At 61.8% G+C, this 57,671-nt stretch carries 40 protein-coding genes and 4 pseudogenes; 11 read left to right on the top strand and 33 right to left on the bottom strand.

Annotation, left to right across the window (positions count from 1 at the left end):
- Positions 1–83 precede the first annotated feature (83 nt).
- The 18 genes and pseudogenes from RH90_RS18640 to RH90_RS18555 all read right to left on the bottom strand — a co-directional run bounded on the left by RH90_RS18640 (position 84) and on the right by RH90_RS18555 (position 23,924).
- Positions 84–1,358, bottom strand: a complete 1,275-nt coding sequence (locus tag RH90_RS18640) for an IS701 family transposase (RefSeq protein WP_010187967.1) — start codon at positions 1,356–1,358, stop codon at positions 84–86.
- A 487-nt stretch (positions 1,359–1,845) separates the two neighbouring features.
- On the bottom strand, positions 1,846–2,637 hold the full coding sequence (locus tag RH90_RS18635; protein WP_010187966.1) for an SDR family NAD(P)-dependent oxidoreductase: 792 nt from the start codon (positions 2,635–2,637) through the stop codon (positions 1,846–1,848).
- A 55-nt stretch (positions 2,638–2,692) separates the two neighbouring features.
- A complete protein-coding gene (locus RH90_RS18630; protein ID WP_010187965.1) occupies positions 2,693–3,970 on the bottom strand; it encodes an MFS transporter in 1,278 nt (425 codons plus the stop codon).
- A gap of 61 nt (positions 3,971–4,031) precedes the next feature.
- Positions 4,032–4,994 carry an alpha/beta fold hydrolase gene (locus RH90_RS18625; RefSeq protein ID WP_198283467.1) on the bottom strand — a complete coding sequence of 321 codons (963 nt, stop codon included), beginning with the start codon at positions 4,992–4,994 and terminating at the stop codon, positions 4,032–4,034.
- A complete protein-coding gene (locus tag RH90_RS18620; protein WP_157134724.1) occupies positions 4,991–6,493 on the bottom strand; it encodes a glycosyltransferase in 1,503 nt (500 codons plus the stop codon). Before RH90_RS18620 ends, RH90_RS18625 begins: the two co-directional genes overlap by 4 nt.
- A 309-nt stretch (positions 6,494–6,802) precedes the next feature.
- Positions 6,803–7,986 (bottom strand): annotated as a pseudogene (locus RH90_RS18615) (IS701 family transposase).
- A gap of 884 nt (positions 7,987–8,870) precedes the next feature.
- Positions 8,871–9,146, bottom strand: coding sequence for a hypothetical protein (locus tag RH90_RS22200; protein ID WP_010187959.1), 276 nt, complete (start codon positions 9,144–9,146; stop codon positions 8,871–8,873).
- A 65-nt stretch (positions 9,147–9,211) separates the two neighbouring features.
- Positions 9,212–11,506, bottom strand: a complete 2,295-nt coding sequence (locus RH90_RS22195; protein ID WP_010187958.1) for a serine/threonine-protein kinase — start codon at positions 11,504–11,506, stop codon at positions 9,212–9,214.
- Complete coding sequence (gene tssH / locus RH90_RS18600) at positions 11,503–14,157, bottom strand: type VI secretion system ATPase TssH (RefSeq protein WP_051124864.1); 2,655 nt, start codon at positions 14,155–14,157, stop codon at positions 11,503–11,505. Before tssH ends, RH90_RS22195 begins: the two co-directional genes overlap by 4 nt.
- Positions 14,154–15,164, bottom strand: coding sequence for a type VI secretion system baseplate subunit TssG (gene tssG, locus RH90_RS18595; RefSeq protein WP_010187948.1), 1,011 nt, complete (start codon positions 15,162–15,164; stop codon positions 14,154–14,156). Before tssG ends, tssH begins: the two co-directional genes overlap by 4 nt.
- Positions 15,161–17,035: a type VI secretion system baseplate subunit TssF gene (gene tssF, locus RH90_RS18590; protein ID WP_010187935.1), complete on the bottom strand. Its 1,875-nt coding sequence runs from the start codon at positions 17,033–17,035 to the stop codon at positions 15,161–15,163. The genes tssG and tssF overlap by 4 nt, the downstream gene beginning before the upstream one ends.
- Positions 17,035–17,568: a type VI secretion system baseplate subunit TssE gene (gene tssE / locus RH90_RS18585; RefSeq protein WP_010187932.1), complete on the bottom strand. Its 534-nt coding sequence runs from the start codon at positions 17,566–17,568 to the stop codon at positions 17,035–17,037. The genes tssF and tssE overlap by 1 nt, the downstream gene beginning before the upstream one ends.
- Positions 17,565–18,377, bottom strand: coding sequence for a type VI secretion system accessory protein TagJ (locus tag RH90_RS18580; RefSeq protein ID WP_232280419.1), 813 nt, complete (start codon positions 18,375–18,377; stop codon positions 17,565–17,567). The genes tssE and RH90_RS18580 overlap by 4 nt, the downstream gene beginning before the upstream one ends.
- Positions 18,378–18,417: 40 nt before the next feature.
- Entirely contained in the window at positions 18,418–19,953 is a 1,536-nt protein-coding gene (locus tag RH90_RS18575) for a hypothetical protein (protein ID WP_010187928.1), read from the bottom strand.
- A 60-nt stretch (positions 19,954–20,013) separates the two neighbouring features.
- Positions 20,014–20,499: an Hcp family type VI secretion system effector gene (locus RH90_RS18570; RefSeq protein ID WP_010187926.1), complete on the bottom strand. Its 486-nt coding sequence runs from the start codon at positions 20,497–20,499 to the stop codon at positions 20,014–20,016.
- Between the two features lie 37 nt (positions 20,500–20,536).
- Positions 20,537–22,030 (bottom strand): type VI secretion system contractile sheath large subunit, encoded by a 1,494-nt coding sequence (gene tssC, locus RH90_RS18565; RefSeq protein ID WP_010187923.1) that lies wholly within the window; start codon positions 22,028–22,030, stop codon positions 20,537–20,539.
- Between the two features lie 43 nt (positions 22,031–22,073).
- Entirely contained in the window at positions 22,074–22,595 is a 522-nt protein-coding gene (tssB, locus tag RH90_RS18560; RefSeq protein WP_010187919.1) for a type VI secretion system contractile sheath small subunit, read from the bottom strand.
- Positions 22,596–22,916: 321 nt separating this feature from the next.
- Positions 22,917–23,924 carry an ImpA family type VI secretion system protein gene (locus tag RH90_RS18555; protein ID WP_010187917.1) on the bottom strand — a complete coding sequence of 336 codons (1,008 nt, stop codon included), beginning with the start codon at positions 23,922–23,924 and terminating at the stop codon, positions 22,917–22,919.
- A gap of 125 nt (positions 23,925–24,049) precedes the next feature.
- Here RH90_RS18555 and RH90_RS18550 point away from each other — a divergent pair, with 125 nt between their 5' ends.
- From RH90_RS18550 to tagH, 3 genes are read left to right on the top strand one after another with little or no spacing between them, the layout of a single operon-like run.
- Positions 24,050–25,987, top strand: coding sequence for a type VI secretion system Vgr family protein (locus tag RH90_RS18550; RefSeq protein ID WP_010187916.1), 1,938 nt, complete (start codon positions 24,050–24,052; stop codon positions 25,985–25,987).
- A complete protein-coding gene (locus RH90_RS22190) occupies positions 25,984–26,568 on the top strand; it encodes a DUF6931 family protein (protein WP_157134723.1) in 585 nt (194 codons plus the stop codon). The genes RH90_RS18550 and RH90_RS22190 overlap by 4 nt, the downstream gene beginning before the upstream one ends.
- Positions 26,565–27,908, top strand: a complete 1,344-nt coding sequence (gene tagH / locus RH90_RS18540) for a type VI secretion system-associated FHA domain protein TagH (protein ID WP_010187912.1) — start codon at positions 26,565–26,567, stop codon at positions 27,906–27,908. The genes RH90_RS22190 and tagH overlap by 4 nt, the downstream gene beginning before the upstream one ends.
- A gap of 3 nt (positions 27,909–27,911) precedes the next feature.
- Here the strand turns inward: tagH and RH90_RS18535 are convergent, their stop codons facing one another.
- From RH90_RS18535 to RH90_RS18515, 5 genes and pseudogenes are all read right to left on the bottom strand, one after another.
- Positions 27,912–28,691, bottom strand: coding sequence for a PP2C family protein-serine/threonine phosphatase (locus RH90_RS18535; RefSeq protein WP_232280418.1), 780 nt, complete (start codon positions 28,689–28,691; stop codon positions 27,912–27,914).
- 21 nt (positions 28,692–28,712) lie between these two features.
- The gene (gene tssM, locus RH90_RS18530; RefSeq protein ID WP_010187908.1) at positions 28,713–32,093 is read right to left on the bottom strand and encodes a type VI secretion system membrane subunit TssM; all 3,381 of its coding nucleotides are present in this window, start codon (positions 32,091–32,093) and stop codon (positions 28,713–28,715) included.
- 1 nt (position 32,094) lies between these two features.
- On the bottom strand, positions 32,095–33,438 hold the full coding sequence (gene icmH / locus RH90_RS18525) for a type IVB secretion system protein IcmH/DotU (protein ID WP_029625464.1): 1,344 nt from the start codon (positions 33,436–33,438) through the stop codon (positions 32,095–32,097).
- The gene (gene tssK, locus RH90_RS18520) at positions 33,435–34,778 is read right to left on the bottom strand and encodes a type VI secretion system baseplate subunit TssK (protein WP_010187904.1); all 1,344 of its coding nucleotides are present in this window, start codon (positions 34,776–34,778) and stop codon (positions 33,435–33,437) included. Before tssK ends, icmH begins: the two co-directional genes overlap by 4 nt.
- A gap of 793 nt (positions 34,779–35,571) precedes the next feature.
- Positions 35,572–36,582, bottom strand: a pseudogene (locus tag RH90_RS18515) (IS110 family transposase).
- A 266-nt stretch (positions 36,583–36,848) separates the two neighbouring features.
- Between RH90_RS18515 and RH90_RS23190 the strand changes: the two are divergent.
- The gene (locus RH90_RS23190) at positions 36,849–37,463 is read left to right on the top strand and encodes a transposase (RefSeq protein WP_010187902.1); all 615 of its coding nucleotides are present in this window, start codon (positions 36,849–36,851) and stop codon (positions 37,461–37,463) included.
- A gap of 430 nt (positions 37,464–37,893) precedes the next feature.
- Positions 37,894–38,271 carry an EF-hand domain-containing protein gene (locus RH90_RS18505; protein WP_010187900.1) on the top strand — a complete coding sequence of 126 codons (378 nt, stop codon included), beginning with the start codon at positions 37,894–37,896 and terminating at the stop codon, positions 38,269–38,271.
- 108 nt (positions 38,272–38,379) lie between these two features.
- Here the strand turns inward: RH90_RS18505 and RH90_RS18500 are convergent, their stop codons facing one another.
- The 7 genes from RH90_RS18500 to RH90_RS18470 form a co-directional block, all read right to left on the bottom strand.
- Positions 38,380–39,012 carry a LysE family translocator gene (locus tag RH90_RS18500; protein ID WP_037493735.1) on the bottom strand — a complete coding sequence of 211 codons (633 nt, stop codon included), beginning with the start codon at positions 39,010–39,012 and terminating at the stop codon, positions 38,380–38,382.
- Positions 39,013–39,334: 322 nt separating this feature from the next.
- Entirely contained in the window at positions 39,335–40,300 is a 966-nt protein-coding gene (locus RH90_RS18495; RefSeq protein ID WP_010187896.1) for a quinone oxidoreductase family protein, read from the bottom strand.
- A 48-nt stretch (positions 40,301–40,348) separates the two neighbouring features.
- Positions 40,349–40,924 carry a TetR/AcrR family transcriptional regulator gene (locus tag RH90_RS18490; protein WP_010187894.1) on the bottom strand — a complete coding sequence of 192 codons (576 nt, stop codon included), beginning with the start codon at positions 40,922–40,924 and terminating at the stop codon, positions 40,349–40,351.
- A 101-nt stretch (positions 40,925–41,025) separates the two neighbouring features.
- Positions 41,026–41,433: a DoxX family protein gene (locus RH90_RS18485; RefSeq protein WP_010187893.1), complete on the bottom strand. Its 408-nt coding sequence runs from the start codon at positions 41,431–41,433 to the stop codon at positions 41,026–41,028.
- Positions 41,433–42,968: a GMC family oxidoreductase gene (locus RH90_RS18480; RefSeq protein ID WP_010187891.1), complete on the bottom strand. Its 1,536-nt coding sequence runs from the start codon at positions 42,966–42,968 to the stop codon at positions 41,433–41,435. The genes RH90_RS18485 and RH90_RS18480 overlap by 1 nt, the downstream gene beginning before the upstream one ends.
- Before the next feature lie 120 nt (positions 42,969–43,088).
- Positions 43,089–44,597 carry a class I adenylate-forming enzyme family protein gene (locus tag RH90_RS18475; protein WP_010187887.1) on the bottom strand — a complete coding sequence of 503 codons (1,509 nt, stop codon included), beginning with the start codon at positions 44,595–44,597 and terminating at the stop codon, positions 43,089–43,091.
- Positions 44,598–44,658: 61 nt separating this feature from the next.
- Entirely contained in the window at positions 44,659–46,107 is a 1,449-nt protein-coding gene (locus RH90_RS18470) for an amidohydrolase family protein (protein WP_010187885.1), read from the bottom strand.
- Positions 46,108–46,479: 372 nt separating this feature from the next.
- Here RH90_RS18470 and RH90_RS18465 point away from each other — a divergent pair, with 372 nt between their 5' ends.
- The gene (locus RH90_RS18465) at positions 46,480–46,665 is read left to right on the top strand and encodes a hypothetical protein (protein WP_010187884.1); all 186 of its coding nucleotides are present in this window, start codon (positions 46,480–46,482) and stop codon (positions 46,663–46,665) included.
- A 420-nt stretch (positions 46,666–47,085) separates the two neighbouring features.
- Here the strand turns inward: RH90_RS18465 and RH90_RS18460 are convergent.
- A pseudogene (locus RH90_RS18460) lies at positions 47,086–48,194 on the bottom strand (N-acetyltransferase).
- Positions 48,195–48,688: 494 nt separating this feature from the next.
- Here RH90_RS18460 and RH90_RS18455 point away from each other — a divergent pair.
- From RH90_RS18455 to RH90_RS18440, 3 genes and pseudogenes are all read left to right on the top strand, one after another.
- Positions 48,689–49,441 carry a response regulator gene (locus RH90_RS18455; protein ID WP_010187882.1) on the top strand — a complete coding sequence of 251 codons (753 nt, stop codon included), beginning with the start codon at positions 48,689–48,691 and terminating at the stop codon, positions 49,439–49,441.
- A 272-nt stretch (positions 49,442–49,713) separates the two neighbouring features.
- Positions 49,714–50,411 (top strand): annotated as a pseudogene (locus RH90_RS22745) (IS5 family transposase).
- Between the two features lie 153 nt (positions 50,412–50,564).
- Positions 50,565–51,695: an FAD-dependent oxidoreductase gene (locus RH90_RS18440; RefSeq protein ID WP_010187878.1), complete on the top strand. Its 1,131-nt coding sequence runs from the start codon at positions 50,565–50,567 to the stop codon at positions 51,693–51,695.
- 227 nt (positions 51,696–51,922) lie between these two features.
- Here RH90_RS18440 and RH90_RS18435 read toward each other — a convergent pair whose 3' ends face one another.
- Positions 51,923–52,384, bottom strand: a complete 462-nt coding sequence (locus tag RH90_RS18435; RefSeq protein ID WP_010187876.1) for a DUF1348 family protein — start codon at positions 52,382–52,384, stop codon at positions 51,923–51,925.
- 765 nt (positions 52,385–53,149) lie between these two features.
- On the opposite strand from RH90_RS18435, the gene RH90_RS24010 reads away from it, so the two are divergent.
- On the top strand, positions 53,150–53,566 hold the full coding sequence (locus RH90_RS24010; protein WP_198283466.1) for a hypothetical protein: 417 nt from the start codon (positions 53,150–53,152) through the stop codon (positions 53,564–53,566).
- A gap of 144 nt (positions 53,567–53,710) precedes the next feature.
- Positions 53,711–56,599 carry an ATP-binding protein gene (locus RH90_RS18425; protein WP_037493730.1) on the top strand — a complete coding sequence of 963 codons (2,889 nt, stop codon included), beginning with the start codon at positions 53,711–53,713 and terminating at the stop codon, positions 56,597–56,599.
- 94 nt (positions 56,600–56,693) lie between these two features.
- On the opposite strand, the gene RH90_RS18420 is transcribed toward RH90_RS18425, so the two are convergent.
- Positions 56,694–57,434 (bottom strand): alpha/beta fold hydrolase, encoded by a 741-nt coding sequence (locus tag RH90_RS18420; protein WP_010187871.1) that lies wholly within the window; start codon positions 57,432–57,434, stop codon positions 56,694–56,696.
- Positions 57,435–57,671 lie beyond the last annotated feature (237 nt).

Genomic DNA, 57,671 nt, shown 5'->3' with positions numbered 1-57,671 from the left:
CGGCCTAGCACTACTTTGGCAGATTGTGTGTCGAGGGTGGATCCAATGGCGCTTCGCAATGCGGGCAGCGCCTCGGCGGGGGCCTAGCGAAGACGTTGAGGATCGCCTGCCGGACGGCCGGCATGGTTGGTTGTGGCGGCGGTCCCCCGACTCTTTTTTTTCCGTCCCGCGGCGGTGAGGCGGCGGGACTGAAGGAAGGCATAGGCGATCATCGTCATCAGTGCGTGTCGGTGCAGCCCTGTCCATGATCGACCCTCAAAGTGGTCGAGGCCGAGTTCTTCCTTGAGCTGCTGGTGCGCCTGCTCGCAGATCCACCGCGCCTTGATGGCGCCGGCAAGCGTCTTGATCGGCGTGTCGGCTGGCAGGTTCGAGAGATAGTATTTCCGCTCGCCGGTCGAGCGGTGCTCCCCGACCAGCCATACTTCCTCGCCGGGCAGATGTTGGTTGCCCATGTCGCGGATGCGCTGGGTCGGACCATCGGCAACGCGAACGCGCACCGCCGCAAAGCGAGCGGTCAGCCGTCCCTTCGTACCGCGTCGCCAACTGACCGATCTCCATGGCTGATCGGCCAGCAGCTTCTCGGCGGCCACGGACTTGCTGTCAGGGATGTGGTGTTGCCGCGGGCGACCGTGGCCAGAGACAGGAAAGATCATGGCGACATCGGCAGCATATACCTTCTGGCGATAAGGGATGCCGACCGCCCAGGAGAGACCTCGCTCACTCAGCGCCTGGCGGAATGGAGCGCTCATCCCGTATCCCGCATCTGCCAGAACGCAGCCGAAGCGCACGCCTGCCATCCTGACCCTGTCGATCTCCTCGATGGCGATCTCCGGCTTGGTCAGGGCGATTTGTCGGTCGGCGGGCACCTTCGCCTTTGCCATGCGCTCCGGATCGGAAGTCCAGTTTTCTGGCAGGAACAAGCGAAGGCCGACCATCACCGGCACCTCACGCGACGCTAGCGTCACGGAAGCCAGCGTCTGACAGTTCGCGTTCTTGCCCAGCGACGAGGCATATTGCGGCGCTACGCCGACCGAGTGACGGCCCTTCTTCGGCATCGCCGTGTCATCGATGACGAGGAAGGCGCCGGTGCCCCCTACCAGCCGGTCGGCCGCATTCAGCAGTGCAGCTTCGAGCGGAGCGCTGTCCCATATTCCCGCTGCGACGAAATGGTGAAGCTGATCGTAGCCGGCCTCCCCACCCCGCGCAGCCATCGGCTGCACGCTCTTGCGATCTCCGGGACCTATCAAACCGGCGATATACTGCGGGCACATCTTGCGCCGTGCCGGATGCGACAGCCCTGCCAGAAACGGCGCCAGCCATTGCTCCAGATCGGTCCGCCAGCTCTCGTCCACCGCCATCGTCGTAAGTCCGCCAGCCTACACTGACAAATGGGAATCAACGACGATTCAAGCTGGTTCCTTCAACCTGCCAAAGTAGTGCTAGGCTGCAAGAACTACGAGTGCATCCGCGATGCCGTGACCGATCTTCTCCTGCGGTGTCGTAATCATGCGGATGTAGGCGTTGCCGCAGATACTGAACCGCCGACGCCGCTTAAAGTCCCGCCTTACATCATCTAACAAGCCGGCCGGCGCGGGCGGCTGCGAGGCTCTGGCTTCCGACAACGCCGCGCCCCGCCGGTTAAAATTCCGGTGGGTGTATCGATCTTTTCCCGACTAGCTCTGGGGGGCGCCGCGGCAATGGTCGAGTGTGCCCGCAAAAACGTCGCTTATTATAATGACACTGAGGCAAGCCGCCATTTCGCAGCGTGGGAGCAACCCACACTCTTCGCAGTCGAACTGCGCGCGGCCTATCGTGCGTTCCGTGGGTTAACCTGGCTGGGGCGGGTCATACTGACACGCCGCCGTCGACGCGCAGATTTGCGCCTGTGATATAAGCCGCAGCGTCGGAACAAAGATAAGCGACCAAAGCGGCAACTTCGTCGGCAGCCCCGAAGCGCTTGAGGGGGGCCGAGCGCCTGACCTGTTCGTATCTCGCGCCGAGCATCTGACGCAATAGGTCTGTATCAACCCGGCCGGGCTGCACCGTGTTAATCGTGATGCCCCGCTCTGCAAGCTCGCGGGTCAGGCCGCGGGTCATTCCCTGCAACGCCGCTTTGGTCATCACATACGCTGCATAGCCAGCATATGGCATATAGTCGCTGCTAACGCTGCCGACATTCACGATGCGACCGCCGTCGGGCATGTGGGGCAACACACTTTGGATAGCTAAGAAGGGGGCCTTCAGGTTGACGGCAAGCGCTTGATCGAGATCCTCGGAACTGAAGGTCTCGATACGCCCGGCCGCGCTAACCGCTGCGTTGTTGACGAGGACGTCCAGTCGACCGAACTTGTCTATCGCCTTGACGACGCCCATTCCACCGGCGCCATGTGTCGCGGAATCCGCTTCGATTGCAATGATGGTGCGCCCAGTCGGGTGCAGCGCATCAACAAGCTGCTTCGCGGTTTCGGATGAGGTCTTGTACGTGAAGGCCACATCAGCACCATTTGCTGCTAGCGCGCGAACGATCGCCGCGCCGATCCCCCGTGCGCCGCCCGTTACAAGCGCGACCTTGCCGAGCAGGGGGAGCGGTGCACGAGGTTCAACGCTTTCAAACTCGAACAGACTGTTCGATGTCATCTTAATCTCTCCAGCATTAGAATGTTGGGTCGGGCCGCTCAGGATCGTGAGGGCCTTATTCACTAACGGCAGCTTTCCTGCGGATGCTCAGAAGTGCGAACAGGCTCAAGGCTGCCCCGCAACTCGCATACAACCCGACCGGACCAAGACCGCCCCGCGCCGACAGGGCGGTGGCCACGATCGGCGTTAACCCCCCGCCCAACGTTCCTGCCAAATTGAAGGACAAGGAAACGCCGGTGTATCGAACGCGGGCCGGAAACAAAGTCGGTAGCCACCCGCTGAGCGGCCCGTAAGCAAAACCCATGGTAAGCAGGGCCAACGCTATATAGGCGAAAAGAAGCACTGGTGATCCGCTTTCGATCATTGGGCTAATCAAGCACCCTGCCAGGATCGCGCCTGCGCAGCCGCCGGCAAGAACCCGCCATTCGCCGAAGCGGGTGTCTGCCAGCCACGCGGCGAGGAAAATGCCCAGGACCAGAAACGGAATGGCCGCAAGTTGGGCCGCGAGTGCGAGCTGCATCGAGTAGCCTAAGGCCTTCACGGCGTAGCTCAGCGTGAACGCCGTCGCGACATAGTAAAGAACGAAGCAACCGATTGCCCCGATTGTACCGGCGATGATTGCCTTTGCGTGGACCGAGACCAATTCCGCGATGGGTACACGTGGGGGGGCGGCCTGATTTCGCGCGGCAGTGAAGGCGGGAGTTTCAGCAACTGTGAGGCGGATATACAACCCGAAGGCCACTAGTAGCGCGCTCAGCGCAAAGGGGATGCGCCAGCCCCAAACGTAAAATTGCATGGGAGTCACCCATTCCCCTATTGCCAGAAAGACGCCGTTGGCGACGAACAATCCGGCTGGCGCGCCGAGCTGAGGGAACATGCCATATCTGGCGCGCCAGCCGCGCGGGGCGTTTTCAATTGCGAGCAGGGCCGCCCCGCCCCACTCTCCTCCCAAGCCTACACCTTGGCCGAAGCGCAGCGTGCACAGCGCTAGAGGAGCCCAGAGCCCAGCCTGTTCATAGGTTGGCAGGATCGCGATCAGAGTCGTCGAAAGTCCCATCGTCAACAAAGACGCTACAAGGGTAGATTTTCGTCCGACACGATCCCCGAAATGACCGAACAGCGCCGCGCCTACCGGACGCGCGACGAACGCAACGGCCATCGTCGCGAACGCGGCGATCTGTTGTCCGGTCGCCGAGGATGCGGGGAAAAACAGTTGCCCGAGCACAAGACTTGCTGCGGTCGCATAGATGTAGAAGTCGTAGAACTCAATGCTCGTACCAACAAAGCTTGCGAGCAAAACGTGTCCATGACCGGAATGTAAACTCCGCTTCATCTCTGAATGACTCCGCATCTCGCGGATCGGGGACAGGCCCGCGCCTCGCGCTCAACTATAATCATAACGTTTCCAAGACTGCGGGCGAACCCGATTTCCTGGTGCTGAACCGCACTACTGCCTCGGCGAAGTCGCCGGCCTGTTCGATGTGGATGAAATGGCCACTCTTGCCAAAACTTAGAAGCAAGCTGCGGGAAATGGCATCGTTCAAGATAGCGGCCCAGTGCAAGCCACAGATGAAGTCGTGCGCGCCGGCAAGGATGAGGGTCGGGACGGTGAGCAGCGGCAACTCCGCTCGGACATCAAAGGGCGCGTTGTCGCCTTGCACGAACGAAAAGCGTAAAGCCTCGCGCAACGCCTCCATCACCTTCACGTCACGACCGGGATCCGCAAAATAGACCGGCAACAAACCGCGCATCGTTTCGGTATAGCGAAGGTCGTCGCATATCGCCGGGACGGTCTGCCAGGCGCGCAAAACCGCTGCGGAGTGCTCAGGTTCCGAGTAGCCAGCGACGGTCTGACGAAGCGCCAGGTCTGCCGCCTCTATAAAGGCGGGACCCGTTACAGCGGAGGTCGCGTACAGGATCAAGCCGGCGATCCGATCGGGATGGTCGAGGGCATAGCGTTGGGCCACGAAACCGCCATGCGAATGGCCAAGCAAAAAAATGTCCGTCAGATCCAGCGCCGAGAGAAAACCGTGAAGCTGGCGGCTGTAGCGGTCGATGCTGTAGCCTGCTGGATGCTCCGGCAGCCGGCCCGATCCACCTGTTCCAATCGGCTCGAGATAGACCATCGTTAGCCGGTCCTCAAGGAGTGGCATGCGCATATAGCGCCAGTCGCCACCGGGCCCGCCCGGATGGACGACGCATACGGGACCAAAGCCGGCAACGTGATAGGCTTGAGCAACGCCATCGACCGAGATCGTGTGGGCCCCTTGAGCTAATGCGGATGAATAGCGCATAGAATTCTCCAAAATTTGCAAGCTCGCCAGGCCGTGTTCTGGCGTTGGTTTGTGCTGAATCATGCAGCGCGCGACATACCAAGCCGGTGCTCTTCCAGGCTCTCTAGAATGATTGCGTCGCCGTGACAGCGGGCAAAACCGTTTGCAATCGCGTGCGCCGCGCGCCGGTGCGGCGAGTTGGCCTCCAGCAGCGCCTCCACGCCAGCGCTGATATCCGCCTGGTTCGGCCGCGCCGTCCGGAGATCAAGGCCCGCTCCGGACGAGGCGATGCGTGCCGCGATCTCCCGCTTGTCCTCGCTCTCGCCTGCAATCACCATAGGCACGCCGCATGCCAGCGCCAGCAGGACGGTACCGAATCCGCCATTGCTTACTAGCGCATGCACGTGTGGCAGCACCCAATCGAGCGGCAGATTGGCGGCGAGACGCGCATTGTCGGGAACGATGATTCCCGTCGGATCGCGACCGCCGGTGGCGCCGATAACGATAAGATCGTTGCGGTGCGCCAGCGCCCGCAGTGTCGGCAGCAGGAGCTGTTCGAGGTCGCCATTCGCAACGGTGCCCTGCGTCACCAGGATTAGGCGCCGCCCATCCGCCAGCCGCTCCGCCCAGTCGGGAAGTTCGACGCGTTGCGGCACTGCCGGCCATAGTCCGATATGGCGGATATGAGTGGGCAAATTTGCGCGCGGATAATCGAGCTCAGGCAACCCGCCCTGCCAAAAGATGTCCGCGTGCTGCGCGGCGACATCGAGAAAAGAACCCCGGGGCTTCACGCCTATCGCTTGCAAGGTGCTCACGAACCGCGCTTGGACCGAACCGAACGCAGCTTCCGTTTGCGGCGTCACCAGCGCTTGTTCGGCCGCGCGTGCTGCGGGATCTTGGGCGGAACTTAGCCCGAAGCCGTGCGGCAGACCGTCCTCACGCGGCAAGCCCAGGAATGTGACCCCGCACGACGCGACGAACGGGCGGGTCGCGGGCGGGGAGAGCATAAGCGGCACCGCGCCGAGGAACAAGTGGTCAGCGATCACCCCGTCCGGGCGGTAGCTGTCGATGAGCGATGCCAAGGCGCGAAACTGCCCGACCATCGGCTTTACGAAAGCGCGGTCGAGTTCGGCTGCGAGCGCAGCGCCCCTGCCCAGCCTTGTATGATCTGCAAGCCCTGTCCCAATGTCGCAAAGACAATCGCCGTCAGGCGGTAATGCCGCGAAACCTGCACCCGTCGCTTGAACCCGCTCTCGAAACGCCGACCCCGTCAAGACCAGAGTTTCGTGCCCGTGCCGACGCAACAGATGTGCGATGCCGAGCACGGGATCGAGATGGCCGGTTGCGGGCGTTGCCGCGAGGATAATACGCATCGCATGCTCTCTTGTTTTCTGCGACGCGAACGACCCTGCGCAGGAGCTGCGGGATTTGCCTTCGCGCCGTTTCGGGAAGATTGCGATCTGGCCCCCGGCAGTTTCACCTGAAACATTGCGCCGCCGTTGCAATTGAACGAATTGAGCAGCGCGGGAAGCGCCGCTGAAACCCCGTAAGCCCAGGTCCTGGGACGATTCGATGACGGTCATCTCTGTCTCATCTAAAGTCGCGAGTGACCTAATGCCCGTCGATGTCTTTGTTCCGTTTCTGGTCACCGCGACTGTGTTGACGATGGGGCCGGGTTGGAAACCGCGATGGTTTTGCCCGCTGCCGCGATACAGGGTGCGTGTTACGGGGGCACCAGAGCGTTGTGAACTGCCTCCTGCTGAGTGGTCCATGGACTATAAACGTCTGGAGCGAGGAAGCGACGACCAGTGCCTGCCAAAAAGCACAAGCCTGAGGAGATTGTCGGGAACCCGTGTGAAGTTGAAATTGTGCTAGCACTACTTTGGCAGATTCTATTTCAGGGGCAGATCGAGCGGCGCGTCACAATGCGGGCAGCGCGTCGGCGGCGGCCTGGCGCATATGTTGAGGATGGCCTGCCGGACGGCCGGCATGGTCGGTTGTGGCGGCGGTCCCCCGACTCTTTTTTTCCGTCCCGCGGCGGTGAGGCGGCGGGACTGGAGGAAGGCGTAGGCGATCATTGTCATGAGCGCGTGTCGATGCAGGCCGGTCCATGATCGGCCTTCGAAGTGATCGAGGCCAAGTTCTTCCTTGAGTTGCTGGTGCGCCTGCTCGCAGATCCACCGCGCCCTGATGGCACCGGCGAGCGTCTTTATCGAGGCGTCGGCAGGTAGGTTCGAGAGGTAGTATTTGCGCTCGCCGGTCGAACGATGCTCGCCGACCAGCCGGACGTCCTCGCCGGGCAGATGCTGACCACCCATGTCGCGGAGGCGCTGGGTCGGACCATCGGCGACGCGAACGCGCACCGCCGCGAAGCGTGCGGTCAGCCGTCCCTTCGTACCCCATCGCCAGCTGACCGATCGCCATGGCTGCTCGGCCAGCAGCTTCTCGGCGGCCACGGACTTGCTGTCGGGGATGTGGTGTTGCCGCGGGCGACCGTGGCCCGAGACCGGGAAGATCATGGCGACGCTCAGCGCCTGGCGGAACGGCGCGCTCATGCCGTATCCCGCATCTGCCAGAACGCAGCCGAACCGCACGCCGGCAGCCATCACCCTGTCGATCTCTTCGATCGCGATCTCCGGCTTGGTCATGGCGACCTGTCGATCAGCAGGCACCTTCGCCTTTGCCATGCGCTCCCGATCGGAGGTCCAGCTTTCCGGCAGGAACACGCGAAGACCGACCATCACCGGCACCTCGCGCGATGCCAGTGTGACCGAGACAGCGTCTGGCAGTTGGCGTTCTTGCCCAGCGACGAGGCATATTGCGGTGCGACGCCGACCGAGTGACGACCCTTCTTCGGCATCGCCGTGTCGTCAATCACGAGGAAGGCGTCGGTCCCGCCAACCAGCCGGTCGGCCTCCTTCAGCAGCGCAGCTTCGAGCGGCGCGCTGTCCCAGATCCCTGCTGCGACGAAATGATGAAGCTGATCGTAGCCAGCTTCGCCGCCTCGCGCAGCCATCGGCTGCACGCTCTTGCGGTCGCCAGGCCCGGTCAAACCGGCGATGTACTGCGGGCACATCCTGCGCCGCGCCGGATGCGACAACCCTGCCAGAAACGGCGCCAGCCATCGCTCCAGATCGGTCCGGCCAGCTTTCGTCCACCGCCATCGTCGTAAGTCCGTCAGCCTATACTGACAAACGGGAATCAACGACGATTCAAGCTGGTTCCATTAACCTGCCAAAGTAATGCTAGGTTTGGCGATGAAGGAGGTATCGTCGCCATTATCGTACGCGATTTCGCCATCGAGCCAGCCATTGGCGCGCAGGATCGGCCCAACCGGTTGCGGTCACCTGATCGCTTCCATCGGCAGTATTCCAGTCGCAGTCGACACCGCTCGAAATGAACCTGCCGCCGACCAAGGCGCTGAGCGCTCCGACCGCCATCTCACCGGTGCCGTCGGCATCTTTGCGCAGATAAGGCGGGCCGCACAGATCAAGATGGTCGCGCGGCCAAGTTCCGCCCGCCACGATCCGCCACGTGGCGACGAGGCCGGCGCGCGCGGCGCATCACCCGGTCTCCAGCAGCCTAGGAAGGCGAAGCGTATCCGGGCAAGCCCCTGCAACCGGGTCTTGCGGTGTTCGGCTGCGGACTTCACCCAACGGAACACCTCTTCGATCCGTTTTCGGACGCGGATACTCGAGCGATACCCTGGATGGCGTGTCGTGCGACCGTTAATCGCGGGGCGCCAGCCGTTCATATTCCCGGCGACGCGCTGAGTGACGCAGCGTTTCCGCAACTCGGCGACGAAGTCGCATGTGTCGTCTGCCCGGTCCGCCGCCAGCGTGATCCGTCACGCCTCCGGGCGCTTGAAATCGTCAAGCTTCGCCACCGCGGTCAGCCGTTCGGCAAAGCCTGCCACGCGCGTGTTCTCGGCATCGACCGCCAGCCCGTTGCGGCTCTCCATCAGAACGTGCCCCCATGTAGGCCCGCCCCGGGGCTCTTGCGATACAGCTGCGCGTCCGGATCGGTGGTCGAGGCATGGGTTTCATTGCTGTGCCTGGGGTCGCGGAAGGCGATCTCGCCGTTTCGCCCACCCGGGCCGTCGGCGGGCGGGTCGTCCGCTCCGATCTCATCCTTGGGACGAAAACTCTTAATGTAGCACCATGCCTCGTTCACCAGCCCACGGATCGCCCGAAGCGGGTAGCGCGCCGGTACCCGCTGCTCCAGATCGAGTCGCACGGCTTACGACTGGCTGGCGCTGGGCATGCTTTCGGACGAAGGGCGGGCCCATCCTATTGTTCCATCTAATCGTGATGGCGACCGAACAATCCCAGCAATCCGCCCGATTTACGGTGGCAAGCAGGCGCATGTTGCAAAGGCAGCCAACGCCTGGAGACTTCGCCCTCAATCTGACCTCGATAGCGCCGCATGGGAAGCGTGCCGTGATAGCTATAAGTGACGTTGCAATCATCTGCATAGATTTTTGCGACACAGGCACCGAGCGACAATTGCCCGACGTCATTCCACCGATCATCAGCGAAGCGGCGGCACAGAGACAACGAGGTCGTGACCAGCTTCTTTGCCTCTTCTCGGCGCGACCCCACCGTTATCTTCTCCCTGGCCGGGGTAGCACGCACGGTCGGCCGCTCGGTCGGCGACGGTTGTACATCGCGTTTCGCTACCTCCGGATCAACACGGACCCAAGCTGCCTGCGTCAGCCAGCCATGCCGCGTCGCCTGCCAGCGGAACGCCTTGTAGAAATAGCCGGCCGGCTCGATCGGCCGCCCCGAAGACATGCCAAGATCGAGCGGCGTGTCCGACTGGACTAGGAGGAAACCCACCGGCCCGGATTGCGACAGGCAAAGCCCCAGCCGATAGCTGCCATCGCCGTGGTTCTGGAAGAAGTCGGGATGGAGTTGCGCCTGCCGCTCAAATTCGCCACGGCTGCCAGCGATCTGCACGATCATACCTGACGGCAGCAGGCCCAGAAGCGCGAACTCTCGTCGGCTGCCGCGCGACCAGCTGATTTCAGGCCGCGCGCGCGGATCGGCCGGGCAGCCGGGCGTTTTTACCGTGAGTGCGAGCACCGGACTCGCCGCCTGCAATGTCGCCGGAATGTTTTGCAGCCCGACGTCGAGCGGGCGCGCGACCGCGGCAATGTCGCACCAAGCCGTCGGCATCGGCAACACAGCTGCGGTATCTGTCCGTCCCGGGTTGAGCCCCTTCGCAACTAGCGCCGCCTGCGCCTGTCCGCCGAGCGCTGCCGGATCGCCCGACGCGCCGCTCAGCACCGCCGCCGCCCCCGGCTGGAAGCTTGTCGCAGAAACCCAGCTGCACGGCAGCGTGGCAAGCGCGGCTTGCATCGGCGATCCCGAAACGGACTTTGCCAAGGCGGGATGGGTGACGATCCGCTTCGGCGCGACGGGCGGCGGCAGCGATGGTCGAAGCAAAGCGATGCCCCCCGCAAGCGCCGCCGCGGCCCCCAGCACTCCGGCGACTAGCGTCCGCGTCGGGCGGCGACGACGCGCGGGCGTGGTCGTCGGCAGCTTAAAGGTCTCCAACTTGCTTTCCACTGACACCGGCGGCGCGGCGATGAAGGTCGTGTGGGCCGCGCCGAAGGACGCATCAGAGGTCGTTGCCAATGGTGCGTCGACGGCATCGATACCGTTGAGCGCCTCCAGCACCGCCGACATCGAACGCAACCGCGCGGCCGGGTCCGGGACCAGCATCCGCGCAAGCACCGTTGCGAGTTCGGGCGGCACTCCGTCAAGCGATGGTACGACGCGGCGGCGTTCGACCGCGTCCGAGAGCGTCGTTCCCATGTCGGACGGGCGGCCGCTGGCGAACGCGCGGAGCACGAGGGCGGTACTGTAAACGTCCGTCCACGGTCCGATCGCACGGTCATGCTCGCCGAACTGCTCAGGCGCGACGTAGCCGAGCTTCCCCGCAAAGCCTGTGCCAATCACGGTTTCGACCCCGATCTCGAGGCTCTTGGCTATGCCAAAGTCGATGATCCGCGCCTTGGCGAGCGAGCCGCCCGGCAGAAGGATATTGTCGGGCGACACGTCGCGATGCACCACGCCGAGCTGATGCGCCGCATCCAGCCCGCCAGCTAGCCGACGGGCGAGCCGCAGCACGCGCGCCAGGCTCGGCCGGGTGCCGTCAAGATGCTCGGAAAGCGCCTCGCCGTCGACGAAGTCGGTGACGATGTACAACAGATCAAGCAGTGGCTCGCGTGCCAGCACACGATAATGGACGATCGCGGGGTGCGACAATTGGGTCAGCACCCGCGCCTCCTTCCGGAACAGAGCGGCAATTTTTGGATCGCTGGCGAGGTGTCTGCGGATCGCCTTGATCGCGACGCGGTCGTCGGTCTCGACGTTCACGCCGTCATACACGTCGCCCATACCGCCACGCGCGAGGAAGCGGTCGACGCGGTAGATCCCGTTGAGCAGGTCTCCGGGTTCAATCCCGCCATCCGACCGGCGCACGCTCGTTGCACCCGTCGGCACCGATCCGCCGTCGGCAGCGATGATCGTCAACGGGTCCGGCGCGCGGTCCACAGGATCGGACGACGAAGTATCGTTCGTGTCGCTCATTCCGTTGCCTCGGTGAAATCGACATCCGTTAGCGCTGCGGCGTCGCAGCGGTAGGCGAAGCGCGCATCCTCGACGCCGACGACAATCGTCGCGGTCGTCTCGCCGCCTAATTGCCGCTCGAGCAACGCGGTCGACAGCTCGGGCAGCAGCGTATTTGTGAGGATCGCGTCGACCATCCGGCCGCCCGAGGAAACTTCGAGGCACCGCACCGCGATCAGCTCCACTGCATCGGCATCGTAGATCAGGCGAATCGCGTGATTTTCCGCCACACGCGCCACCACGCGGTCGAGCTGCAGGCCGATAATGCTGCGCAGCATCGCCGCCGACAACGGCAGATAAGGCAACGCGATGAGCCGGCCGAGCAATGCCGGGGGAAACGTCTTGAGCAGCTCGCTCTGAAGTACACCCGCCAATGCCTCGGGCTCAGGCGCGAGATCGGCATCCTCGCACAGCGAAGCAATCAGCTCGGTGCCGACATTGGAGGTCAGCAGGATCATCGTGTTGCGGAAGTCGATGAACCGCCCCTCGGCATCCTCCATATATCCCTTGTCGAACACCTGATAGAACATCTCGTGGACGTCTGGATGCGCCTTCTCGATCTCGTCGAGCAGCACGACCGAATACGGCCGACGCCGGACCGCCTCGGTCAGCACGCCGCCGCGCCCATAACCGACATAGCCCGCCGGTGCGCCTTTGAGCGTCGAGACCGAGTGCGCCTCCTGGAACTCGCTCATGTTGATGGTGATCAGACTGTCGCTGCCCGAATAGAGCAGGTCGGCTAGGACGTGCGCTGTCTCGGTCTTGCCGACGCCAGAGGGCCCGGCGAGCAGGAACACGCCAACCGGCTTGCTGGGATTATCGAGCTTGGCACGGCTTGTGCGGATGCGTCGTGCGATCGCATCCATTGCATGGTCCTGCCCAATTACTCGCGCCTTCAGCCGCGTTTCTATCGCCAGAGTTCCAGCGAGTTCGTCGCGAACCATGCGGCCGACAGGAATGCCTGTCCAATCGCCGACGACGGCGGCCACGATATCGGCATCGACCTCGCCGAAGATCATCGGATCGTCACCCTGTAGGGTCCGTAGCTCGCCGATCGCGGCGTCGAGCGCAGCCGCCGATTTCGCGCCTTCCTCCGCGATCAACGCTGCGCGCGCGATGCCTACCGCCGCAACCGCCAAGCGCTCGGCAGCCCAGCGCTCCTCGAGTTTGATCAGATCATCGCGCGCGGCAACCAGAGTCGCATCAACCCACGAGACACGATCAGAACGGTCATAGCGGCCGTGCGACTCGCGCTCGGCAATCGCGCGCTCGGTCTCGAGCAGTTCTACGCGCCGGCGTGCGTCCTCGACCGCCGCCGGCGCGGCATGACGTGACACCGCGACGCGCGCGGCGGCGGTGTCGAGCAGACTTACGGCTTTGTCGGGCAATTGCCTCGCCGGTACGTATCGCTGCGAAAGCCGGACCGCCGCCTCGATGGCTTCGTCGAGCACGACGACCTGGTGATGCGCCTCCATCACGCCTGTCAGCGAACGCAACATTGCGATCGCGCGATTGGTGTCGGGCTCCCCGATCGCGACTGGCTGGAACCTGCGTGTTAAAGCGGGGTCATTCTCGAAATATTGCCGGTATTCGGCCCAGGTCGTCGCGGCGATCGTCCGCAAGCGCCCGCGTGCCAGTGCCGGCTTCAACAGGTTGGCGGCATCGCCCGTCCCCGGCGCGCCTCCGGCGCCGATCAGCGTATGTGCCTCGTCGATAAATAGCACAATCGGGCGTGTCGACCGCTCTACCTCATCGATGATCTGGCGCAGACGCTCCTCGAACTCGCCCTTCACCCCCGCGCCGGCCTGCAGCAGCCCGAGATCGAGTGCGTGGATTGACACGTCTGCAAGCGGCGGCGGCACATCGCCGTCCGCGATGCGACGCGCCAACCCTTCCACCACCGCTGTCTTGCCGACCCCGGCCTCACCGGTCAGAATCGGGTTATTCTGGCGTCGCCGCATCAGGATATCGACCATCTGGCGGATTTCGGCATCACGGCCGACGATACGGTCGATCGCGCCGCTGCGCGCGCGCGCGGTCAGATCGATAGCATAGAGCGCCAACGCGTTGTCGCCGCGTGAATCGACTGCGGCGACAGGATCATCACCGCCATCGGCGTCGATCGAGATGGTGGTTTCGGATGAACCGGCAGTAATGGCGCTGAAATCTGCAACGAGTCGGTCCGCGTCAATCTTGCGCCATTCGCCCGACACCCCGTGCGCCAACCGGCGCAAACCATTGGTCTTTAGCATCGCTACAATGAGATGCCCCGTTCGGATCTGCCGATCACTGAACATAAGCGAGGCATATAGCCACCCGCGCTCGATCAGTTCCTCGATCTGCGGGGCGAAATCGGAGACCGCCGTCGCCCCGCGGGGCAACTGGTCGAGCGCGGTGAGAAGATCGGCCGACAGCCGCGCATCGTCCAGTGCGAAAGCAACGCGGACCGCCGCCAGATCGTTCTGCCCATCGCGCACCATAACGTGCAACCAGTGTGCCAATTCCACATACGGATTGCCGCGCTGGCGGCACAGCCCCGTCGCGGTCTCGATCGCCTTGCGGGCGGCAGGATGAAGGCGCCCAAATAGGGCTGACCGGCTGATCTCCGTCAAGATATTTGCTCCTTAATATGATGGCTGGCCATTCGACGCGCGCTCGGCCCCAAGCGCGCGTCGGCGCGCGCGTCGGCGCCGCGTGGTTTGCCTGTCCAGGCGGACCAGCCGATCCGCATGCCGCCGCCAAGACGGATCGGCGCGACCGCACGCGCCGGGAGTTCCAGTTCCACCTCCCATTCGAGATGCGGCGGCGCGAAGGAATCGAGCGCGTCCGTCACCAGCGCGAAGCGCTGGCCGCCGGGAAGAAACGCGGCATAGGTGCGTGCGTCTGGCATGGTCAGCACTACGCGGAAGGCGTCCTGCGCGGTCTGGACCCGCCGTCCGGTGAGGATATCCTGCCCCAGCGCCGCGAAGCGCTGTCCAAGACCTGTGCGATCCTCGGGTTCAACATCGCGCCAGCGCGCGACGTTCTCGACGACCCGCACTGAGACACGCAGCAGGTCGCTCAGCGCGTCGGCGATGGCAGCGGCGCTGCGCGGAGAGACGTACAACGCCGCATAGCGCAAACGCGCGCGCGCCGGGAAGGCGGAATCGGTAGTGGCCCCCTCCTCCGCCCCTGTAAGTGCGGCGAGCCGATCGCCGAAATGGTCGTCACTGGGACGGTCGATACTTGCGGCCGGACTTGCGGCGCTCCAGGCGCGGTAGAAGAATTGCAGCATTCGCCCAGCTGCGAGATCAATGAAATCGCCGAACGGCTGCTCCTTCGCGTAACGACGTTCGTAGGAGGCAAACTCGGTCAGGTGAAGCGGCAGTGGGCCCATCGGCCCAGTCAGGCCAAGCCAATATCCTTCGATGCGCGGTCGCGCGCCATCGAGGGTGATTGCGCTCAACGAAGCGGCGGGGAATGCCATCATCGGCGTCTGGGCAAGCGTTGCGACGTCGTCGGACGGTAGCTTGGACTGACCGATACGCGGCAGCCCTGACGCACGAGCTTCCGCCGCGCGCAGCAGGGCGAGCGGCGTGAGCCGAGCTACCTGTGACGCGCCGCGCGCGAGCAGGCTCAAATGGTCGGACGATGGCCGAGATGTGCTGGCCATTGCGCAAATCCTCTCCGCTGAAAGCTGTCAAAGGTCGTCTCGATAAAGCTGTTGACGGCAGCAAACTCGGAAAGAAACCGGTCGAGCACCGCACTGAACAGAAAGGCTCGGCCATTCTCGAAACCGCCCTCGTCGAGGGTGATGTGCAGCCGCTGTCCGCGCAGCATTGCGCCCGAACCCTGTCCGGGCGCGCGGCGCGAAATCGGACTGGCGCGAATTGTGCGGACCGCTTCGACCTGACGGCGCAGGCCGGGGTCGTCGACCTGACCATATAGCGCCAGATGTCGGCGTAGTAGCGCAGCATCCTCTTCCCGCGCGCTTGCAAATGCGGTGAAATTGGGAGTCAGATGGCCGATCACCTGCCACGCTGCATCCCCCAGTGCGAGCGGCGGACGCGGACGAGTCGGCGCGCGCAGTATCGTCGTCGCGCGGACCGGAAACCCCTCTTCGAGGCGCAGCGCGTTCTCGCCGGTGCGCATCCGCATCGGCAGTTCGCGGTTCGTCACCAATGCGCGAACCGACAGTTCCCGGATTTCCTCGAGACGAGCGGGGCGGCCGGGGGCACTAATGCTGACCCAGTTCTCGACGCCGATATAGTCGCCGCGCGCTCGCGAGCGCTGTTCGCGCGTCGACAGGCGGCGTGGCCGCAGCCTGCTGACATAGAAGAGGGCATCGTCCCAATCATGCAGCAGGCCAGCAAAGTCGTAGAGCGGCACAACCGGATGAATCTGTGTCGCCTCATGCCCGTGCGCACGCATGTCAAGGATGCGGTACACCTCGTAGTCGATTGGGCGGGTCCGGTCCGGGATGATCTGGCGTTCGTGTGTAAACGGGTCCATCGCCACCCGGTCGAGCTGCTTTTCAAACAGATTGACCGCGGGCGTAGCGAACAACCGGAAGTTGCTGGACGAAACCGCCCGGGCGAGGACCTCGGACACCTGGCCGAAGAGTATGACGACGTCGCAGGCAGCGTGCCCCGAACATGCTGCGAACGCATCGTCGAGCCCTTCCAGCCCGACGAAGAGGAAGCGCTCCGGGCAGGCGAAATATTCGCCAAGCAAACGGTAGCCGCGGTGCGATCGCTTGTCGCCAGGCAACAGGCCCTGGTCTTCGTCAAAGCCCTGCGGCACCGGCACCGGTAGGCGCAGGGCTGCGCTGACCGCATCGGCAGAGCCCGTAGGACGCGCGACCACGGCAACGGCCTCGCCGATCAGCTGCCGGTACAATTCGCCGGGAGTCGTGCCGGCACCATCAAGATAGAGCGGCAGGCGACCCGGGCGGAGCACGCTCAGATCCGCGCCGCCTGTCGCGACGAAGCGGAGCCGCAACCCGGCCTCGACTGGCGCACCGTGATGGCCGGCTATGAAGGGGGCAACTTCGGAACGGCCAGCCAGATATTCGGCCTCGACCAGCTGCAGCGGCCACAATGTGACCGCGTGTCCGCTTCGGAAGTTGACGGGCGTCTGATCGCGATCGCTCGCGGTGCCGCGCATCGTCGTGTGGCGCGGCACGGCGATGCCCTCGACCAGCGCCGCGTCGCCCTCGCGCGGTTCGAACGCCACCACGCACATCGACGGGGTGGGAGCGAGATAGTGCGGCTGGATCGCGTTCAGTAGATGCTGGGTGAAGTCACCGAACTGGTCCTGAAGCTTGAGTTGAACCCTCGCCCCAAGAAACGCGACCCCTTCTAGCAGGCGCTCGACATAGGGATCGACATCGCCGACCGCGCCAAGGCCGAGTCGACCTGCCACCGAGGGATGTTCCGCGGCAAACTCCTGCGAGGTCTGCCGAAGGTAGATCAACTCATCATTGTAAGCCTGGAGCAGCCGAGGATCCATCATTCGCCCCAAAGCTCGACGACACCGGTGTCGATCTCGACATCGCTGCGAAACACTACCGGCAACGCCTGGGCGGCCGCTGTGAGATCTCCCCGGATCACGAAACCGATCCGGTGCGCGCGTTCGCGGTCGGTGTCGGGCTGCACATCGAGCGTGCTGCGGGCTACGCGCGTCTCGAAGACCGCGATCGATTGCCGCATCTCCCTCGCGCGCGCCTGCACACCGGCGCGCGTCAACAGCCGGCCAGTAAGATCGGCGAGTCCGTAATTGAGCGTCGAGGCCGCTACTTCGGGAACCGCCGAAAGATCCTGGATCGCGGCGAGATTGGTTGTGTTCAGCAGCCAATTCAGTTCGCGCAGAACGGTGGCGCGCAGCGCCGCTTCGTTGAAGCGCTCAATACGCGGCACGGTATAATAGCGAAGCGATGCGCGGTCGATCGCGCCAACCTCCTCCGTGTCCGAACGGAGCCCGTCGAGCTCGAGATCAGCGACGAGCTTGTCAAACAAAGTCGGGTTGGCGCGTGTCGGCGTCATGGCCGGTCAAACTTAATGCGGCGGAACGACAGGATGCCGACATCTTCGCCTGCGTCGGTGGTCCACACGCGTTGCCCAGCGCCGTGTACCGCATAAGGCAATTCCCGCCACTCGGTCCGCCGCGCTAGCCGCAAGTCCGCGTCAGCTTCATGCTCGACGCCGGGGTAGCGAACCGGCAGCATAGCGGCGAGCGCCGGACCGTCGCGGAAACGTATTTCCGCTGGCAACCACACCAGATCGCGCAGATCGACCGGACCGGCGGTGACGATCTCCTCGATCGTCGAGAACGGGATCAGGCCCCAGCGCCCGGCAACGATGGCTTCCACCGTTGGGCCGAACCGCATATCGCCGTCGAACAACGTCCGAAACGGGCGGCCATCTACTTCACCACTGAACAGCGGGCAGCGATCGAACGCATCGGACCGCAACTGCACGCTGCGGGCGATATAACCCGCTGCCTCGGCCTCGATCGCGGCAACGAGATCGGCAGCCCACCCGTCGGGGTCAACCAACAGCGTGGCCTCCCCCTTCCCGGCAAAGCACGCCGCGCGGGTCACTTCCCCGGCGATCGCCTGTCCGTAGCCTGCCGCCAGCATCTGCGCCTCGGGAGACAATTGCGCCAGTGTCCGCAATTGCGCACCCGCTTTGTCCCACATACCTTCGACACATAAGAGCTGGAAAAGATACATTCGAGACCGCTGGTCGGCAGGTCGCTTCCGAATGTCATCGATCAGATTGACGATTATCGCATCAACATCGGCACCGCTTTGAATCGCAGCCGGGGCTATGTTCTTATGACACTGGTTCACTTTGGTCTCGCCCTACTCGCAAAAATCTATCGAAACTGTGCTATTGCGAACTCTTCATATCTTGTATCTTATCGTAAAGTTCTTGAATAGATTTGTATGATTCCTTCACAGCACCGGCGGCGTCCGGTTTGTAATCTTCCTTTATGGAAAGTATTATTTCGGATTTTTCTAGGTCAGATGCATCGCCGGAGAACGCCTTTTTTATCTCAAGACTTTCCACTATCCAGCTCATGAGCGTTGTCGATGCGTCACGGACACCTTGGAACTGCAGATCCTCCTGCTTATCCAAGATTTTCATTTCCTGCCCAAACTTGACCAGAGATCCGCCCCAAATGGCTGCCTGGTTATCGCCAACCCATTTTGCGAGTGTGAGCGCAAACGAGATTACGGCTTCCGTACCTCGCAAGGTCTTCAGCCCGCTATCCATCAGACGGGTCGCCATGTCTGACCGGAGCGCCTTGGAAAACTCGATGCCTCGTTCGGCGTACGCGACGAGCCACAAAATCGAGACCTTGTTGCGATAACCGGATCGGACACGGTGTATCCCGCCGCCTCTCTCGCTACCGATGATTTGCGCAACGAGTGCTTCATTGGCCTTGAGCTTTTCGACGTCGGCTACAGCCGTACTGTGGGCCAGTTGGTCATTCTGGATCAGGATCTCCATCAGCAGCCCGGTAAGATTATTGGCCGTGTGGACGAGATGCGTCAGCTTCATCTCGTAATTTTTCAAAGCGCTTTCGAAGCCCTGCACGGAGGGGCCTCCGGTGACGCCGACCGCATTCATTATCGGCCCCGCGCCCAACGATTTTGCCACAGTGCCAACGGCGTTTTTGCCGAACGCCGCCATCTTGTGAAAACCTGTCGCACCGGCAGCCGCAGGACCGCCCGCCTGCGACGGAAAATTGGCTTCGGTGATCGCGATGGAGCGCTTGAGCCCGATCGTCGGCGGAAGTCCCTTAAGCGCGGAGTTTGAAGATGTGTAATACTGATCGATCGCTCTGGCCTGAGCGATAACGGCCTTCTCGGCCTCCGTGACGCTCTGCCAGGATTGTTGCATCAGTCCGGCGAGATCCGAGACGGCCGACCACAAGGCAAAGACCGCCGGTATAGAGGTCGCCCCGAACGTCGGCGCAGCGGTCACCACGCCTACAGTCGCGGTGGCGATGGACAGCATGCTTTTCAATGCAGCGACGCTTTGATCGCAACGGTTCTTACGCCAGGACTGGATGATCGGCGCTTGTGTATTGTACGCGTCATTGACCCATCGCGGCGCGGCGGCAATTGCCTCCTGCAGAGGTTGCGCGATCTGCGAGACCCTTCCGTTGGCGCGATAGTATTTCGCGAGCTGTGGCGCGACTTCGGTCACCATCTTTTTCGCGACGGCTTCGATGATAGCGGTTTCGAGCAATGGATTCTTCAGGATCGTCTTATACTTTTCCCCGTCCAGCCGGACCGCGAGCCTGAACTCGCCGGGCGCCGAAACCTGCTCCCCGCCACTCCTTAGGATCGAAGCCAACGTTCCGTGGAAGACGGTTAGCGTTTGTGGCTGTGATGAAGAGAACGACAGAAAAGGCATTTGCACCTCGCAACCTGACAGGGCGCTACGCCGACAGCCGCCGACGTAGCGAGAGTCGGCTTAAGCCGCCTCGTTCTTGCGGATGTCCCAGTTGAAAGGCGTGTCGCCCCCCCCGCTGCCAGTTGCCTGCTGTGGCTTGTACTCGACCTTGACCTTCTCGAAGTTAAGCGTGACATTCTCAGAAGTGCGCTCATCGCCAAGGCTACCACCGTGCTGGACACCACTGATAAAAACTTCGGTCATGGTGATCGTCAGATATTCTAGCGGCTTATCCCCGCCAACCTTGCGGGCTGTCAGGACTGCAGTGCTGAAGTGCTTGCCCTTGGAGCAGTTCGACAGGATCGTCGTGCTGGCAAGGTCGATATATTTGGTAACGGTAAGATCATGGAAATTGGCCTTGCCCGTGCCCGCACCGCCGCCTAAGTGCGCCGATCCCTGATTGGTGACGCCCCAATTCCAGCCGATGATGTCGATCTCGTTCTCATGCCCGCTAGCGATCGCCTCGCCAAGGCAGCCATCGAGTTTCAAGAAGATTTCTACAGCCATGATTTAACTCCACTATACAAACGAATATTGGACACGCTTAGTTGTTACCCTTGGGCAGTCGCGAAACCATGCTAAGGCTAACATCCATGCCTTCAAGCTGGTAGTGGGGAACCATCCGGAACAGACCCCGATAGTAACCGGGGTTTTCCGGATCGGGGATAACCTCGACCGATGCCTGCTTCAGCGGCTTTCTTGCCTTGGTCTTCTCGTCCGAATGTTCGGGCTGGAGGTCGACATACTGCATAATCCAGCTCTGCAGATCGCGGCTGAGCTCGGGCGCCTCGCGGGTGCCGCCGATCCAGTCCCGCACCATGCATTTTAGGTAGTGCGCGAACCGGCAGCTCGCGAATAGGTAGGGCAAGCGCGCCGAAAGGTTTGCGTTCGCCGTCGCGTCCGCATCCTCATACGCCTTGGGCGCATGCAGCGTCTGCGCACCGATGAAAGTGGCATGATCGGTGTTCTTGCGATGCACCAGGGCCATCAGACCGGCTTTGGAGAGCTCGGCCTCGCGCCGGTCCGAAATGGCGATCTCCGTCGGGCACTTGGCATCGAGCCCGCCCTCGTCGGTCGGAAACAGCGCAGTCGGCAGATCCTCGACCGTACCGCCCGATTCCACCCCACGAATTCGCGTGCACCAACCATAAGTCTTGAACGCCTCAGTGATCCGCACGGCAAGCGCGTAGGAGGAATTGACCCACAGGTATTTGTTGTGCTCGCCGTTGACCTCCTCCTCGAACGCGAAGTCTGGAACGGGATCGGTCTCGGCGCCGTAGAGCGGTCGACCGAGGAATCGCGGCAGGGTCAGCGCCATGTAGCGGCTGTCGTTCGAGGCGCGGAATGTACGCCATGCCATGTAATCGGTTGCATCGAACTGCTTCGCGATATCGCGCGGGTTCGAGAGCTGGGACCAGCTCTCCATCCCGATCAGGTGCGGATCCGCGGCAGCAATAAACGGCGCGTGCGCGGCCGCGCCGATCTTGGCTAAGCCCTTCATCACTTCAAGGTCGGGGCCGCTATGGTCGAAATGATAGTCGCAGACGATTGCGCCGTAGGGCTGCCCACCGAGCTGACCAAATTCGGCTTCGTACAGCTTTTTAAATAGGGGACTCTGGTCCCACCCGGCGTCGCGATGCTGCCGCAACTGACGCCGCGTCTCTTCCTTCGAGATGTTAAGCACACGGATCTTGAGATCCTTGCCCGTCGAAGTGTTGTTGACCAGATATGCGACGCCGCGCCACGCCGATTCAAGCTGCTGGAACTCGGGATGGTGGATGATCGCATTCACCTGCTCCGTGAGCTTACGGTCGATGGCCGCCTTGAGCGCGTCGACGGTGAGATAGACATCCTCGCCAATCACGCTGGCATCGTCGATCGCCTGCTGCGCGAGCGTCTTGACTGCTTCCTCGATGCGGGCTTGCTTGGCGTCTGTGTTGGGCTTGAACTCCTTATTGAGGAGCATCGCGAAATCGCTGGTCTCAACGGCCGTGGTCGGTCCCGCCGTGGCGTCCTGCTGGAGAGCTTCCTGGGCCATCATTCTGTCCTTCTGGAAATTTCGAGTACGGCGCAGTGCCGGTTCATTCTGCTTCGTCGGCACTTTCCGGCGCAGGCGAGGCGGCGGCGAGCGAGCGCATTAGCTCGGGATTGCGTAGCACGCTGTCGAGCAGGTCTTGCGCGCCAGCCTTGCCGTCCATGTAAAGCATGAGGTCGTTAAGCTGTTCGCGGGCCTCGAGCAGCTTGGCCAAGGCCGGCACGTTGCGCGCGATCTGGCCGGGGTTGAAATCTTCCATCGAAGAGAAGGTCAGATCGATGCCAAGCCGTCCCTCTTTGGTGAGCGTGTTCTCGACAGCGAACGCCACGCGCGGAGCGATGCGTTCCATCCGCTCTTCGAAATTGTCCATGTCAAATTCGACGAAGTCGCGATCAACATGCGGCTTTTTTTCGACCAACGACTTGCCTGATAGATCCGACATCACCCCCATCACGAACGGTATCTCAATCTTCTGGCGAGAGCCGTAGGTCTCGACCTCATATTCAATATGGACACGCGGCGCCCGGTTTTCCTTAATGAAGCGCTGTCCGCCTTTTGCCGATACCATTGCGACCTCGTCCCACATAAAGCGCCGCGACGAACAGAAGCGCCGTCCAGCCGATAACGAGGTGAATCAGCTTTAGGGGCTTCAGCAGGGTTACATCGCCATGCGAACAGGTTACCACTGCAACATGCATTAAGTCTGACCGGCCAATGTCGGGATATTGAGGGCCGTAGCTTTTCGGCTTCATCTGAAACGCTAATAAGTTGGGCAACTCTCAATGCCTGACGTATCCTTTCGACCGTTATGCTCGACAGGAGAACAGGAATGCCCGGCCGCAGCACTAAGGTGCCCAGCGCCGTCCGATCGATGCGCCGACGCTCCGGATCAAGACTTGTCGCGCAGTTCGAGCAGCATGCGCACATCCGGGACAGCGCCCGGCGCAATATCACCGAGCACATCGAGGAAGCTGTATTCTACCCACGCCTGCGCGCGCGTCAGCAGAAGTGGAACCGGGCTGCACGGCTCGTGAACGCGGTAATATTCGACGATGAGCGCCAGCGCGCGGCGGACCTCGTCACGATTTCGGACGCCCGAAATAGCCGTGGTGGTAGTGCGATCAGCAATGGCGCTTGGCGCGCCGTCGCTCACGAAATCGCTGTCGTTGGACATGGCGGGCGCTTCCGGAGCGAAAGCGGCGATCGCGGCGCGGACCGCGCCAATCGCGTCATAGAGTCCGGCAAAATTGGTACCGCTTTCGCTGCCGCCCTCGGCGACAAGTATCGCATCGGTGCGGCGAACCAAGCTATCGATGCCACGGAGGCGCGGGCCGATCGCGCGCAATTCGGCCTCGCCACCTTCGGCAAGAGCGGCGCGGAACGCGCCATAGCCGTCTTCCGCATCGCCGGCGCGGTGGAACCGCTGGAGATCGCTGCCGCTGAAGCTACCGTACCGCGGGTGGCTGAACAGTGGAGCAGTCTGCAGCGGTCCGACGAATTCGCGGTAGTTGACCAGCGTGTCGCAAGCACCCTTGCGCCCCTGAAAGCCATATTCTCCGAGCTGCGGATGAACGCTTGGCCAGTAGCGTTCGACCAACCCGGCGAGATAATCGAGGCCCGCCTCGATCCAGTCAAAGCGGCCAGCGCGCGCGCCGGCACGGGCGAGATAGACGGCAAGCCAAACGTCTTTGGTGCGCTTGGCCTGTTCCTCGATCGCGGTCACGACGGAACGCCAATCGGTGACAGGAACGTCCTCGATCACGCCCGACGCGTCTATCGAAACCGGCGCGTCGAACGCCGTCTCGATCGCGTGGCGTTTCGGATCATACGCAAGATCCGGACCGGTTCCAGCTTCATCCCCAAACGGGGCGAGCAGCGCCTCGATGTCAATCGTCATGCTAAACCGTCCTTGCCTGACCCAGGCCCGACGGCGGACCCGGCGTTCGCGCTCCGCCTATGCGGAGGGCGAATGTGTGACAATCGACATAATGGTCACATTCGTAACTTCGATGGGGTGACAGTATGAAGCGTCAGGCGGAGATCACCGTCGAGCTAGGCGCGCCATCAAAGCTCATTCGCTTCACGTCGAGCGAACGAATGGGCGAACTGTTCTCGATCGAGGCGGAGATAATCACCGAGGGGCGGGTCGACATGCTCCTGAGCCTAGGCAAGCCGGCCAAAATCGAAGTGTTCGAGCTGGAGGAATCCGTCCGCTTCTTTCACGGCATGCTGGTCGAGGCGCATTACCTTGGCGGGGAAGACCAGGGTTTTCACTACCGTCTAGTGATCCGCCCGTGGCTGTATCTACTCGGGCAAAACCGCGCCTACCGCATCTTTGAGGACCGCACAGCCGTCGACATCGTGCGTGAGGTTCTCGAAGATTACAGCCGACAGGTCGATTACAGCAGGCTAAGCGGTCGCCATCTGTCGATTCCCTATTGCACACAGTATCGCGAAAGCGACCTCAATTTCGTGCTGCGGCTGCTTCAGCGCGACGGAATTTACTTTTTCTTCCGTCATGAAGCCGGCGCGCACGTATTGGTGCTTTGCGACAGTCCGACATCGCATCGCCCATCGCCGGGTCGCGATATCGTCAGGCTGCGGCCGGACCACTCCGGGCGGGGTGGGCTCGCTGAGGCGCTGTGGATTTGGCGCGAGCACGCTGCGACCAGCGGACAAGCTAAGGTGGTGCTGCAAAGTTTCGATTACGAGAGCAGCCGCACCCGCACGGGTCGCGTCGCCGGGAACACGCAATCGGCCGCCGATCGGCAAGAGATCCACGAATTTACCGGTGATTTCATCGATGAGGCGCTAGGCCTTCACTGGGCGCAAGTAAAACTGGAGGCAGCGCACGCGCGGCAGCGTTACTACACAGGCGAGGGTGACGCGATTGGGCTAGCATGCGGTGGTCGTTTCACACTCGACGCAGACGATGCTTTCGGCCGCGGCGACACGTTTGTCATCAGCGCGCTTGACTATGACATGTGGGCCGAGCCGTATCGCACCGGGAATGACGGGGAACCGCGCCGTGTCGCGATCGAAGCGATTACCGCCGACACGACTTTCCGCGCGCCGATTATAGCACCACTGCCCGTCGCCGGTCCGGAGACTGCGATCGTAATGATCGGGGGAGCCGACGATAGCCACGCCGATCCGATGGGGCGGGTGCGGGTGCGCTTTCTGTGGGGTGACGGCGGACCGCCGGATAAAGCGCGATCCTGCTGGTTGCGCGTATCGCACCCCTCCGCTGGCGCCGGCTTCGGCCATGTAACTTTGCCGCGCAATGGACAAGAGGTGATCGTCGATTTCCTCGGTGGCAATCCCGACCGTCCAATCGTCACGGGTCGTGTGTATAATTCGGACCATCGACACGCCTATTCGCTCCCGCAAAACCGGACCCGGTCCTTGTATCGCTCGCATACCATCGGCGAGATCGGCAGCTATTCTGGAGCCGAGGAAACCCCGACGGGGCCCGGCTTCAACGAAATGCGTTTTGAAGACAAAGGCGGCGCCGAGGAAATCTACGTCCGTGCGCAACGCAACCGGCTGGCCGAAGTGCTGCTTGACGACGAGGCGCGTATCCGCCGAGATCGCAAGACCCGCGTGGGTCGCGATCGTAACACCGCGGTCCACGGGAACGAGGCTACCACCGTTGAGACCGGAAACTACCGGCTTAAGGTCGAGATGGGTCAGGCCGTGATCGAAGCGAAGCAAAGCATCACGCTTCAGGTCGGGATGAACAAGCTGGTGATCGATACCGATGGCATCCGGCTGACGTCTGGGAAGAGCTCAGTCAACCTGACGCCCGTCAACATCTCAGCCGATTCTATGACGGTTCAAACTAAAGGAGAGATCATGGCAATGATTTCCGGTGAAATGGTCATCATCAACGCACAGTCGAGTGTCACAGTCGGCAAAAACGGCGAATTCTTCGGCAGTCTTATAGGTCCCCCGTTTTGAACGACACACTCGCGACGACACCATCTGTGCTTGCCAATTGGCCAAAGACGATATGGTCGGAAGCATGGCAAATCACGAAGTTGCTCGATCGACCTCGGATAGCCGGTGACGATGTTTCGCCAGCGCGCTTCTTCGCTGCTCTGCGCGTCGCGGGACACGATCTTGAAGCGGCGCAGTTCTTAGGCGTGGCGCTGCCGCGCTACGAGGCCGTTGCGTGGGCCATGCGCGTCGTGACCGTCTATCCGCAGACCAGCGTGGCCGATGTGCGCACGCTGCAAGCCGTGGAGGCATGGCTACGCGAGCCATCCGACGCGCTTCGCCGAACGGCAGCCGAGGTCGGCGCCGAAATCACAACTATAACGCCTGCGCGACTCTGTGCCGAAGCCACGTTCATGTCGGGCGGTTCGGTGTATCCGATCGGCGAGCGCCCCGTCCCTACCCCCCGCCACACCACCGGCCGGCTTGCCGCCGGCGCCGTGCTGACGGCGGTTTATGCGACTAGCGACCCCGCCGCGCACCTCGACACCGCACTCAATTGGGGTGCCGCAATTGCCGCTCAACCAACGGACCGTTCGTCATGACCTTGATCCTTTCCATTCCTGGACATCGCAAGCTCGACAATGGCGAGCAGGCGGAGCTGCATCTTGATCGTCGGGGCGCGGTGATCGGACGGTCCGCCCATGCCGACTGGTCGTTGCCCGACCCGAAGAACCATGTCTCGTCGAGACATTGCGAGATTAGCTATCGGGACGGAGAGTACCTACTCGCCGATCGCAGCACCAATGGCACCTTCCTAAACGGATCGAGCGAACGACTCGGGACGCTGCACCCGATACGTGACGGCGATCGCATAACGGTCGGCGGCTACGAATTGCTTGCCAGTCTGCCTGATGCGCGCAGGGCGGAAACCGCACAACCTGCGGGCGCGACCGCCTCCGGTGGCGTGTCCAACGATTGGGACAATGCCGACCCCGGCGATATGGATGCCGACAATGCGTGGGGCGCCGATGCCCGACACCAGCCTGCGCCTTCCGCCAGCATCGCCGAGAGCGTAGACTATGAGTGGTCCGCGCCCGCGCCGGCGCTCGGCGTCTCGCCCTGGGCCAGCGCACCGCGGGAGGCGGCCCCCCCATCGGCCGTCGACGTCTGGGGCCACCTCGCGCGCCAAAACGACATCGTCTGGTCTCGCGGCGGGTTCGGTCCGGTCGAGGAGGTAATGAGCGCGTGGAGCCCTCCAGCGATGGCGGCCCCCTCTCCCGAAGCGGATGAAGCGTCGACCACACCACAGCCGCCAGCGGAGCACCCACCGGTCCCGCCGGCGATTGCATCCGATGGCTGGTCGGCGTTCGTGCAGACAGCGGGCCTACCACTTGATTCGCTGCGCTCGCCGCCGCCCGCGCTGCTGGCCGCGGCCGGCGCGATCTTGCGGCAGATGGTGACCGGATTGGTTTTAATGGTCGAAGCGCGCGCGCGTGCGAAAGCGCAGCTTGGCGCCGAGGGTACTAGCCTCGAACTCAACGGCAACAATCCGCTTAAGTTTATTCGCTCACCCGAACGAGCGTTGCTGCAGCTCCTCGAACCGGCACAGCCAGGTTTCATGCCGGCTGGTCGGGCGATCGAGGATGCGTTTCAGGATCTGCAGGCCCATCAGATGGCCACGCTCGCGGCGATGCGCGGGGCGCTCGGCGATACCCTGTCGCGCTTCTCCCCCGCGGCGATACGCGAACGTCAGCAGGCGCGATCGCCATGGCAGCGTTGGATCGCCAGCGCGCGAGAGGCCGCGCTATGGCGCGCCTATGAGCAGGAATTCGAAGGCGTGATCCGGGGTGCCGACGAGGCGTTCATGGACGTGTTTGCCAAGGAATTCCGCAGCGCGTACGAGCACCACGTTAGCGAACTAAGAAACAGGGCGCGCAGCTGAGAGCTAGGCCTCCACTAGTGTGGTCGCATCGCATCCAAGCACGACGAGCGTTACGTTGTCGGGCGCCCCCCGGCTAAGGACGAGATCGAGAAGACCTGTAGCAGCGCGCTCGGGCGTTTCGCGGCCGAGCCAGCGGGCAATCTCCACATCAGCGACGGGACGCGTCAGGCCGTCGCTGCACAAAAGAAAGACATCTTCCGGCAGCACGTCGACCTCCACCCGATCGAGCAGCACCGTATCGCCCACTCCAATCGCGCGGGTCAACACGTGCCCCATCGGATGACTCGCCGCTTCCGCCGCCGTGATCAGGCCGTCCGTCACAAGCTGCTCAACCTGCGAATGGTCGCGCGTCAAAAGGCTGATTGCTCCGCCGCGATACCGATAGACACGACTGTCACCCGCCCACAGGACGCTACCGCGCCCGCCCCGCACCAACAGAGCTGCCACGGTCGAGCCGATCGATGCGCCGTCCGCCTTCGCGGCCGCGACGAGGCGATGATTGGCGCGTTCGATAGCCGCAGTCAGTTCTGCACCCGCATCGTGGAGGTCGTCGGCATGGACACTCTGGGCAACCGATGCGACAATTTCCGCCGATGCCCATTCGCCACGCGCATGGCCGCCCATGCCATCGGCAACCAGCCACAGTCCCTGATCAGGCTGAGCCAGCCAAGCATCCTGGTTGATTTTGCGGACATAGCCAGCGTGGCTGGCGACGCCTTGCTCATATCTCAGCATGGCAACCTCTGGATCGAACCACCGTTTCGTCAACGTACCAAAGGGCATAGAGCAGCGGTCCGCCGCCGCTCACAAGCGGGCCGGACAATGGAACGAGAACGGGCCCCCGCGCCCAAATGGATTGCTTGCCCACGGCAGATAGATGTCGAGCGAGGCGGTCTGCGTGCCGTCGCCGAAGGTGGCACGCAGGCGCGACGGTCCGGCATTGCGTACCCTCGCCGCGTCAAGCAATCGGAACAGCGCCCAAGGCCCGAGTATCTCGATCCGCTTCACTTCGCGCTGACCCGCGAACAGTACAACATGCGCGGCGGGGAGGCTAGTCGAGGTCCATATCGCTGGTACCTGCTCGGCGGCGCCAAGCTCGAACCGGTGTGTTGCGCCACCGGTAGAGAACTCGACCGCCGTAATGCTGCCCGCCATCCCTGATGCTGCGACCTTCAACGACACGCCGCCCGTCGCGAGATCGCGGATCACGCCCGCGCGCTCGAACTGCGCCGCGCTGTTGGGGCTGAGCCCCGCGGCTAGCGGATCGCTGCTGCGCCACCGCCATGGCGACTGCCCCGTATCAAGCAGCGGCCGAAGATGATCGCGAACCATCGCGTCGAGCTCGCCGCCAGTGCCGAAGACGCGCTGCAGATCGGCGGCGGAAAGATCGGTCGCCGCGCTCCGGTCGAACGGGTAGCGGCTCTGGACGCCTTTGAGGCAATTGGCCGCGACGCCGGCATATTGCGCATCCACCGCGATACGCGCGGTGTGCACCGCAGCACCCTGCCCGGTCCGCGCGGCTCCGCCGACGAACGCCTGCAACTGCGGTGGCGCGACCACGCCCGCCGTCGAGAGTTCACCGAGCGCGGTCGCAAGTTGTCCCTGCATTGCGCCGCCGGCCAGCGAAGCGCCCGCCGTACCGGCCGCGGCGCTTGCGGAAGCGGCTTGACGGACTGCTTTCACCAGCTCATCGACCGGCGCGGGCGCGACGCCAACGCCGGCAAAATCACCGAGCTGGCGGAAATGGTCGCGGATCATGCCGCCAGCATCACCAACGGTCGCGCGGCCGCTTGCCAGCGCCGTGTTGCGGCGAACCTCCTGCAACAATACTTTGAGTGGCGACGGATTACGGGTGAATGCGCCGAGCGCGGCCCGACTCGCGAAATAATTGGCCGGCTGGACCCGCTCCAGCATGGCATCCCAAGCGATGATATAATCGCGTGCATAGCTTTGCGCGACGGCGGCGCGTACCTCGGGGAGCTGTGCCCGAATCGACTGTTTGGCAGCGTCTGCGCCCAGCACCCAAAGATCGCGGTCCAGCTCGACCTGCACCCGCGCCATACCCTGCTGATAGCCGTGGAGGTAGCCGTCGCGTGTGAAAAACCACGGGATCGTCGTCGCAAGCAGCGCAACCCCGCCGTGGAAGGCCTGTGCATCGCCGCTGGCGAGCAGATCGCCCGCGCGCCAATCTGGCTGGCCCGAAGCTGCGGCGCGCTCGCGCAGAACGGCATAGGCGCGATCGGACAGGGACAGGGTCTGCACCGCCGCCCGGGCGGAAGCGATCAGCGCGCCATCTAGCGGTGCCCTCCTGCCCGCCCAGACCTGCCCGATATCGGGGTCGGCGAGCAACGCATCGAGATGGCGCCCCAGCCGGGCTCGGACGTCCTCGCGGTCAGGACCAGCAAGAGACGCCTCGCGCCAATCCTGCACGACCCAGGCGCGTACTGACTGACGATCGAGCGGGCCATAGCCACCGAGCATCAGATACGTCTTAAGTGGTTCGTACAGTTGCTGCGGATTTTGCCCGTCTGACCGAAGGACCTGCTCGAGCCGCAGCAGAATGCGCGGCAGCACGACACGTTGCAGCCCTTGTTTGTACGCTTCGCGACCGGAAATGGCCAGACCCGCTTGAAACAGGCCAAGCCGCATATGTAGCGGTGGTGCGGCGACGCCTGCGTCAAATCCGCGCGGCAGGGCGCGAAGTCGATCAAGTAGCGGCAGAACCTGTTCGAGGTCCGGGTCGCTCGCGCGTACCTCCTGGAGGTCGATTGCACTTGTCTGCGCTTGCGCGCTTGCTTGTTGCGCATCGATCAACATTCGGTTCTGAAATTCGCGATTGGCGGCAAAGGAACCGGTCAGTGCGGCGACCGCGATGAGAGTGACCACCCCGACCCCCGCATAGCTCGCCATCGTAGCACGGCGTCCACGGCGACGCGCGGTCGCGTCGGACCGTACCAACCCGGCCTCTGGGAACATCACGTCGGTCAGCAATCGGTTGAGGAAGAAAGCGCGTGCGCTGCGATCTGATGGTGGCGCCTGCGGCTCGTCATAAACTTCCGCCATCGCGTTCAACACCCGGTCGAGCGCGACCCCCTGCTGCACGCCGCTCGCCAGATAAAAGCCGCGCAGCACGTGCGGCTGCACCGAATCGGCCACGAACGCGCCCTCGGTCAAGCGCGCAACTCGAGCGCGCAATTCGGCGAGGTGCGCGGGAAAGCCCAGCAACAGGCTGCGACGGCGCGCGTCGCCCTCGTCGTGCAGCCGACGGGGCAAACGCGCCCACATCGCTGCCGTCACACGATCGAACGCCGCGAGGATCGCCGTCTGATCAACCGGAGCCTCAAGATCGAGCGTATCGCCCAGCACTGCGCGGCGGCCATTCGCGTCGAGATCAGCAAAGAATTCGGTGAAACCCGACAGCAGATCGGCCTTGGTGAGTAAGAGATAGATTGGCACCGAAATGCCGAGCATGCGCTTCAGCTCGGCGAGCCGACGGCGGATCGCGGCGGAGTGGGCGTCGAGCTGCGCGAGATTGCTGGTCATTAACGTCTCGATCGACAGCGCGACGATGACGCCGTTGATCGGCTGGTGCGGCCGGTAGCGACGCAGCAGTTTCAGAAACTGTTCCCATCCCGCGACGTCGGCCGCCTCGCCCGTCTCCTGCGTGGTATAGCGTCCGGCGGTATCGATCAGCACGGCCTCGTCGGCGAACCAGAAGTCGAGATCGCGGGTGACCCCCGTGCCCCCAAGCGCCGCGTGCGACCATGGGAAGCGCAAGCCGGAGTTACGCAGCGCGGTGGTCTTACCGGTACCCGATGGGCCGATGATCGCGTACCACGGGCGGCTGTAAAGGTAGTCACGACGTCCGTCGTTGGCCGCTCTTAGCCGCGTTAGTGCGTCGCGCATTCGCGCGGTGAGCACGCGCGTCTCGCTTTCGCGGGGATCAAGCGTACCGTCGTCGCGGGTAAGCTCGCCTGCGATTGCCTGCGACGCTCGACGCGCCCGCCACAGACGCAAGCCCGCCGCGCCAGCAAAACCCAGCAGCACGAACGCTAGCAAAAGCGCCCGCAGCCATGGCGCGCGCAACACCGGGAAAAGCGTTGGCAGCCCGACGGCGAAGATCATTGCGAGGATCGACGCGGACGTGCCGGCGACGACCCACCAATTTCGGGTTAGACGGTCCATGTCACTGCTCGTGTCTGGGGATGAGGATTTCGACGCGGCGATTGGTAGCCTTGCCGGCCGCCGTGTCGTTTGAGGTCAGAGGACGGCTGGAGCCGAACCCCTGGGCGCTCACACGTTCGGGTCGGCTAAGTCCGGTGCGAAGGATCAAAGCGACCGTTTCCGCACGCGCCGTCGACAAGGCCATATTGTCCGGGAAGGTCAGGCTGTGAACCTGATCACTGTCGGCATGGCCCTCGACGCGGACGCTTCCCGGCTCGCTTTGCAGCGCGCGGACAATACGCTCAAAAATTGCCTCGCGTCCTGGTTCGAGCGCGTCTGATCCTGAGCGGAACAGCGCGCCGACCGTGGTGCGGACGCGCAGACTGTTGGAATCCTCCTCGACGGTCACGAGGTGCTGAGCGATCTCGTCGCGCAGGAAACCCGCGACGCGTTGCTGTTGCGCATCGGCGGTGGCGGGCGGTGGCGGCGCGGCGCGCGAGAGGCGGAGCGGTTGCTCGGGATTGATCGCCAGCACCGCTCCCGTCGCTGGCTGCCCGGTTTCGATCAGTACGATCCGGTATGCAAATAGGATAAGCAGCACCAGACCGAGTGCGATTGAGGCCGCAAGCGTCAATGGGGTCCACGCGCCGTAGGCGCGCGGCGCCTTGGGGCTGCCCCGCCAGTGCGGCACGAGATCGATATCCGAATGCCCGCGCGACTGTGGCAGCGCCGCAAAATTGCTATCGAGGATAGCGCGCAGCTTATTGCGGCCATCGGGGCTGACGCGGTGGCGCCCCTCGAACCCGACCGCGAGACAGGCGTGGTAGAGTTCGAGCAATTCGGCTTGCTGGGCCGGCCGCGAGAGCATGTCCTCGAGCAGCAACCAAAAACGGTCGCCGCCGATATTTTCCCCGAACGCGCGCACCACCATGCTCCGCCGCGCCCATTCGGCCCCGGTACGTCCGTTGCTGGAGGGCAGGTTCTGGGCGATGTCGTCGATCGTTGCATACACCGCGTAGCGGGCGCGTCGCCGCGTTTCGGCATCGTATTCCCCCGCGGCAAGCCGCTCTTCGAAACGCGTCGCCGCCGCCGTAGCCCGTTGGTGGAGCCGCGGCAGATCAATCGTGACTCGGCCGGAGCGCACCGCCGCGATCAACGCGAGCAACGGCGCTGCGCCGATCATCATGGCACTGCCGACCGCTGCACCCCTCGGCGGGCGGGGGACGTCGTCGTAGGCATCGTGATCATGGCCGGGCGGCATTGTCTGGGGAGCCAACGCTCGGCTCGGTTCCCTTCGTTCCGGCGTGCTGAGAGCGGGTATGAACACGGTCTGTTCGCCAGCGGACGGCTCCGAAGGATCGCTCATCGCCCGGTCTTCTTGACGCACCAGAGTTCCAGGCGAAGCTCCGGCCACTCGCCCGCGACATGCAAGCCCAACGCCGGCGAACTCGCGAACTCGACCCAGTCCGGGACTGACCGGTCAAGTTCGAAATAGACGAAGCCCGGCAAAGCCCGGATTTGCGGTGGTGGCGTCGGGCTATGTTGGAGCGGAACGCCACTTAAAGCGGAGTCGACGATCTGTCGCATATTCTGGACAGTTCCGATCTTCGCCACGGAGGGGAACCGTGCTCGCAGATCGTCAAGTGGCATGCGCGCGCTCACGGCCAGATAGAAGTAACCAGTCTGGTAAAGCGCGGGTTCGATAATGCGCGACGTATAGGCGCCCGGCCCGGCGCGCTGGAGCGGCAATTGGATGGCCGCCCGGTCGTAAACGGCCGACAGCGCGGCCTGGATCGCCTCAACAACCGGCTCGTACACTTCTTGCAGCCGAACATGGTCATAGCTCAGGAACGCCGGTGGCCGCCGGTCTTCGCGCGTCAACGTCGCGAGATCACCCGCAATCCCGAGCAGCTTCTCGTAGAACCGCTCCGGATGCACAACCGGCAAAGTTAGCAGATGCTGCAATTGTTGCTGATAGCGGTTGAGAGCCTGAAGAAGCAGGAAGGTCGCAAAGCTCTCCGATCCACCTTCGGTGTTTTCTACGGCGCGAATGGCGAGTTCATCGATGCGCTGACCCATCCGGCCGATGATATCCGCCAGCCATCCGGTCAAGCGCGCGCTCGACCGGATGGCCAGCGCGGGCGGGATGTAGCGCTCATCAAAGACGACGCCCGCTGTCGTCACCTCGCGCACGCGCGCCAAGCCGAGCGTGATACGCCCATAGATCTGTTCTCGGGTTATGCCGAAGCGTAAGTTAGGCCGGGCAATCTCGATGGCTTCGCGCGTTCGCTCCTCGGCAAACGCGTCGGATACCTCCACTTCATCGACAAGGTAGCGAGCTGCATCAGAACCTGGCTCGCTCGCTATCCGGAATTCAACCGCACCGGGTTGATACGCGGGTAGCGTCAACAGGACAACCATATCGCGCGTGTCGGTGGGCAGCTGCATCGGCGGTGGCGGCGGCAGCGTGTCGGGGATCGCGAACGGCGTGCCGTCGGGCATTACGCCAACCAGCCGCTCGATCGCGAACGTGCCAAGCGCCGCGAGGCCCGCGTTGATCTTGAGTTCGGACACGCCCCAGACGAACGACTGCCCGGCTTCAGCACGCGCATTGATCAGGTTATCGGTGTGGCGGTCCTGCTGCTGAAGATGTTGCTGGCGGAGGAACAGCCCCTCGCGCCATGCCACGCGTGCTTCCGCCGTCATGCCTCAAGCATCCATTGTCCTGTCCGGCTATCCACACGCCTCGTTCAAGGAGGCGCAGCTGCCGGGATAGAGCCAGCCGATTTCCCATCCATGTCAGCGCGTCACCCAATCGCTACAGCGGTAACCATCCTCTCGGCTGAACCGGCAATGAGCGCAAGCGCCAGCCTAGGCGCTGCAGGCTTCGGTTCCGCGGCCAATGTGCCATCGCGGGAGAGCCTGGGGCGCAGTTGTTCGCGCGTACACGGTGGACAGCCGAGGCGCATGCGGGCGTGTCATTTCGTGTCCGACCTCAAGCAGTGATTGGAATGCCACACAATCAAAACATCTCCTTCGAAAATAGGATCGTTACTGTTGGTCGCGAACATGCCACCAACACCGTGCGCGATGCAGATCATCACGTCCGGCACCTGAGCGGCAGCAATGCCACACACCTGGCAGATTCGCTCTTGTATTGCCCGCCTTGATGAAACCCGCGGCCTTTTCAGGTAAGCAGAACCCTATGCCCTGGCGACAAAGTGGATTCTCAAACGACGCAATCTTGGATTCATATGTGGACGCCCCCTTGGCAAGGGCATTTTGTCGGGAGGGGTTTGATCGGTCGCTTTCATATGTCCGGCCTGTTTGTGCGGCGTTGTGATGACCGATGGCCCTGATGGAAATCCGCCGGTGAGTTCCCTAAACAGGCTGGCGCGCGTTGAAGCGCATTGAATCAGACGGGTTGGTCTCACCATTGGCTCGATCGTTACTCATCATCGACTGCCATTACCATTTCGGGTGACCTGGGGTTATCAGGTCAAATTGGCGTAAGGGTGATAGGCCCTTTGCGGGTCAGCACGACCAAAGCGATCCGAGAGAGTTTATTAGCCAGGGCCACCGAGACGAGCCGGAAGGGTTTTTTCTCGGAGAGCTTCCTGATCCACTCTGCCATCGGCGTTGGCTTATCCTTGACGTGGCGCATGACTGCGGTAGCCCCGACGACGAGCAATCGGCGTAGGTATCGGTCGCCTTGCTTGGAGATGCCGCCAAGTCTGGTTTTTCCCTCGGTTGAGTGTTGTTGCGGTGTCAGACCGAGCCAGGCGGCGAACTGCCTGCCTGAAGAGAACTGCTCGGCATCCGTAACGGTTGCAACTATTGCTGTTGCCGCGACGAGGCCGGGGATCGTGGGAAGTCGGCGACTGGCCTCACTTTCGGTATGCCAAGTGGCAGGCTGCTGATCCAGTTCCGCAATCTCGGCGCTGACGGCCATGATCTGACGGATCAATATCTCCAATGCCGTACGAGCGTAGGATGGCATGGCATCCCTGTCAGCCATCACCTGCTCGGCCAGCTTGGCGAGGTTGCCGATGCCGGGGTTGGCAACGTGGCCCAGCTCAGCAAGATGCGCTCGCAGGGGTTGGCGAGAATAGTTAGTTGCCGTACGATAAGCGATCAGGCGCGATGGGTCATAAGAATGCCCTGCTGCTCGATCGTCTTGGCCGGCACGAACCGCATGGTGGGCCGCTGCACGGCTTCGCAGATCGCTTCGGCATCCAGCGCATCGCTCTTCCCCCGCTTTACGTAAGCCTTGACGTACGATGGCGGTATCAGGCGGACTTCGTGGCCCAACGCTGCAAGCGTGCAGGCCCAGTAATGGGCGGTTGCGCAAGCCTCCATCGCGATCAAGCAGGGTGGTAGCTTCGAGAAGAAAGGCACCATTTGCTTTGTGGTGCAGCTTCTCTACCAGCACCGTGGTGCCGCTCTCGTCGATGCTATGTGCCTGGGATACGCTCTTCGCCAGATCAAGCCCAATTGTGGTGATCGTCATTGTAAACGCTCCTCTTCCTCTCGGTTGACCGGCCGGCAGCATAGCAACTGTCGGTCGTACGGGGGCGTCCACATCATCAAGCTGCCTTTTGGAGGCGGCATTGGGTCGAGGGGATGTGTCGGACGCGGAATGGTCGATTATCGGGGTCCTGCTGCCTTCATAATGCGACAGCAAAGCCCGACTATCCCACGGCAACCGGCGGATCCTGAGCGGCATGCTGCATGCGTTGTGCGTTGGCTGCCCCCGGCGTGACATGCGTGAGCGCTATGGCCAAATGGCACGTCGACTATGTCCGTTTCTGGCGCTGGGCCGAGCTTGGTGTGGGGGACGCGATGAACGCCACGCTGGTTGATCTCAGGCTGACCGGCGACTGGCAGCACATGATGGACAGCACAATCGTCTGCGGCCATTCTCAGGCAGCGGGCGCTAAAGGGGCGCCTATAAAGAAGGCTTTGATTGAAGCCGCGGCGACTTCACGAGCAAAATCCACGTCCGCTGTGACGGTCAGGGGCGCCCTTGGCGTTGTCCTGACGGGCGGCGACGCGTCGGATTACCGGGGCGTGTTCGCCCTGCTCGACATGCCTTTGGCCAAACCCAAGGTCCTGCTCGCCGACAAGGGATATGACGGTGCCCCCGTCCGCGAAGGCTTACTTCGGATCGGCATCCTCCAGATCGTTTCTACCCAAGGCGAACCGTCGAACGCCGTCCGCTTGCGACTTCCGACGCTACCGCGATTGCAATTACGTCGAGCGCCTGTTCAACCGACAGCAACGATCTCGACGCAGCGCGCCCGGTACGACACAACCGCCACCTTTTTCCCCGGGTTCCTATCGGTCGCCGCTGGCAAGCTCTGGCTAACCAAATATGTGAACAAGACCTAGCCCGAAGCCGTGCGGCAGACCGTCCTCACGCGGCAAGCCTAGGAATATGACCCCGCACGACGCGACGAACGGGCGGGTCGCAGAGAGCATAAGCGGCGCCGCGCCGCGGACCAAGTGCTCAGCGATCACCCCGTCCGGGCGGTAGCTGTCGATCAGCGATGCCAACGCGCGAAACTGCCCAACCATCGGCTTTACGAAAGCGCGGTCGAGTTCGGCTGTGAGCGCAGCGCCTTTGCCAGCCTTGAATGATCTGCAAGCCCTGTCCCAATGTCGCAAAGACAATCGCCGTCAGGCGGTAATGCCGCGAAACCTGCACCCGTCGCTTGAACCCGCTCTCGAAACGCCGACCCCGTCAGGACCAGAGTCTACGGTTTAACGGAAACTACATCAATTTTTGTCAATGCTGAGCTGCAAATCTTGGGAAAATTATATGGTTGAATCTATAAGTTCGGCGATCGGAGCGGCTGGCTATTCGTGGGCGACGGCCGGCAAGGATCACGACGGTGACGGCAAGATAACTCGGGAAGAATTCAAACTGCCCGTCATTAAAGGGACCGGCACGCTGACCCCCGCCGACCTTCGTTCGGCAGGCTCGCTCGATGACGCGTTCAACGCCTATGATAAGAACAAGGACGGTATTATCGATAGTCAGGAGGCAAAGGCCGCACCGGTCTATCCGCGCCATCCCGGCGACCGTTTCAGCTCCAACGGTTCGCAGGGAATGTCGAGCGATCAGGTGGCCGCTTATTTCAAGACGATCGACCAGGACAACGCGACCCTTGCCAAGCAGTGGGGCATCAACGTCTAACCGGGGACGTTACCGCGCCAGCGTCCGTTTTGCTCGCGGCAGCGGAACGCCTTTTGCACGTTTTTGCGGCCAGCCCCGAGCGTGACGCGTCTGGTGCTGGCCGTTCCTTCACGCGTGCAATCCTGTGAATTGCGTTAACTCGTAGCCCAACAGCACGAAAATACCGCCGGTTACCCGGTCGAGCGCCACCACCACGCCTGGGCGCCGCAGCCACGAGCGGATGCCGTGCGCGAGGGCTGAAAGCGTCGAAAACCATACGAGCGCGATAGCGACCTGCAGCGTAGCGAGCAGAAACGCCATACCCCCACCCCGCGCCTGGTGAGGCACGAATTGTGGCAGCAAAGTAAGATAGAACAACCCGACTTTCGGATTTAAAATGTTGGTCGTGAATCCGCGGCGCGCTGCCGTCCAAAGACCATCGCCCGGGTCGCCGCCTGCTTCTAGAACGAGAGCCTTCCGGGGCCGCATCACCAGCTGTGCACCAAGCCAGGCGAGATATAGGGCCCCGGTCCATCGCAACGCCAGGAATGCCAATGGCCAGGCGTGGAGGAGCGCAGCGAGGCCAAAGGCGGCGGCCGTTCCCCAACAGAGACAGCCAAGGGCGACGCCGAACGCTGTCGCGACCCCGTAACGCGCACCCTGTATCGTGGCAGCACGCAACACCATCGCGGTGTCCAAACCCGGCACCATTGTCAGCACCGTTGCGGTAACTATAAACGGAACAAGGATATCGATGGGCATTAGGAAACTCGCGACTTTAGGCGCGACGGAGATGGCCGTCGTCGTATCGCCCGAGAACCTCGGCTTGCGGGATTTCAACGGCGCTTCACGCGCTGTTTGGTTCGTTGCAGTTGCAACGGCGGCGCTATGTTTCAGGTGAAACTGCCGGTTGCCCGATCGCTATTTTCCGAAAAGGCGCGGACGCAAATCTCGCATCCCGCCGCAGGGTCTCTCGCGTCGCAGAACCAAGAGAGCATGCGATGCGCATCTGTTGCGTCGGCACTTGCACGAAGGAGCGTCCGCCCAAGGATTACCCTTGGGCGGACGTTCCTCTTCAACGACGTCAGGGGATCAGCAGCAGCTTGCCTGTTGTCACGCGGTTCTCCATTGCAGCATGGGCACGCGCGGCTTCTGCAAGCGGATAGGTTGCGCCAATGTTCACTTTCAGCTCGCCGCCAGCAATCCAGTCAAACAGGCGCTTGGCGTGTGCCCGGAGTAGATCTGGCGTATAAATATGGTCCATGAACACCGCATAGCCTAGCTTGATGCTTTTCGGCAGGCTCATGATATTCAAATCGCCAGGTCCGCCGAGTACCGGTCCATACCAGCAAAAGGTCCCGCTGCGGCGGAGCACGTCCAGCGACCCCTGGAAGGTTGTTGGACCCGAGCCATCAAAGACTACGTGAACGCCCTCTCCCCCGGACAGGCGGAGGGCCTCTTCGGCGAACTTACCCTCGGAATCGACGATGACATGGTCCGCGCCAGCCTCCTTCACGATCGCGATCTTGTCGGGATGAGATACACGCCCAATGACAGTGCCCCCGCGCATCTTGATGATCTGCGTCATCAGCAAGCCAAGACCGCCGGCTGCGGCATGCACGAACGCGATGTCGCCCGCTTGGACAGGATAGAAATCGGTCGTGAAGTGGCTGGCCGTAAGGCCTTGCATCATCACTGCCGCCGCAGTTCGGTCGTCAATGTCGTCGGGCACCCTCACGAGGGCCGCGACTGGGATAACGACACGCTCGGCATAGCTGTTCGGAACGTACACCCAAGCGACGCGGTCGCCGACCGCGAAGTCGGTCACGCCCTCGCCGAGCTCGATGATACGGCCCGCGCCCTCGACGCCGAGAATGGTCGGATCGTAGCCGCCGCTCGCCATGCCGCGGCGCTTGCCAATATCCATGAAGTTGACACCCGCAGCCGCAATCGCGACCAAGACCTCGCCGGCACCCGCCACGGGCTCTGGCTGTTCGACATACTGCAAAACCTCTGTTCCGCCAGCACCATTCATAACTACGGCCTTCATCTTCAGTCTCCTTAATTGAACGAATGTTCCAGAACTTATCAAAAAAAATCAGATCAGCGCACGAAACGTGAGTTGCCCAAGCGCCTCGAGCTGCTTGTCATGTGCACCACCGCGCGCAGCAACACGGATCCCCGCAAAGCTCGCCGACAGAAAATCCATGACGGAATCCGGATCGAGGTCCGCTGCGACATCACCCGCTGCTTGCGCCTCGCGGATGCGCGCGACGAATACAGTACAAAGCGCCTGCCCCGCCGTCGCCCTTATGTCCCGCAGGTCCGGCTTGCTTTCACCGAACTCACAAATGGAGTTCACCCCGAGACAGCCGACGCGCGCGTCCCGCACTACGCGCTCTATCGCCGCCCGAATTCCGTCGATCGCTTTTGGCTTTCCCTTCAAGACCCCAATATGGGCACTGGTTTCGATAAGACCATAGCGACGCACGGCCGCCAAATAGAGTTGCCACTTGCCGCCGAAAGTATCGTAGAGACTCTGACGGCCGATCTTCATCGCGTCCACTAGCATGGCGGTCGAGCTGCCTTCATAACCGTGCTCCCGAAACGTCTCCATCGCCGCGTCTAGCGCGACTATCTCTTCGAATTCTTTGGGACGGCTCATGACATCCATTTAGACATTCCGGAACGTCCGGTCAAGAACCAATATGCCATATTTGATCATCGCTTTGAGGGCGCGATCAATATTGGTGTCAGTTCGCGCACCGGATCGTATCAACGCAGGGGCAGCAACGCACGCACGCGATCATCCCGAAGATAGAGCCCGCCCCATGCAAGCACGCCCAGAAACACTGAGATCCATTCCGGCGGCGAACCGACCTCCTGCATGCGCAAATGCGTGCAGATCGCGCCACCTGCAAAGGCGGTGACAAGGATTGCCCCCAGGACGGCGGTGCTGGGGATCGCATACAGTACCGCGCAGACCAAGATAATGCACCCGATCGGGATGGCGAGCGACGGCGGGAAGCCAGTCGCTTCCATCTGGGGCCGCACCAGTTCAGTTGCGACGAGATCGACCATACCGTCGGCAACCAGAAGCACTACTAGTAAGGCGGACAGTGCGAGGCCGAACCGGCTGCCAGCCGTGGCGCTGGGGCGGGGCGGCGCGATTTCCCGTGACATCATCCCAGCTCCGCGGCCAAGATCTCGGCGGCGCGCTCGCCGATGATCACGCTGGGGGCCATCGTGTTGCCGGCGGGAATACGCGGCAGAATTGATGCATCGGCAATTGTGAGGTTTTGCACGCCATGCACCTTCAGGTCGGCCCCGACGACGCAGTCATCGTCCTGGCCCATACGGGCCGTACAACTCTGATGCCAGAATGGCAGCGCACTCTGCCGAACGAAAGCATCCGCGCTCATCCCCAACGCGCGCGGCGAAACCGCCTCCCGCGCGCCCAGACGAGCAAGAGGTTGCGCTGCGCCAATCTGCTCGACGAGTTCGAGCAACTCGTAGGCGACTGCACGGTCTTCGGGATCCGAAAGCGCGTTCAGATGGATGATAGGCGCCGCGGTCGGGTCTGAGCTGGCTAGGGCGACCCGGCCCCGGCTTTTGGGTTGCGAAAGGCCCGCCACGAGCGACCACCCATATTTAGGGGCGCTACGCTCCGCGAGTTCGGGACTGCACAGCGGAAACTCGGCTTGGCACATTACAACGTTGGGACCGTCGCTTGCCGACGCCGTGGCAGCGTAGATCGTTGCCTCGCTACCGTTTCCGTGCGGATGAATCGGTTCCGGATGTGCCCATACCATCGGGAAATTAGTGTGATCCTGCAGGCCGTGGCCGACCCCTGGCAGGTGCCGAAGTGTCGCGATACCGTGAGCATCGAGCGTCATGCGATCGCCAATGCCTGACAGCATCAACAATTTCGGTGTGTTGATCGCGCCTGTCGACAGCACCACTTGCGACGTCGCCCGAACGCAATACACCGTTCCCGCGACTTCGATCTCGACGCCCGTCGCGCGCTTGCCGTCGAAGAGCACGCGCCGCACGCAAACGCCGTCTACCACCGTCAGGGTCGGGCGATCGAGCACCGGCCGAATGTACGATCCGAAAACCGAAAGCCTGCGGCCCCCTTCGAGTCTGACGTCCGAGAAAGCCGCACCGGCGCGCGATTCCATCATCACGCCATTGGGGCTGTCAAAGGTTGGGATACCGGTCTCGGCGGCGGCTTCGACGAGCGCCTGAGCGACGGGATGCGGATCCGCCGACTGCGTAACTGTAACTAGCCCTCCTGCGCCGCGCCGCTGCGGATCGGCCAGACCGCAATAATGCTCGATCCGGCGATAGATGCCGAGAACGGATTCATAGCCCCAGCCGGCGTCGCCGGAGACTTTGGCGTAATGATCCCAGTCGCGCTGGTGTCCGCGCGCCCAGATCATAACGTTGATGCTCGAGCCGCCGCCGAACACTTTGCCCATGGACATCGGGATGGAGCGATCGTCGATGAATGCGCCGGGCTCGGCCATGTAACCCCAGTCAACATCGCTGCCGAGATTTTCGGGCCATCGGCCGGGTTCGATGATGCTGGGACGCCGATCGTCGCCACCGGCTTCGATCAGCAGCACCTTCAGGTCCGCCCTGTCCGAGAGGCGTCGTGCGACAACCGAACCCGACGAGCCCGAACCGCAAACGATGACATCGTAGTCTTGGGACATCCAATCTCTTACACCGGTCACTATTAATAATCCTTAGTTTACTTTGAAACACCTGGTGAGATATCTAGAACACTTGATGATCTGTGCGGCCGTCTTGAAAATTTGGTGGCAATGAAGCCGTTAAATGTCCGTCTTTGCAGCGACGTTGGAAGTGAACGGTATTTGTGAGATCGCCGCCCGATCAACTTTGCCGTTTCCGTTTCTCGGGAGCTTGAGAACGATGGTGGCAATCTCTGGCACTTTATATTCACTCAGCTGGCCGCGCAGCTGATCAAGAATGTCTGTGAGGCTGAAGGAAGATGAGGCGGCCAGCTCGATCAGCGCGCCAACGCGTTCGCCGAGCTGCTCGTCCGGAACACCGTATACGGCCGCATCCGACACCCCGGGATGGGTCCGGAGCGCTTCCTCGACTTCAAGAGGTGAGATGTTGGAGCCGCCCCGAATAATAAGATTCTTTTGGCGCGAAACGAACGACAATGTGCCGTCCTCGCGGCGTTGGAAGACGTCTCCCGTCTCGAACCAACCTCGACCGGGTTGCACGGCCCCCGCCGACCAATAGCCAGGAGAGACATGGGGTCCACGAACCAGCAACTCGCCAAGGGCAAGGTCGTCACCAGCTTCGTTATCCAGTTCGCGCAGGACGATCTGACCGGGCGCAATTGCCGCGTAGCTCGAATCGCCCGGGGCGCCGAACGACAGACTGGTGGCCGCCTCCGTCGAGGCCCAGCACGCGTGCAGAGGGAGCCCAAACGTCGCTTCGAAATCGCGGTGAAGCCGGGCAGGCGCGGTGTCGCCGCTCGCGACGCAGAAACGCAGCGAGCTTACATCCCGCGGATGCTCATGCTGCGCGTCGATTAGTTCCCTGAACGCAAAGGGGAGCGCCTTCATCCAGGTGCATCGGCGGAACTCAATCGCATTCAGCACAGCGCCTGCTTCGAATGGGCCGACCATCACCATCGGGCCGGACCGGACGAGGCTGGCAAAGAAATTGAACAGACCTCCGGCATGAATCATCGGGCCTACATTCAGCATGACGTCGTCGTCACGCAGCCCCAAAGCGCCGTATCGCTCGGTAATGGCGCCAAGCGTGGCGAGGGTGTGAGCGACGATTTTCGGCTTCCCTGTGGTGCCCGACGTGGGCAAAAGAAGAGCGGGCGCGTCGACGTCATTGGCGGTCGATCGCAGCCGATTACCGCCCCTACCCCGAGCTGCTTTCATCGCTTGGCTCGCACCGCCCTCATCGGCCAGTATCACGCGTGCTTCGAAAGGAAGCGCCTGCGCGCTGATACCGGAGAGATCGGCGGACATTCCGCCGGATCCTAAGTGCAGCGTCGGCTCAATGAGATCGAGCGCGGTCAGCGTTTCGGTCGCCTTAAAGCGGGTGTTTATCGGCGCGGCGACAAAACCGGCTCGCATGCAGGCCAAAAGGCTAATCGCGAGATTAGGCGAGTTCTGCATGCTGATGGAGACACGGTCCCCGGGCTGCACACCGGCATCTACCAGCGCGTCGACCATCTCATCGACGTCATCTAGCAGTTTGGCATAGGTCCAAAGCTTCTGCTTCCAGAAGATCGCAACGTTCTTTGGATGTGCCTGAGCAGTGTCCAGAAAATTCGATAGAAATTGCATCGTATCTGCTCTTTCGCTGAACCGATGGTGATAACGAGACCGCCGCTATCGATTTCGGGCATCAGTGGAGGCCCGCTTGCCCCGTCACGCTTTTGTAAAGAGTTGCAGAATCGAAACCGACGCCGGCTTTAAAGACGATTGCAGGCGCCTCTATTGCCGTCACATCGCGCGAGATATCGCCGTTCAGCAGCACAAGGTCTGCGCGTTTTCCGACCTCGATGCTGCCGATCTCATCCGATTTCCCATCGAATTTCGCGCCGTTAAGGGTTGCAATCCGAATCGTATCGGGAACGGAAAAACCGGCGCCGACGAGGAGCTCAACGTTGCGCTGGTCGCCCAACCCGGCAAGCGTAAAGCCATCGCCGGTGGGATCGCACCCTGCCATAAGCAAGCCGCCCGCCTTAACGAACGCACGTTCGAAGGCCATTTCCTTGCGCATCGCCTGGAGGAAGAGTGCTCCGCGTGCCGCCCGCTCCGGCGAGGCTTCGTTCAGATAGGTCCACACGGCGGGGTGTAGAAGCGCCTGAAGCCTGGCACGGCGCTTCTCGGACATGTCCGTCCCGCCCTCTAGTACGGCCAGCGTCGATGTGAGCGCTACGTGCTGGCGAACCATCTGCTGAATCAGGTCACTAACCTCGGCATCGTTGGGCGAAACGTTTGTAGTGATGTGCCCGAGCACCGCGCGGCCGGTCTGGGGGCCGTCAAGGCGGCGACACAGGTCGGGTTTGCGTTCTCGATCAAGATCGCCATCCGGCGACACGAACGGACCGTGCTCGAAATTGTCGATGCCGAGCGACATGGCATTCTTATAGCCAACCGAGCAGAGGTGCCCCGTCACCGTGAGGCCTAGGCTATGCGCTTCGTTGATGCCTGCCGCCAGCTCGTCAGCGGAGACGTCCGCATAGGCCTTCACTGAGCGGAAGCCCTGATCGTACCAATAGCGAACAAGCCGGCGGGCGTCGTCCGGCCCGGAAAGCGCGTGCATCGTTGGGACCGCTGGTACCGCGCCCTCTAAATAAGGGGTCGACAGCGTCAAATCCGGGCCAATCATTTTCCCAGCGTCAATGCCGCGCTTCAGTTCTAGATCGCCATAGGGGTCCATGCTACCTGCAGTACGCGCGGTGGTGACGCCACTGGCAAGATAGAGGCGCGGGGCAGTTACGAACTGCTCAATCGGAATTGGCGGCCCCGCGATGGGTGATGCGTAGAACATATGCTCGTGCATCCCGACCAAGCCGGGGATGAGGCTTTTTCCGCGGCCGTCAATTACCTGGGCGATTTTTGGGATTTTAATGTGCCCAGCGGGCCCAGAAGCGATGATGCGCGAGCCTTTAACGATCACAGTCTGGTCTGGGCGCACCGCGGCGCCGGTCCCGTCCACGACGATGACGTGCGTAATTGCCACGGGCTTCCCCGCCTCAGTTACAATGCCCGGTAATGACGTGTTCGACTGCCCCACAGCCGGATGTGCCAGACCCGCCAAAAAAATCGATAAGCCGATGTAGCGCAAAGCTCGTTCCTCTGCATTCAAGCCCCGGCGCGCAGCTACGGCGAAGCATTATTTACCACACCGAATCGGTTGGGTCGGTAATGTTGGAAGAGAAGATGTCGGATCGTTATTTCAGTTTTAATTCGAAAGGTCTTTTCCTAGTTACGCCTGAAACAATGACACTAGGAACCGATGCGAAGCCTCGACTTGCAACCGCGGTCGTGGTGAACGCGATGTGTTCTGAAAGCCGTCGACCTCGAAGCTCGTTACCGATGTGGACGACCCGGCAGCAGGTGCGCAGTCACGCCGACGCACGCGAGATTGCCTGGGCTGCGGCGCTGATGCGTTTGCCTCTCGTCGCGGGGCTGATCCCGAAGGTTACTGCGGGAAAGCTTGGAAGACAATCAGTTGTTAGGCACGCGCAACCGTCTGCCCGAAGCGCAACAGGTCCTCGCCGCTCACTGGATCTCCCTCGACCTGAAAGGTGCGGTTAACGGCGGCGACCGTGGCGGCAAATCCGTGCACACCGACGATCTCGACCAATTCTCGCTCGCCGATGAAATGCTTCGCCTCCGGTAACGCCGATTCGTTCGGAAGCAGTACTTGACGAGCGCCATTACGAAATCAAGTAGCGACTTTTCTCAATCGTTGAACAGATCATCGGTAAGCCGACTGCAACGCACCGCATCACGCTGAGCTTCGGAAATTCCGAAAATCGCTGAAATGCCCTCATGCCGTTTGACGACGTTTGTAGGGTCCAACATATAGCCTGTCTGCAGGATTAGTAATTGCCGATCATGCGGCGAGACAGCGAAGTCATCTGCGTGCCCTCCAGCTGGCGAAAATATCGGCCCAGTCGGGCGAATAGAAAAGGCCTTTCAGCAAATTGCTAGCTGTTCAGACCCAAGCTGCTCTTGATATATTGCATCGTCTAAATAGCTTGTCAGCGCCATGATTATTGAATTATTGATATGATTCTCACAGTCACAGGACGCGTTTTCACAGGGCCTTTCGATAGGTTTGATAGACCTCGTTAACGCGGCTCTCGATCGCCTCGGCGATCAAGCGCATTCCCTGGTTGTTTTCGAGAATCCAGCCAATCTCACCGCGCGAGGCACCATACGTCGCCACCGCCGCGCGCCGGATATATTCGATCATTATGAAAGCCAGCTGGCTTGCGAGGCGCGTTGACTGTAACTCCTTAACCACGCCCATCAGCGGCACGCGCACCGTCCGTGCCTTCGGCGAACGCAGCCATCACAGGAGCTTCGCCCAGTTCCAAAGGAGAAGAGTGCCCTTGAAGGATTTGATGATTTCATTAAGATCTGGCAGCGTGATCATGACCGCCACTGGCTTTCCGTCCAGTTCAGCGATGCGCACCAGACCGTTGAACACGATTGGCTTGAGCTTAGTCCCAACGTCGCAGATCTCCGGATCAGTCAGCGGAATGAATCCCCATGTGTCCGATCAGGCGTTATTAAAGATCTCGAGAATGATCGCAGCCTTCTCCTCGAACTTACGATTGTCGACTTGGCGAATGCGGATGCGGATGCGCGGGTTGGCCTCACCGACTTAACGATCCGCTGAATAATCTTGGGGAACTCCGGGCGGATGTCGAGTTGGTAGGTCAGCAGCTGCTTGACGCCCACGTACCCTGCACGCTCGATCCATGCGCGGTAGTCCGGGCTGGCATGGCCCATCATGATCGTTGGCGGATGATCATAACCCTGAATCAGCAGACCGGGCTCCTCCCAGATTGACATAGTGATTGGACCAAGCGCGTGTTTCATGTCCTGGCCGTGCAGCCAATCTTCGCCGTAGGAAAGGAGCGCAGTGAAAACCTCTTCGTGTTCGGCCTCCAGCAGGCCCCACTGGCCAACCCCGGGACCAAAGCCTTGGTTAGCCGGCATGGTCAACCCCAGCGTATCGATATGCGCCGAAATGCGGCCAACCACGCGCTCGTCTTGGTAGGCCAAAAACAGCTGCGCTTTGGCATGCGCGAACCACCCGTCTGTTTCGGGCGTGATCGGTTCGAGCGCCTCACCTTTAAGGGGTGTCACCCAAGCCAGATCGCTCATGTGCAAACGAATTGACAAATCGATGAACAATGTGCGTTAACATTTTGTAACCACCGGTGTTACTTGAATTTCACTACTCTGATGTCTAACGCGCGAATATTATTTGTTTTATTTGGTCAATAAGCTAGCCGAACATTATAATATGAACGAAGCAGAATATTTAACTTACGTATTTTCGGAAAAAATTAAAACGCTTGAACGAAACATCAACATGATTAGCGTTACAATCGTAGCCATTCTTACCGTGGTATTGCGACGCCGTGTGCGGACCTTCTGGTACAAACGCCGAATGGAGGAAGGGCAGCTGCAGATCTCGCACATGCCGTACCCCCCATCTTTTTTTGGGGATTGGCGCTCGGTGTATCGGTCGGTTTGACGTGCTCCAATCCGGCGTAGGTCAGCACCGCACTCGCAGCGGCTAACGCGAAATATCCCGGCGTCGGCACACAATATCCCAGATCGATCGCCCTCTTATGCCACCATGCACCTCTGATTTGGCATGGACACGTATCGAGGAGTATCTGGTGGCGTTCATCGACGCGGAAGAATTCACAACGCAGGTGAAGGCCGCACGCATCCTGGTCGTCGATGATGATCCCGCCATGCAGCGGGTGATCGTCGGCTATCTCGTCGATCATAACTTGCGCGCAACAGCAGTTGGCGGCCGGAAGGAATTGATGCACGCGCTTGCCGTTCGCGAACCAGACCTGGTCGTGCTCGATCTTCATCTCGGCGAGGACGACGGGTTCGAAATTCTGCGCGAGTTACGGGCAAAAAGCGTTGTCCCGGTGATACTGATCACGGGCAATCGGTTAGAGGAGATAGATCGCGTCCTTGGTTTGGAGCTAGGCGCCGATGATTATCTCACCAAACCCTTCGGTCTTCGCGAATTGCTTGCGCGAGTGCGCGCAACGCTGCGTCGTCGCACCATGGACCGCCTCAGCCCGGCCAAGCAGCGCGATGTGACCTTTCACTTCGCCGGCTGGTCTTTTGATCAGCGACAGAGAAAGCTCGTATCGCCGGCGGGACAGACAGTACCGCTGACGAAGGGCGAATTTGCGCTACTCAGCGCCTTCGTGCAGGCCCCCCGCCGGACGCTGTCACGGGAACATTTACTGCAGGCGACGCGGGTCCATGAAGACGTGTTCGACCGCAGCATCGATGTTCAGATACTGCGTTTGCGGCGGAAGCTCGAGGCCGATCCACGCGCGCCTCGGTTCATCCGCACCGAGCGCGGGATCGGCTACAAATTTGATGCCGAGGTGGCAGTCGTGTGACTCCCGCGATCTGAACTTTATTGCGTCTGCGCCGTGTTGGGCGCCCGCTCGGTTAGGAAGCAGCCAAGGACGGACAGGCGTTCGCCTGCCCCACCCGTGTGGTGGCGATCCATTCGTAAGGGTGAGTGTGCAAGATCGCGCTAAGGTCAGGACCCCATTGCTGTGACAAGCACGATCTGCTTCAGGCTCCGCGAGGAGACCTTAAATGAGCGACCTGACGGGCTGACAGGCTGACGGACGAGCACATCGCTCGACTGCAGCCGCACTTCCCCATGAGCCATGGCGGGGCAACAGTAGATGACCGACGGGTGCTGAGCGGCAGCGTTTTCGTCAATCGCAACGGCTTGCGCTGGCGCGATGCGCTCAAGGACTATGGTCCGCACAAGACGCTCTATAATCGCTGAAAGCGCTGGAAGCGCTGGCGCGCGATAGGTGTCTTTCTCCGCACGATGGAAGGATTGGCGGTCGAAGGTCCGGAGCCGAAAACCGTCATGATCGATGCGACCTAATTGAAGGCGCACCGCACGGCATCGAGCCTGCGAGTTGGACGGGGATCTCCGGCGGCTGATCGGGAGACCAAAGTCGCCATGAACGTCAAGCTTCACGCCGTCACCGATGCGAGCGGCCGCCCCTTAAGTTTCCTCGTGACCGCTGGCCAGGTCAGCGATTACACCGCTGCAGCCGCGTTGCTCGACAATCTGCCTAAGGCGCAGTGGCTGCTCGGCGACAGCGGCTAGGACGCCGACTGGTTCAGGGATGCTTTCAGGCAAAGGGCATTCCGCGCTGAATCCCAGATCGCAAATCTCGGCTTGTGCCCGTCGCCTACGACAAGCGCCGATACCGACGTCGCAGCCGCATCGAAATCAAGTTCGGCCGCCTGAAGGACTGGCGCCGCGTTGCCAGCCGCTACGACCCGTGTCCGACTGCCTCCTTCTCCGCCATCGCACTCGCTGCCACCGTTATCTTCTAGCATTGATCAAAGAGTCCTGACCTTAAATCTACTTCGCGCCGGGATGGTCGAACCGCTGGGGACGCCGCGTGACAGGCGTAACCATCACGTGGTTTCGCTTCTCCGGCAGCGCTCTTATTCGGACCCCGTCCGGAAGTATTGAGGAACAATAATTTGCCGCATTCTTACGAGGATCAGATCGTGATAGTCGGAGGGGGCATTGCGGGGCTCGCGCTTGGGCGCGTGCTTCAGGCGAAAGACATTCCTTATCGCATCGTCGAACGCCGACAGAACCCATGGGACGGCGGGCTGGCCGTCAACTTGCCGGGCAATGCCATTCAGGCACTAATCAAGCTCGGTCTCGGCGATCAGATCGAGCAGATCGGTCACCCCTTGCGACGACGTGAATATCGCACCGCCCGTGACAAGCTGCTGTTCAAGGTCGACGAAGACGCCTTTTGGGGGGCCGCGCTTCATCCGCGAAGCATTCGGCGCTCTGCCCTCTTGTCGATGTTGTCTGAGGGCCTACCCCACAACCGGTTGCTCTACGACGTCGATGTGCAATCGATCTCGGAGAATGCGACGCGGACCGAGCTTGTCTTGCAGAACGAGACCAGACTGAGTGCAGCGCTTGTCGTTGGCGCAGATGGAGTCCACTCGAAGATACGCTCGGAATCATTTGGTGCGAGTTCGGGAAGCGGTAAAGCTTTACTCGCCGACAGAAGCTGGCGATTCATGGCGCCCAATCCGGGCGTCGAATGCTGGACCGTCTGGGCAGGCGCCGATGGTATGATGCTTCTCATGCCCGTCGGCGACGGCGAAGTATATGGCTGGGCGGCGCTCACGCGGCCGACCAGTCACAGCAGCTCAATACAAGCACTCGATTGCCTGACGCGCGAATTCCCGGAGCGCGCGCGGCGGGCGGTAATGCAGGCGCTGGCCCGACCAAGCGGACTTTATCATTCGCCGCTCGAGGAGGTGCGCCTCGACTGTTGGCATAAGGAGCGCGTGGTGCTGATCGGCGATGCCGCACATGCAACTGCACCGATATGGGCAGAAGGTGTGGCGCTCGCGCTCGAGGATGCGATCGTTCTGGGCGAAACCATCGCCACCAATTCGAACTTTCCCGCAGCCCTCAGCGCGTACGAATCGCGGCGGCGCCCGAGGGTAGCTCACGTTCAAGCGATGACGGATGCAATGTCTCGGGCGGCGAAGCTCCCACCTCTCGTCCGTAACCTCCTAGTCCCTTTCGTCGGTCCCAAACAATACCGGCAAACATACGAGCCGCTGAAAGCTGCTATATGAAATTGACACCCCGCCTGCACGGCGCCCATCGCTAGCGAATCTAATGCACGCTATAGGCGGTCGCTCTAACAGTTGTCGCCTCGTTCGAGATCGGCCGCTCGATCACCTGTATGCGTCCTTTACATACATGCTCAATCTGCGCCTCAGGAATGCATAGGAGAAGCGCGCGGGCCGGACCTTGATCTGCTGGAGGAGGCGCCGGCATGCGCGGAGGGGCATCGGACTAGCTAGTAGCCCAGCTCTGTGAGCGTCGGATGATCGAGCGGGCGCTGGCCGGAGGGCCAGCGCAACGCGCGCGTGTGTTCCTGGATTGGATGCTCGTTTGCCGCCGTGAGCCGACGCTTCACTAGACCAGTATCGTCGAAGTCCATATCCTCGCTGCCATAGACGCGGAACCAGATCCCGCTGTCGTTGTGAAACTCGGCCGCAAAGCGCACGGACAGACGGCGATCGCCCTCGGCCCAGGGTTCGTAAATGACCCGCCGGTCTATCTCCCGCCGCGCCGACCGCTCGACGAAGGTCCTGATCTGCTCGCGCCCCCAGAGGAAATGCACACGATTGCGCCACAAGCAGTCAATAGTGTTGCTAAGCACGATTGCATTAAAGTCGCCCGTGTTCCAGGCGCATTCGGCGTCGCAGAGATGCTGCTGGGCCGCCGGGGAAATTGGGGGCATCGGCACTTCCATCATGGTTGTCGCGGCTCGACCGGGAGCAGAGCCCGGCTCGAGCACCGCTACAAGCCGGAATAATTACAATCGCGAAAGCGTCGGCGTGTGCCAGTTAGTTCGTGTTAGTTCGTCCAGATCGAGGCCGCGAAACTGCGTCGCTGCTGACAAACGCGCCCCGCGCGATGGCGAGACATCACGGCGTTCATCACGCCACAACTGCTCAATCGCGGCCTTTTTCGAATATTATCACTGTCTGAGCTGAAGCAAGGGAATGGCTATGGGCCGGACTTGCCTGGTTACAGGAGGTTCTCGCGGTTTCGGACGCGCCCCCCGCCAAAGGATTTTGAAAGCAGGCGACAATTTGGTCGCGACCGCCCAATCACGGCCAGCGTTTGTCGCTGAAAGCTCCTCCTCAGCACCTTACCACGGTCCGGCTCGACGTGGCGGATGAAAATCCGGCGCGGTCCGAGGTGGCAACTGCGATCGACCGCTTCGGCTCGTCCGACGTTCTTGTCGACAATGCGGGTACGATGACGTCGGCTCGCGGGAGGACACCACACTCGACTCTTTCTGGCGAAAGCTCGAGAATAACCTTTTCGGCATAATCTTCATGACCGAGGCCGTGATCTCGCACATGGGCGAACGCCGTAGCGGGCACATCATCCAATTCGTCGGTAGGCGGTCCGCTGGCCGCGATTGGGCGGGCGCCCTATTCTATGGCCAAATGGGGCTGTCGAAGGCTGTTCCGAAGTATTCGCTGCGGAGATGAGGCTAATCAACGTCAGAGTGACCGTCATTGAACCGGGTGGCTTCACGACCGACTTCGACGGATCCTCTATCACGATAGAAACCGGGCAGACCGAATATGACGAGTTGGTGGGCAAAGCCGCTCGCATGCAGCAAGCCTATGAAGGCCGCCAGCCCGGCGATCCCCAACCCGGCGCGAGGGCTGTTCTTGAGGTCATTGCGGCGCATGAGCCGCCGCTGAGACAGCCACCCGGTAGCGATGCCATCGGAGCCATCGAGCGCAGCGGCAAAGTCACGTCAGGAAGAGCGCGATCGCTGGGGCGGCCTCAGCAGTTCGACCGAGTTCGCGCAGGACAAATGCGCCAAGCCTGTCGGCTTGATTTTCCAAACTGGCGCAGATCCGGTAATTTCTATATCAAAAGCAGCAAGACATGTAGTAGCAGCAACGTAGGCTGATGATATAACTGCGCTAGCCAAACCGCACCGAAGGCCCGAGGGTCGTGGCCAATTCGGACGTGAGCAGCATCGAAGCGTTGGCAACATCGACCAGCCGGCTGAAGGCTGTGGACCAGAGAAAATTGCACGAGGAACGACGAGATCGTGGCAGATTCAAAATACAGGGAAGTTAGCGGTCGAATTTACTTCGGTCCGTTCTGCCTGTCGCCAAGCGAGCGATTGCTGACCAGGGATGGTCAACCCGTCGATATCGGCGGTCGCTCCTTCGATCTGCTCCTCGTGCTGACCGAGCAGCCCGGGCAGGTTCTCTCAAAGCGCGAACTGGTGAAGCGGGTGTGGACCGACGTCGTCGTCGAGGACGGCAGCCTGCGCTTTCACATGGCCGGGCTGCGCAAGCTCCTGGGCGACGGGGAGCATGGCGCAAGGTACATCGCGACTCAGGTCGGCGTCGGCTACGCGTTCGTCGCGCCGTTCGAAAGGATTGCGACGACCGGCGGGGCAACGCAGCCATCGCCTGCCGACTTGGTGGATAGCGGCCCTCAGCATCTCTCGGGAACGAGCAACCTCCCGCCACGCCTTACCCACCTAATTGGGCGCGAGCGTGACGTTCAGCTTTTGATAGATCGCGTCGTCAATACCCCGCTTTTTACGATCGTCGGCCCGGCAGGCGTCGGAAAGACGTCGGTCGCGGTCGAAATAGGTCATGAGCTCCTCGCGGAGTTCCGGGACCAGGTGGCGTTTGTCGATTTTGCGATGCTCGAAAACCCAGCCGTGGTGCAATCGATGATCGCCGGCGCAATGGGGATCTCGGTGCAGAGCGAGGATCCCCTTGCCGTAATCCTTGGCCACATCCGCGACAGGCGCTTCCTGTTGATCCTCGACAATTGCGAGCATGTCATCGCGCCCACGGCCGAGATCGTCGAACGCATTATAGATGAATCGCCAAATGTTCGTGTCCTGGCAACATCGCGCGAGCCGATGCGTGTCCGCCGTGAACATGTCCATCGCCTGGACGCCTTGCGCTATCCGGAGGACCCGGCTGACATTTCTCTCGATCGGCTTCTTGCATATTCGGCGGTGCAGCTATTTTGCGAGCGCGCCTCCGCAGCTGACAGTGCGTTGAACGTGGATGAGGAGTCCGCCCGATTGATCGCCGATATGTGCAAGCGGCTCGACGGGATGGCGCTGCCGATCGAACTCGCAGCAGTTCGAGTCGCGACGCACGGGATCATTGCGACAGCGCGCCAGCTAGGGGAGCGGTTCAGCCTCGCATGGACCGGCCGGCGGACGGCGCGGCCGCGCCAGCAGACACTCCAGGCCACGCTCGACTGGAGCTATGATCTTCTGCCCGAGGCCGAGCAGGTCATTCTGGAGCGCCTATCCCTCTTTGTAGGACCGTTTGCCATCGACGCCGCACTTGAGATCGCCGCCGACGCGGAGATCGGCTCGGACGAAGTGGCCGTCGCGCTGGACAATCTCACGTCGAAGTCGTTGATCGCAGCATCGCGGGCCCGCGGCGCGGGCACCTATCGTCTCTTGGAGATGACGCGGGCCTATGCGCGAGCGAAGCTGCGCGCGCGGGGACAGGAATATTTCGATGCCGCTGCGCAGTGTCATGCCAGCTTTTTTCTGAACGAGCTCGAGGTCGCTACTGAGCAGGATGAAGATGTTCTCCAGGATGCCCGCCCGTTGCGTCAGCAGCTCGGCAACATCCGCAGCGCGCTTGACTGGAGCTTCAGCCGTGACGGCGATTCGAAAATCGCGGTCCGGCTCGCCGCGGCCAGTGCGCCGGTCTTCCTAAACCTGTCCCACCTTGTTGAATGCCGAACTTGGTGCGCGCGCGCGCTCAGCGAACTTGACGACACCCAACGCGGAACCGCGATCGAACTGGAGCTACAAGGCGCGCTTGGCATCTCGCTGATGTTCACGCGCGGCAACAGCCCCGCGGCGGGTGGCGCGCTGACCCGCGCGCTGGAGGTGGCGACCGAACTCGACGACCGCTGGAGTCAATTGTGCATGCTGGGGCGCTTGCACATTTTCCACGAGCGGATCGGGGAATATGAAGTTGCCGCCTCCTATGCGCAGCGCGCCGTGGGCATCGCGAAACGCATCGGCGAATCGGAAGCGCTCGGCGTCGCCTATTCACTGTCCGGCATCTCCCATCATCTGGCGGGCGATCAGACCCGCGCGCGCCATGATCTGGAACTTTCCCTGGAGAACAGCCCGCCATCTGAGCGCGGCCGGACAATCCGCTACGGCTTCGATCACCGAAACCGCTCTGCGATCGCGCTTGCTCGTACAATGTGGCTGTCAGGCTACGCGGTTCAGGCCGACGTGATCGCGCGCCAGACGGTGCACGAGGCAACGGAGCTCGATCATCCGGTTACGCAGTGCATTGCACTCATTTGGTCGCTTGCGGTCCATCTCTGGGTGGGCGATCTTGACGCGGCAGAACAAGCTCTGCAGGCGTTCACGGAATGCGCCGAGGTCAATGCGCTCGGCCCCTATATCGCGGCGGCCGGGGGCCTGCGTGGCGAGCTGGCAATCCAGCGAGGAGACGCTAACGCCGCGCTGAGCGCGTTGGAAGAGAGCTTGTCACGCTTACGCGCAGCCCGATACGAGTTGCTGACCACTACCTTCTCTCTCGCTCTCACCCGCGGTCTAATGCTGGGCGACCGATACCCTGAGGCGCGCGATCTAATCGACGCAACGATCGTTCGATGTGTTGCAAACGGCGAGCGCTATGCGATGACGGAACTACTCCGCGTCAAAGCCGAGATCGTGCGCCGCGTTGATAACGATTTCGCCGCGAGCGAGGCAATTCTGACGGAAGCGGTCCACGTCGCCCGCCAACAAGGCGCCAAAGCTTGGGAGTTGCGCGCGGTCCTTGATCTGGCAGATCTACAGCAAATGAGCGGGCGGCGTGATCAAGCGCGCGAGCTGGTCGAGGTTGTTTACGCCGACTTTCCCGTGACGGATCACAATCCGGATATCGAGCGAGCGCGGCGGCTGCTCACCACATTGGCCTCCTGACCCGAACCGACACGGCGGTTGCCTCGGGCGGGATCGTCCACGGTACCGCGTCAGCCGCAGTGATTGAATTCGCCGCCGCACGATTATCAGCCAATCATGTCCGAGCGGAAACCGCTAAATCATTGATCGCATCGGCCAATTCTTTTGGAGAAGACAGGAACGGCGAGTGATCTGTGTTGAGCGAAATCACCGGCGCGCAGGTCAAAGCACCATACATCTTGCGCTGCAAAGCGATCGCTAAGCTCTCGTCCTGCGTGGTTTCGATATAGGCTCTAGGGACGGCTCCGAAGCGATCGGCAGTCACCCGTATCGGCTCGCTTAGCACCCAATGCGGTTCTGGCCCGAGTCGCGCCGCCGCGCGTCGGGCGAGGTCCGGCGGGGTAAGGTTGTAAAAGCATGCCCCAGCACTTTTCGGGTCGAGCGTTGAGGTTCCGTCCTTGGCGATCTGGATCATGTCGGGATGACTGAGTATCGCCTCGGGCGGCGTCTCGGAGGAATAGAGATCAAGGCACGACTCTCCGTCTTGTAGAAGCAGGGCGGCAAGATAGACCAATTTCGCGACGCATTCGGGTGCACGTTCAGCGGTACAGCTAATGACAGGTCCACCGCGACTGTGGCCGACCAAAATCGCAGGCTCTGGCATTTGCCGTAAATACCCTTCCAACCAGACCGACCAGGTTTCGAGCGTGACGGACCCTAAAGGGGTGGGGTCCGAGCCCATGCCAGGTAGGTCGAGAGCATGAACCACATGCCCTTTTTCCTCCAGCAAAGGCGTGACCAACTCCCAGCACCATTTGCCGTGCCACGATCCATGCACCAGGACGATATGAGCCATGCTTCGCCTCCAAAATTGAAGCGCAAGCTCGCGAATGCGTTGCCAGAGGTCAAGACAACTTCCTGGTCTTTTGCATTACAACTGAAATACTTACGACGAATTGTAACGAAGTGGGAATGTGAGCCCAGCGACGCACTTCTCGAGGCGTCGCGCCTTGAAACCGCTGGTCCGCGATTCCCTTCCTCGTAGACCCTAACGCCAGCATAAGCGTCTCTCACGCCCCCCTAGCGGCATTAC

The sequence above is a fragment of the Sphingomonas sp. PAMC 26605 genome (assembly GCF_000241485.1).
GTDB lineage: Bacteria > Pseudomonadota > Alphaproteobacteria > Sphingomonadales > Sphingomonadaceae > Sphingomonas.
This window is presented reverse-complemented; position numbering and strand designations above follow the sequence as displayed.

Excerpts from the sequence above, each read along its gene's own strand:
- RH90_RS18640 (WP_010187967.1), bottom strand. The coding sequence starts at position 1,358 with ATGGCGGTGGACGAGAGCTGGCGGACCGATCTGGAGCAATGGCTGGCG.
- RH90_RS18635 (WP_010187966.1), bottom strand. The coding sequence starts at position 2,637 with ATGACATCGAACAGTCTGTTCGAGTTTGAAAGCGTTGAACCTCGTGCA.
- RH90_RS18630 (WP_010187965.1), bottom strand. The coding sequence starts at position 3,970 with ATGAAGCGGAGTTTACATTCCGGTCATGGACACGTTTTGCTCGCAAGC.
- RH90_RS18625 (WP_198283467.1), bottom strand. The coding sequence starts at position 4,994 with ATGATTCAGCACAAACCAACGCCAGAACACGGCCTGGCGAGCTTGCAA.
- RH90_RS18620 (WP_157134724.1), bottom strand. The coding sequence starts at position 6,493 with ATGACCGTCATCGAATCGTCCCAGGACCTGGGCTTACGGGGTTTCAGC.
- RH90_RS22195 (WP_010187958.1), bottom strand. The coding sequence starts at position 11,506 with ATGAGCGACACGAACGATACTTCGTCGTCCGATCCTGTGGACCGCGCG.
- tssF (WP_010187935.1), bottom strand. The coding sequence starts at position 17,035 with ATGGATCCTCGGCTGCTCCAGGCTTACAATGATGAGTTGATCTACCTT.
- tssE (WP_010187932.1), bottom strand. The coding sequence starts at position 17,568 with ATGACGCCGACACGCGCCAACCCGACTTTGTTTGACAAGCTCGTCGCT.
- RH90_RS18575 (WP_010187928.1), bottom strand. The coding sequence starts at position 19,953 with ATGCCTTTTCTGTCGTTCTCTTCATCACAGCCACAAACGCTAACCGTC.
- RH90_RS18570 (WP_010187926.1), bottom strand. The coding sequence starts at position 20,499 with ATGGCTGTAGAAATCTTCTTGAAACTCGATGGCTGCCTTGGCGAGGCG.
- tssC (WP_010187923.1), bottom strand. The coding sequence starts at position 22,030 with ATGGCCCAGGAAGCTCTCCAGCAGGACGCCACGGCGGGACCGACCACG.
- tssB (WP_010187919.1), bottom strand. The coding sequence starts at position 22,595 with ATGGTATCGGCAAAAGGCGGACAGCGCTTCATTAAGGAAAACCGGGCG.
- RH90_RS18555 (WP_010187917.1), bottom strand. The coding sequence starts at position 23,924 with ATGACGATTGACATCGAGGCGCTGCTCGCCCCGTTTGGGGATGAAGCT.
- RH90_RS18550 (WP_010187916.1), top strand. The coding sequence starts at position 24,050 with ATGAAGCGTCAGGCGGAGATCACCGTCGAGCTAGGCGCGCCATCAAAG.
- tagH (WP_010187912.1), top strand. The coding sequence starts at position 26,565 with ATGACCTTGATCCTTTCCATTCCTGGACATCGCAAGCTCGACAATGGC.
- RH90_RS18535 (WP_232280418.1), bottom strand. The coding sequence starts at position 28,691 with ATGCCCTTTGGTACGTTGACGAAACGGTGGTTCGATCCAGAGGTTGCC.
- tssM (WP_010187908.1), bottom strand. The coding sequence starts at position 32,093 with ATGGACCGTCTAACCCGAAATTGGTGGGTCGTCGCCGGCACGTCCGCG.
- icmH (WP_029625464.1), bottom strand. The coding sequence starts at position 33,438 with ATGAGCGATCCTTCGGAGCCGTCCGCTGGCGAACAGACCGTGTTCATA.
- tssK (WP_010187904.1), bottom strand. The coding sequence starts at position 34,778 with ATGACGGCGGAAGCACGCGTGGCATGGCGCGAGGGGCTGTTCCTCCGC.
- RH90_RS23190 (WP_010187902.1), top strand. The coding sequence starts at position 36,849 with ATGGCCAAATGGCACGTCGACTATGTCCGTTTCTGGCGCTGGGCCGAG.
- RH90_RS18505 (WP_010187900.1), top strand. The coding sequence starts at position 37,894 with ATGGTTGAATCTATAAGTTCGGCGATCGGAGCGGCTGGCTATTCGTGG.
- RH90_RS18500 (WP_037493735.1), bottom strand. The coding sequence starts at position 39,012 with ATGCCCATCGATATCCTTGTTCCGTTTATAGTTACCGCAACGGTGCTG.
- RH90_RS18495 (WP_010187896.1), bottom strand. The coding sequence starts at position 40,300 with ATGAAGGCCGTAGTTATGAATGGTGCTGGCGGAACAGAGGTTTTGCAG.
- RH90_RS18490 (WP_010187894.1), bottom strand. The coding sequence starts at position 40,924 with ATGGATGTCATGAGCCGTCCCAAAGAATTCGAAGAGATAGTCGCGCTA.
- RH90_RS18485 (WP_010187893.1), bottom strand. The coding sequence starts at position 41,433 with ATGTCACGGGAAATCGCGCCGCCCCGCCCCAGCGCCACGGCTGGCAGC.
- RH90_RS18480 (WP_010187891.1), bottom strand. The coding sequence starts at position 42,968 with ATGTCCCAAGACTACGATGTCATCGTTTGCGGTTCGGGCTCGTCGGGT.
- RH90_RS18475 (WP_010187887.1), bottom strand. The coding sequence starts at position 44,597 with ATGCAATTTCTATCGAATTTTCTGGACACTGCTCAGGCACATCCAAAG.
- RH90_RS18435 (WP_010187876.1), bottom strand. The coding sequence starts at position 52,384 with ATGATGGAAGTGCCGATGCCCCCAATTTCCCCGGCGGCCCAGCAGCAT.
- RH90_RS18420 (WP_010187871.1), bottom strand. The coding sequence starts at position 57,434 with ATGGCTCATATCGTCCTGGTGCATGGATCGTGGCACGGCAAATGGTGC.